This window comes from Microbacterium sp. GbtcB4 (genome assembly GCF_019091465.1).
Lineage (GTDB): Bacteria > Actinomycetota > Actinomycetes > Actinomycetales > Microbacteriaceae > Microbacterium > Microbacterium paraoxydans.
The window spans coordinates 540,926-595,163 of the sequence record NZ_JAGXJJ010000001.1; the positions used below are offsets into that span (position 1 = coordinate 540,926).

General features: G+C 71.2%; 58 protein-coding genes and 1 pseudogene (1 of these 59 only partly in view). 29 read left to right on the plus strand and 30 right to left on the minus strand.

All coding sequences use genetic code 11. The features are described 5' to 3' along the window. Window positions 1–100: 100 nt before the first annotated feature. Both KVS71_RS02495 and KVS71_RS02500 read right to left on the minus strand, forming a co-directional pair. Window positions 101–1,972, minus strand: coding sequence for a hypothetical protein (locus KVS71_RS02495; protein ID WP_217583554.1), 1,872 nt, complete (start codon window positions 1,970–1,972; stop codon window positions 101–103). A gap of 102 nt (window positions 1,973–2,074) precedes the next feature. Next, window positions 2,075–3,139, minus strand: a complete 1,065-nt coding sequence (locus tag KVS71_RS02500; protein WP_217583556.1) for a hypothetical protein — start codon at window positions 3,137–3,139, stop codon at window positions 2,075–2,077. Between the two features lie 515 nt (window positions 3,140–3,654). On the opposite strand from KVS71_RS02500, the gene dnaB reads away from it, so the two are divergent. After that, window positions 3,655–5,028, plus strand: coding sequence for a replicative DNA helicase (dnaB, locus tag KVS71_RS02505; protein ID WP_025102810.1), 1,374 nt, complete (start codon window positions 3,655–3,657; stop codon window positions 5,026–5,028). A 9-nt stretch (window positions 5,029–5,037) separates the two neighbouring features. Here dnaB and KVS71_RS02510 read toward each other — a convergent pair whose 3' ends face one another. Further along, complete coding sequence (locus KVS71_RS02510; RefSeq protein WP_217583564.1) at window positions 5,038–5,670, minus strand: winged helix-turn-helix transcriptional regulator; 633 nt, start codon at window positions 5,668–5,670, stop codon at window positions 5,038–5,040. Between the two features lie 90 nt (window positions 5,671–5,760). Between KVS71_RS02510 and KVS71_RS02515 the strand changes: the two genes are divergently transcribed. Continuing rightward, a complete protein-coding gene (locus KVS71_RS02515) occupies window positions 5,761–6,237 on the plus strand; it encodes a hypothetical protein (RefSeq protein ID WP_217583566.1) in 477 nt (158 codons plus the stop codon). Here the strand turns inward: KVS71_RS02515 and KVS71_RS02520 are convergent. Beyond that, window positions 6,234–6,839: a TetR/AcrR family transcriptional regulator gene (locus tag KVS71_RS02520; protein ID WP_217583574.1), complete on the minus strand. Its 606-nt coding sequence runs from the start codon at window positions 6,837–6,839 to the stop codon at window positions 6,234–6,236. The genes KVS71_RS02515 and KVS71_RS02520 overlap by 4 nt on opposite strands. Window positions 6,840–6,871: 32 nt before the next feature. Between KVS71_RS02520 and KVS71_RS02525 the strand changes: the two genes are divergently transcribed. Beyond that, on the plus strand, window positions 6,872–7,864 hold the full coding sequence (locus tag KVS71_RS02525; protein WP_254635351.1) for a DMT family transporter: 993 nt from the start codon (window positions 6,872–6,874) through the stop codon (window positions 7,862–7,864). On the opposite strand, the gene KVS71_RS02530 is transcribed toward KVS71_RS02525, so the two are convergent. From KVS71_RS02530 to KVS71_RS02555, 6 genes are all read right to left on the minus strand, one after another. Next, window positions 7,804–8,031, minus strand: a complete 228-nt coding sequence (locus KVS71_RS02530; protein WP_025102805.1) for an RNA-binding S4 domain-containing protein — start codon at window positions 8,029–8,031, stop codon at window positions 7,804–7,806. The genes KVS71_RS02525 and KVS71_RS02530 overlap by 61 nt on opposite strands. Before the next feature lie 28 nt (window positions 8,032–8,059). Beyond that, window positions 8,060–8,974, minus strand: a complete 915-nt coding sequence (locus KVS71_RS02535; RefSeq protein ID WP_254635352.1) for a hypothetical protein — start codon at window positions 8,972–8,974, stop codon at window positions 8,060–8,062. 169 nt (window positions 8,975–9,143) lie between these two features. Continuing rightward, window positions 9,144–10,469 carry a HAMP domain-containing sensor histidine kinase gene (locus KVS71_RS02540; RefSeq protein WP_217583576.1) on the minus strand — a complete coding sequence of 442 codons (1,326 nt, stop codon included), beginning with the start codon at window positions 10,467–10,469 and terminating at the stop codon, window positions 9,144–9,146. Further along, window positions 10,462–11,139, minus strand: a complete 678-nt coding sequence (locus tag KVS71_RS02545) for a response regulator transcription factor (RefSeq protein WP_217583584.1) — start codon at window positions 11,137–11,139, stop codon at window positions 10,462–10,464. Before KVS71_RS02545 ends, KVS71_RS02540 begins: the two co-directional genes overlap by 8 nt. Window positions 11,140–11,259: 120 nt before the next feature. After that, a complete protein-coding gene (locus tag KVS71_RS02550) occupies window positions 11,260–11,784 on the minus strand; it encodes a putative immunity protein (protein ID WP_144881679.1) in 525 nt (174 codons plus the stop codon). Window positions 11,785–11,807: 23 nt separating this feature from the next. Continuing rightward, window positions 11,808–12,260, minus strand: a complete 453-nt coding sequence (locus tag KVS71_RS02555; protein WP_254635353.1) for a DUF6194 family protein — start codon at window positions 12,258–12,260, stop codon at window positions 11,808–11,810. A gap of 67 nt (window positions 12,261–12,327) precedes the next feature. Between KVS71_RS02555 and KVS71_RS02560 the strand changes: the two genes are divergently transcribed. Beyond that, window positions 12,328–13,128 carry a MerR family transcriptional regulator gene (locus KVS71_RS02560; protein ID WP_368874534.1) on the plus strand — a complete coding sequence of 267 codons (801 nt, stop codon included), beginning with the start codon at window positions 12,328–12,330 and terminating at the stop codon, window positions 13,126–13,128. On the opposite strand, the gene KVS71_RS02565 is transcribed toward KVS71_RS02560, so the two are convergent. Further along, the gene (locus KVS71_RS02565; protein ID WP_217583587.1) at window positions 13,061–13,810 is read right to left on the minus strand and encodes a DeoR/GlpR family DNA-binding transcription regulator; all 750 of its coding nucleotides are present in this window, start codon (window positions 13,808–13,810) and stop codon (window positions 13,061–13,063) included. The two genes, KVS71_RS02560 and KVS71_RS02565, sit on opposite strands and share 68 nt — an antisense overlap. A 54-nt stretch (window positions 13,811–13,864) precedes the next feature. Between KVS71_RS02565 and KVS71_RS02570 the strand changes: the two genes are divergently transcribed. Both KVS71_RS02570 and KVS71_RS02575 read left to right on the plus strand, forming a co-directional pair. Beyond that, window positions 13,865–14,230 (plus strand): DUF4406 domain-containing protein, encoded by a 366-nt coding sequence (locus tag KVS71_RS02570; RefSeq protein ID WP_217583588.1) that lies wholly within the window; start codon window positions 13,865–13,867, stop codon window positions 14,228–14,230. A 9-nt stretch (window positions 14,231–14,239) separates the two neighbouring features. After that, window positions 14,240–14,416 carry a hypothetical protein gene (locus tag KVS71_RS02575; protein ID WP_025102796.1) on the plus strand — a complete coding sequence of 59 codons (177 nt, stop codon included), beginning with the start codon at window positions 14,240–14,242 and terminating at the stop codon, window positions 14,414–14,416. 70 nt (window positions 14,417–14,486) lie between these two features. Here the strand turns inward: KVS71_RS02575 and KVS71_RS02580 are convergent, their stop codons facing one another. From KVS71_RS02580 to KVS71_RS02605, 6 genes are all read right to left on the minus strand, one after another. Continuing rightward, window positions 14,487–15,851, minus strand: coding sequence for an LLM class flavin-dependent oxidoreductase (locus KVS71_RS02580; RefSeq protein ID WP_083370955.1), 1,365 nt, complete (start codon window positions 15,849–15,851; stop codon window positions 14,487–14,489). Window positions 15,852–15,925: 74 nt separating this feature from the next. Then, window positions 15,926–16,633 carry a nicotinamide riboside transporter PnuC gene (gene pnuC, locus KVS71_RS02585; RefSeq protein ID WP_060923478.1) on the minus strand — a complete coding sequence of 236 codons (708 nt, stop codon included), beginning with the start codon at window positions 16,631–16,633 and terminating at the stop codon, window positions 15,926–15,928. Between the two features lie 2 nt (window positions 16,634–16,635). After that, window positions 16,636–17,163 carry a GNAT family N-acetyltransferase gene (locus KVS71_RS02590; protein WP_144881682.1) on the minus strand — a complete coding sequence of 176 codons (528 nt, stop codon included), beginning with the start codon at window positions 17,161–17,163 and terminating at the stop codon, window positions 16,636–16,638. 74 nt (window positions 17,164–17,237) lie between these two features. Beyond that, window positions 17,238–18,434, minus strand: coding sequence for a hypothetical protein (locus KVS71_RS02595; protein WP_217583589.1), 1,197 nt, complete (start codon window positions 18,432–18,434; stop codon window positions 17,238–17,240). 35 nt (window positions 18,435–18,469) lie between these two features. Beyond that, window positions 18,470–19,387, minus strand: coding sequence for a DUF808 domain-containing protein (locus tag KVS71_RS02600; RefSeq protein WP_060923476.1), 918 nt, complete (start codon window positions 19,385–19,387; stop codon window positions 18,470–18,472). Between the two features lie 48 nt (window positions 19,388–19,435). Next, entirely contained in the window at window positions 19,436–20,158 is a 723-nt protein-coding gene (locus KVS71_RS02605; protein WP_060923475.1) for a FadR/GntR family transcriptional regulator, read from the minus strand. 128 nt (window positions 20,159–20,286) lie between these two features. Between KVS71_RS02605 and KVS71_RS02610 the strand changes: the two genes are divergently transcribed. The 10 genes from KVS71_RS02610 (at window position 20,287) to msrA (ending at window position 30,362) form a co-directional block, all read left to right on the plus strand. Beyond that, window positions 20,287–21,879, plus strand: coding sequence for an ABC transporter substrate-binding protein (locus KVS71_RS02610; protein ID WP_144881683.1), 1,593 nt, complete (start codon window positions 20,287–20,289; stop codon window positions 21,877–21,879). A gap of 76 nt (window positions 21,880–21,955) precedes the next feature. Continuing rightward, complete coding sequence (locus KVS71_RS02615; protein ID WP_060923409.1) at window positions 21,956–22,912, plus strand: ABC transporter permease; 957 nt, start codon at window positions 21,956–21,958, stop codon at window positions 22,910–22,912. A gap of 1 nt (window position 22,913) precedes the next feature. Further along, complete coding sequence (locus tag KVS71_RS02620) at window positions 22,914–24,965, plus strand: dipeptide/oligopeptide/nickel ABC transporter permease/ATP-binding protein (protein ID WP_217583593.1); 2,052 nt, start codon at window positions 22,914–22,916, stop codon at window positions 24,963–24,965. Further along, window positions 24,962–25,762 (plus strand): ABC transporter ATP-binding protein, encoded by an 801-nt coding sequence (locus tag KVS71_RS02625; RefSeq protein ID WP_060923411.1) that lies wholly within the window; start codon window positions 24,962–24,964, stop codon window positions 25,760–25,762. Before KVS71_RS02620 ends, KVS71_RS02625 begins: the two co-directional genes overlap by 4 nt. Window positions 25,763–25,777: 15 nt before the next feature. After that, a complete protein-coding gene (locus tag KVS71_RS02630; protein WP_217583595.1) occupies window positions 25,778–26,722 on the plus strand; it encodes a dihydrodipicolinate synthase family protein in 945 nt (314 codons plus the stop codon). Next, window positions 26,722–27,654, plus strand: a complete 933-nt coding sequence (locus KVS71_RS02635) for an ROK family protein (RefSeq protein ID WP_083370953.1) — start codon at window positions 26,722–26,724, stop codon at window positions 27,652–27,654. The genes KVS71_RS02630 and KVS71_RS02635 overlap by 1 nt, the downstream gene beginning before the upstream one ends. Continuing rightward, window positions 27,651–28,337 carry a putative N-acetylmannosamine-6-phosphate 2-epimerase gene (locus KVS71_RS02640; RefSeq protein WP_217583597.1) on the plus strand — a complete coding sequence of 229 codons (687 nt, stop codon included), beginning with the start codon at window positions 27,651–27,653 and terminating at the stop codon, window positions 28,335–28,337. The genes KVS71_RS02635 and KVS71_RS02640 overlap by 4 nt, the downstream gene beginning before the upstream one ends. After that, window positions 28,334–29,251: a DUF4862 family protein gene (locus tag KVS71_RS02645; protein ID WP_217583604.1), complete on the plus strand. Its 918-nt coding sequence runs from the start codon at window positions 28,334–28,336 to the stop codon at window positions 29,249–29,251. Before KVS71_RS02640 ends, KVS71_RS02645 begins: the two co-directional genes overlap by 4 nt. Window positions 29,252–29,355: 104 nt before the next feature. Next, entirely contained in the window at window positions 29,356–29,823 is a 468-nt protein-coding gene (gene msrB / locus KVS71_RS02650; RefSeq protein WP_217583606.1) for a peptide-methionine (R)-S-oxide reductase MsrB, read from the plus strand. Beyond that, the gene (msrA, locus tag KVS71_RS02655; RefSeq protein WP_025102782.1) at window positions 29,820–30,362 is read left to right on the plus strand and encodes a peptide-methionine (S)-S-oxide reductase MsrA; all 543 of its coding nucleotides are present in this window, start codon (window positions 29,820–29,822) and stop codon (window positions 30,360–30,362) included. Before msrB ends, msrA begins: the two co-directional genes overlap by 4 nt. Before the next feature lie 88 nt (window positions 30,363–30,450). Here the strand turns inward: msrA and KVS71_RS02660 are convergent, their stop codons facing one another. The 5 genes from KVS71_RS02660 to KVS71_RS02680 form a co-directional block, all read right to left on the minus strand. Then, window positions 30,451–31,251: an alpha/beta fold hydrolase gene (locus KVS71_RS02660; protein ID WP_144881692.1), complete on the minus strand. Its 801-nt coding sequence runs from the start codon at window positions 31,249–31,251 to the stop codon at window positions 30,451–30,453. A gap of 117 nt (window positions 31,252–31,368) precedes the next feature. Beyond that, window positions 31,369–32,838 carry a catalase gene (locus KVS71_RS02665; protein ID WP_025102780.1) on the minus strand — a complete coding sequence of 490 codons (1,470 nt, stop codon included), beginning with the start codon at window positions 32,836–32,838 and terminating at the stop codon, window positions 31,369–31,371. Between the two features lie 64 nt (window positions 32,839–32,902). Beyond that, on the minus strand, window positions 32,903–33,322 hold the full coding sequence (locus KVS71_RS02670; protein ID WP_025102779.1) for a Fur family transcriptional regulator: 420 nt from the start codon (window positions 33,320–33,322) through the stop codon (window positions 32,903–32,905). A 66-nt stretch (window positions 33,323–33,388) separates the two neighbouring features. After that, the gene (locus tag KVS71_RS02675) at window positions 33,389–34,306 is read right to left on the minus strand and encodes a DnaJ domain-containing protein (protein ID WP_217583614.1); all 918 of its coding nucleotides are present in this window, start codon (window positions 34,304–34,306) and stop codon (window positions 33,389–33,391) included. A 65-nt stretch (window positions 34,307–34,371) separates the two neighbouring features. Further along, on the minus strand, window positions 34,372–35,025 hold the full coding sequence (locus tag KVS71_RS02680; protein ID WP_217583616.1) for a YigZ family protein: 654 nt from the start codon (window positions 35,023–35,025) through the stop codon (window positions 34,372–34,374). 133 nt (window positions 35,026–35,158) lie between these two features. Between KVS71_RS02680 and KVS71_RS02685 the strand changes: the two genes are divergently transcribed. From KVS71_RS02685 to KVS71_RS02695, 3 genes are all read left to right on the plus strand, one after another. Continuing rightward, window positions 35,159–36,400: a sensor histidine kinase gene (locus tag KVS71_RS02685; RefSeq protein ID WP_217583618.1), complete on the plus strand. Its 1,242-nt coding sequence runs from the start codon at window positions 35,159–35,161 to the stop codon at window positions 36,398–36,400. Beyond that, window positions 36,397–37,020, plus strand: coding sequence for a response regulator transcription factor (locus KVS71_RS02690; RefSeq protein ID WP_217583621.1), 624 nt, complete (start codon window positions 36,397–36,399; stop codon window positions 37,018–37,020). The genes KVS71_RS02685 and KVS71_RS02690 overlap by 4 nt, the downstream gene beginning before the upstream one ends. Before the next feature lie 78 nt (window positions 37,021–37,098). Beyond that, window positions 37,099–37,551 carry a DUF2871 domain-containing protein gene (locus KVS71_RS02695; RefSeq protein ID WP_217583623.1) on the plus strand — a complete coding sequence of 151 codons (453 nt, stop codon included), beginning with the start codon at window positions 37,099–37,101 and terminating at the stop codon, window positions 37,549–37,551. Window positions 37,552–37,555: 4 nt separating this feature from the next. Here KVS71_RS02695 and cycA read toward each other — a convergent pair whose 3' ends face one another. Next, window positions 37,556–39,019: a D-serine/D-alanine/glycine transporter gene (gene cycA, locus KVS71_RS02700; protein ID WP_368874536.1), complete on the minus strand. Its 1,464-nt coding sequence runs from the start codon at window positions 39,017–39,019 to the stop codon at window positions 37,556–37,558. 176 nt (window positions 39,020–39,195) lie between these two features. On the opposite strand from cycA, the gene KVS71_RS02705 reads away from it, so the two are divergent. Then, on the plus strand, window positions 39,196–40,668 hold the full coding sequence (locus KVS71_RS02705; protein WP_025102772.1) for an MATE family efflux transporter: 1,473 nt from the start codon (window positions 39,196–39,198) through the stop codon (window positions 40,666–40,668). Window positions 40,669–40,781: 113 nt separating this feature from the next. Further along, on the plus strand, window positions 40,782–41,183 hold the full coding sequence (locus KVS71_RS02710; protein WP_144881698.1) for a hypothetical protein: 402 nt from the start codon (window positions 40,782–40,784) through the stop codon (window positions 41,181–41,183). A 3-nt stretch (window positions 41,184–41,186) separates the two neighbouring features. Here KVS71_RS02710 and KVS71_RS02715 read toward each other — a convergent pair. Then, a pseudogene (locus tag KVS71_RS02715) lies at window positions 41,187–42,855 on the minus strand (AMP-binding protein). Window positions 42,856–42,939: 84 nt separating this feature from the next. Then, complete coding sequence (locus KVS71_RS02720; RefSeq protein ID WP_025102769.1) at window positions 42,940–43,407, minus strand: Lrp/AsnC family transcriptional regulator; 468 nt, start codon at window positions 43,405–43,407, stop codon at window positions 42,940–42,942. A gap of 112 nt (window positions 43,408–43,519) precedes the next feature. Here KVS71_RS02720 and KVS71_RS02725 point away from each other — a divergent pair, with 112 nt between their 5' ends. Together KVS71_RS02725 and KVS71_RS02730 are read left to right on the plus strand one after the other, a co-directional pair. Continuing rightward, window positions 43,520–44,758, plus strand: a complete 1,239-nt coding sequence (locus tag KVS71_RS02725; protein WP_217583625.1) for a PLP-dependent aspartate aminotransferase family protein — start codon at window positions 43,520–43,522, stop codon at window positions 44,756–44,758. A gap of 150 nt (window positions 44,759–44,908) precedes the next feature. Next, window positions 44,909–46,336 (plus strand): hypothetical protein, encoded by a 1,428-nt coding sequence (locus tag KVS71_RS02730; RefSeq protein WP_217583640.1) that lies wholly within the window; start codon window positions 44,909–44,911, stop codon window positions 46,334–46,336. 94 nt (window positions 46,337–46,430) lie between these two features. On the opposite strand, the gene KVS71_RS02735 is transcribed toward KVS71_RS02730, so the two are convergent. Further along, the gene (locus KVS71_RS02735) at window positions 46,431–46,901 is read right to left on the minus strand and encodes an acyl-CoA thioesterase (RefSeq protein WP_081811533.1); all 471 of its coding nucleotides are present in this window, start codon (window positions 46,899–46,901) and stop codon (window positions 46,431–46,433) included. A 136-nt stretch (window positions 46,902–47,037) separates the two neighbouring features. On the opposite strand from KVS71_RS02735, the gene KVS71_RS02740 reads away from it, so the two are divergent. Beyond that, window positions 47,038–47,652: an ATP-dependent Clp protease proteolytic subunit gene (locus KVS71_RS02740; protein WP_217583648.1), complete on the plus strand. Its 615-nt coding sequence runs from the start codon at window positions 47,038–47,040 to the stop codon at window positions 47,650–47,652. Continuing rightward, window positions 47,649–48,251, plus strand: coding sequence for an ATP-dependent Clp protease proteolytic subunit (locus KVS71_RS02745; protein ID WP_217583650.1), 603 nt, complete (start codon window positions 47,649–47,651; stop codon window positions 48,249–48,251). Before KVS71_RS02740 ends, KVS71_RS02745 begins: the two co-directional genes overlap by 4 nt. A 69-nt stretch (window positions 48,252–48,320) precedes the next feature. On the opposite strand, the gene KVS71_RS02750 is transcribed toward KVS71_RS02745, so the two are convergent. The 3 genes from KVS71_RS02750 to ribA form a co-directional block, all read right to left on the minus strand. Beyond that, window positions 48,321–48,671: a helix-turn-helix domain-containing protein gene (locus tag KVS71_RS02750; protein WP_105950646.1), complete on the minus strand. Its 351-nt coding sequence runs from the start codon at window positions 48,669–48,671 to the stop codon at window positions 48,321–48,323. 62 nt (window positions 48,672–48,733) lie between these two features. Next, the gene (locus KVS71_RS02755; protein WP_060922585.1) at window positions 48,734–49,204 is read right to left on the minus strand and encodes a MarR family winged helix-turn-helix transcriptional regulator; all 471 of its coding nucleotides are present in this window, start codon (window positions 49,202–49,204) and stop codon (window positions 48,734–48,736) included. Window positions 49,205–49,221: 17 nt separating this feature from the next. Beyond that, the gene (gene ribA, locus KVS71_RS02760; protein ID WP_060922570.1) at window positions 49,222–49,872 is read right to left on the minus strand and encodes a GTP cyclohydrolase II; all 651 of its coding nucleotides are present in this window, start codon (window positions 49,870–49,872) and stop codon (window positions 49,222–49,224) included. Between the two features lie 106 nt (window positions 49,873–49,978). Here ribA and KVS71_RS02765 point away from each other — a divergent pair, with 106 nt between their 5' ends. Further along, entirely contained in the window at window positions 49,979–50,818 is an 840-nt protein-coding gene (locus tag KVS71_RS02765) for a sulfurtransferase (RefSeq protein WP_217583652.1), read from the plus strand. Here KVS71_RS02765 and KVS71_RS02770 read toward each other — a convergent pair. Next, window positions 50,806–51,732, minus strand: a complete 927-nt coding sequence (locus tag KVS71_RS02770) for a hypothetical protein (RefSeq protein WP_217583654.1) — start codon at window positions 51,730–51,732, stop codon at window positions 50,806–50,808. The genes KVS71_RS02765 and KVS71_RS02770 overlap by 13 nt on opposite strands. 290 nt (window positions 51,733–52,022) lie before the next feature. Between KVS71_RS02770 and KVS71_RS02775 the strand changes: the two genes are divergently transcribed. The 3 genes in view from KVS71_RS02775 to KVS71_RS02785 are tightly spaced (at most 49 nt apart) and all read left to right on the plus strand, a layout consistent with a single transcriptional unit that may run on beyond the window. Next, window positions 52,023–52,673: a hypothetical protein gene (locus KVS71_RS02775; RefSeq protein ID WP_060922573.1), complete on the plus strand. Its 651-nt coding sequence runs from the start codon at window positions 52,023–52,025 to the stop codon at window positions 52,671–52,673. Further along, on the plus strand, window positions 52,670–53,029 hold the full coding sequence (locus KVS71_RS02780) for a hypothetical protein (protein ID WP_060922574.1): 360 nt from the start codon (window positions 52,670–52,672) through the stop codon (window positions 53,027–53,029). The genes KVS71_RS02775 and KVS71_RS02780 overlap by 4 nt, the downstream gene beginning before the upstream one ends. A gap of 49 nt (window positions 53,030–53,078) precedes the next feature. Next, on the plus strand, window positions 53,079–54,238 hold the 5' portion of the coding sequence (locus KVS71_RS02785; RefSeq protein ID WP_217583656.1) for an MFS transporter. It continues 274 nt past the right edge of the window; the window shows 1,160 of its 1,434 coding nt (coding positions 1–1,160); the start codon lies at window positions 53,079–53,081; its stop codon lies beyond the right edge, outside the window.

Here is a 54,238-nt window from a genome sequence, read left to right on the forward strand (position 1 = left end):
GAAGCGCAGCGAGGGCTGCACCGCACGTGCGGACGCTGCCGCGCACCGGCGGGGGCGAGTCTCCTCCCCCGAGGACATCGCCACCGCCGGGGCTCAGCGCCTACGCCGTGCGACGGCGCAGCAGGCCCGCACCTCCCAGCAGCAGGAGAGCGGCGAGGGCCCACAGCCACGGGGCCGAGGCGCCACCGGTCATCGCGAGGCCGGTGGCCTCACCCGTCGCGGCGGCACCCGCAGCCCACGGCATGCTCGTCATGCCGGCTCCGGTGCTCGGCGTCGTCCCCGGGTTCACTCCGGGGTCGGTGCCGGGGTTGGTGCCGGGGTCCGTTCCGGGGTCGGTGCCCGGGTCCGTTCCGGGATCGGTGCCCGGATCGGTGCCCGGGTCCGTGCCCGGGTTCGTACCGGGATCGGTCACCGTGCTCTCGCCGACGACGGAGATCGCGTTCCCGCCGATCGTGATGGGAAGCGTCACGGGGAGCTCCAGCTGAGTCCCGCCGAGGATGCTGTCGTCACCGCCGGTGGTGCTGCCTCCGGTCGCGGGTGCGTTCGGGGACGTGGTGCCGCCGGTGGTGCCGGTGACGGTGGCGTCGTCGGTGACGGAGATGGCGTTGCCGGTGACGCCGATGGGGGCGGTCACGGGTGCGACCACCTGGGTGCCGCCGAGGGTGCTGTCGTCGCCGTCGGTGGTGCTGCCTCCGGCCGCGGGTGCGGTCGGGGACGTGGTGCCGCCGGTGGTGCCGGTGACGGTGGCGTCGTCGGTGACGGAGATGGCGTTGCCGGTGATGCCGATGGGGGCCGTCACGGGGGCGACCACCTGGGTGCCGCCGAGGGTGCTGTCGTCACCGCCGGTGGTGCTCCCGCCGGCCGCGGGTGCGGTCGGGGCCCCGGTGCCGCCGGAGGTGCCGGTGGCCTCGCTGTCGCCGAGGAGCGAGATGGCGTTGCCGCCGACCGTGATGGGGGCCGTCACCGGGGCGACGACCTGGGTGCCGCTCGCGGTGCCGTCCTCGCCCGAGGTGCTCGACCCGGTCGCGGGCGCGGCCGGTGCCGGGCTGGTGCCGCTGGTGGTGCCGGTGGCCTCGCTGTCGCCGAGGAGCGAGATGGCGTTGCCGCCGACGGTGACAGGCGCCGTCACGGGTGCCACGGCCTGCGTGCCCCCGAGGATGCTGTCGTCACCGCCGGTGGTGCTCCCGCCGGCCGCGGGTGCGGTCGGGGCCGCGGTGCCGCCGGAGGTGCCGGTGGCCTCGCTGTCGCCGAGGAGCGAGATGGCGTTGCCGCTCACCGTGACGGGGGCCGTCACCGGCGCGACGACCTGGGTGCCGCTCGCGGTGCCGTCCTCGCCCGAGGTGCTCGACCCGGTCGCCGGGGCAGGCGCCGGTGCTGCGGCGCTCTCTCCCTCAGCGGCCGACTCGGAGTCACCGAGCAGCGAGATGGCGTTGCCGGACACGGTCACCGGGGCGTTGACCGCTACCAGAGCCTGCGTGCCCGAGAGCACGCCATCCAGGCCGTCCGTGTCGAGGGAAAGCACCCCGGCCGCGTCAGGGGCCTGGGGAGCCGCGCTCTGGGGAGGAGCGGCGGCCGGGGTGCTGGTCGTGGAGTCTTCGGTGAGACTGATCGCGTTATCCGTCACCGTGACGGGAAGGTTCACGGTCACCACGGCTTGGGTGCCGGATGCCGTGCCCTCCTCGCCGCTCGTCTGCGGAGCGGGGGCGGGCGCGGCTGCGGGAGCCGGGGCGGGAGCGGGAGCCGGGGCCGGAGCGGGAGCCGGGGCAGGCACCGTGGATGCCGCGTCGCCGAGCACGGAGAGCGCGTTGTCGACGACCGTGATCGGGGCGGTGATGGGCGCTACGGCCTGGGTGCCGGAGAGCAAGCCGTCGTCTCCGGATGTCTCGGCCGCATTGGCGGCCGTCGCGCCGAGCAGGGTGATCCCGCCGGCGATGAGCGTGCCCCAGAGGACGCGCTTCGCGTAGGTACGCATGATGGTTCTCCTGACGTGACTGGTCTGTCTGATGGGATGCACGCGAGGAAGTGCGCGCGCAGCACGGCATCTGTCATCCGGGTGGGATGACGTGACAGTCCGTCAGTCGGGAGAGACGTCGGTGTCGGCGACGGGGGCGCCCGGCAGGGCGTCGTCCCGTGCGCCGGCGGCCCGCTCCCAGGCACGGAGCGGGGTCGCGCCGATCTCGCTGAGGCGAGCGAGGGCGCTGGTGGTACCTCCGGCCGAGGTGGCGGAGGAAGAGGCGGGGGTGGCCGGGGCGACCGGAGGAGCACCGAACGGCACCGGAGCCGTGTCATCGGCGCCGGCGTCTGAGGAGTCGGGCGCGGAAACCGCGGCCGCGAAGGGAGCCAAGGTACTCAGCACAGAGTCCTGGCCTGTGCTCGGCGACGCCGACGGGGCGGGCGCAGCCTCGGCAAGCACGGCGATGTCTTCGCGCACAGTGGTGACACCCGCGGGGACGGAGCCTTCCGGGATCTGCGGTGCAGCCGGCTCGCGGGGCGTGAGCGCCTCGACGACCGGCGGGACGGTCTCTTCGACGACGCCGCCGATCAGGCCGGTCGTGCCATCGACGACGCCGACGACGTTCTCGACCAGGTCGATGGCGCCGGAGTCGACGACGATCCCGCCGACCAGCGGAAGGCCGCCGACGATGTCGAGCACGGGCGCGGTGACCTGTGAGACCGGTGCAGAGCCGAGCGCGTCGGTCACGGGCTCGACGACCGTCTCGGTGGTCTCGGCGACCGCCTCGAGCACCGGGGCCGCGGTGTCTCGGACGACCGGGACCTGCGTCACCGTCTCGGTCACCGTCTCGACGACGGCGGGAGCGGCCTCCTGCACGGGAGCGACGGTGTGAGTCACGACCGGAGCGACGACCTCGTGCACCACGGGCGCGACGACCTCCTGGACCACAGGCGTCGCCACCTGGTTCACCACCGGAGCGACGACGTTGTTCACGACCGGCTTCGTCACGGCGGTGACGGTCTCGGACACGACTGAGGTGAGGCCGTCGAGCGGACCCTTGGGCTGCTCGTCCGCGTGTGCAGAGCCGCCGCCGGTGAGGGCGGTCAGAGCCGCCCAGGCGAGCGCGCCGATGCCACCCCAGAGGACGGCGTGGGGTACGCCGCGTCGGGTGCTCCGAGCGTCCACGTCGTCCTCCCCCTCCGAAGGTCCACGGGTGTGTCGATGGGAGGCAGAATACTCGCGGAGCCCCTCTCTGTCCAGGGGCGTTTACATCCGATTCGCCTCGTGTCAGATCGTGACGCGCCCGGCGGATTCCCGGCTTGACTTTCCCCAGGTTCTACACATGCCCCCTCCGGAGGGGAAACCTTCAACGCGCAATTTAAACTCGTTTTCATCCACAGGGTGGGGAAACGATAAAACCCTGTTCAGAGTAAATAAAAAAGTTCGGTGTTCACACCGTCCACCGGGTTATCCACACCCGTTCTGCACAGACACTCCGAGATTGTCCGCACGCTGTCCACATGGTTATCCACAGGCCGTGTTGCACCGTGTGGAGACCGCTCATAGCGTGGTCGAGCGACCGATGTCGGGGGCACCTGCTTGTCTGGGGATGGCCGCCGCGCGGCCGCGGTCCCCCGCACCGGCATCCGCGGATGCGCGCGCGGGGCCCGCCTCAGAACCGTCGCATCGAAGGGAACACAGTGTCGATCGCCGACATCTCCGAGGAGCGCCTGGGAGGGCAGCGTCCGCCCGAGCGCACCCCTCCGCACGACCTCCTCGCCGAGCAGAGCGCCCTGGGTGGCATGCTCCTGTCGAAGGACGCGGTCGCCGACGTGATCGAGACGCTCAAGGGCGCCGACTTCTACATCCCCAAGCACGAACTCATCTTCGAGGCGATCCTCTCGCTGTACTCCCACGGTGAGCCCACCGACGTCGTCGCGGTCACCGACGAGCTGATCAAGACCGGTGAGCTGAACAAGGCCGGCGGCGCCGACTACCTGCACACGCTCACGTCGATCGTCCCGACCGCAGCCAACGCCGGCTACTACGCCGGCATCGTCTCCGAGCGCGCGATTCTCCGCCGCCTCGTCGATGCCGGGACGCGCATCGTCCAGCTCGGCTACGACGGCCAGGGCGACGCGACCGACATCGTCAACAACGCGCAGGCCGAGATCTACTCGGTGACCGGCTCGGAGACGGCCGAGGACTACGTGCCGCTCACGGTCGCCGTCGACGCCGCGGTCGAGGAGATCGAGGCGGCCAACGGCCGCGACGGCTCCATGACCGGCATCCCCACCGGCTTCCGCGAGCTCGACGAGCTCACCAACGGCCTGCACGGCGGGCAGATGATCGTGGTCGCCGCGCGACCCGCGATGGGAAAGTCGACCCTGGCTCTCGACTTCGCGCGCGCCGCCTCCATCGGTCACGACTTCCCCTCGATCTTCTTCTCCCTCGAGATGGGCAAGAGCGAGATCGCGATGCGTCTGCTCAGCGCGGAGGGGGCGATCCCGCTGCAGAACATGCGCAAGGGGACGCTCGACCCGCGGGACTGGACGACGGTCGCCGCCACCCGCGGCCGCATCAACGACGCTCCGCTCTACATCGACGACAGCCCGAACATGACGCTCGTCGAGATCCGGGCGAAGTGCCGACGGCTGAAGCAGCGGGCGGGTCTGCGCATGGTCATCATCGACTACCTCCAGCTCATGACGTCGGGTAAGCGCGTCGAGTCCCGTCAGCAGGAGGTCTCGGAGTTCTCCCGAAGCCTCAAGCTCATCGCCAAGGAGCTGCAGGTGCCGGTCATCGCGCTGTCGCAGCTGAACCGTGGTCCCGAGCAGCGACAGGACAAGAAGCCAGCCATCAGCGACCTGCGAGAGTCCGGATCGATCGAGCAGGACGCCGACATGGTCATCCTGCTGCACCGCGACTCGGTCTACGACAAGGACGTCCGTCCCGGCGAGGCCGACCTCATCGTGGCCAAGCACCGTAACGGTCCGACCGCGACCATCACCGTCGCCTTCCAGGGGCACTACTCCCGGTTCGCCGACATGGCGCCGGGCGGCGACTTCAACTGAGCCTGGGCGTCAGCGTCCCGTGTCGGACGCCGACTCCTCGCGGAGGCTGAGGCGGACGTGGCAGGAGTGGGACGTCGTGAACGGGATCACGCGTTCGATCTCCACGGGGCCGCCCGCTCTCGCCAGCATCGACTTCATGAGTTCCTCGTGCACTCGGCAGACCACGGTCTGGTCATCGGTCAGCAGCGTGTGGAAGCGGCAGGGGGAGAGGTCGACGGTCATCGCCTTCTCGTCGATGTCCGGCTGCAGGCCCACGTCGTCGAGGTGGTGGAACAGCGCGTCGAGCTGATGCGTCGCGGCCTCTGGCAGGCCCGATCGCGTCGCCGGGAGCACCGCGCGCATGAGGTCGCCGTGGCGGATCGCCTCCTGGACCCGCCGTTCCTCGATCTCGTTGGGCTCGCTGGGCAGCACGGGAGAGAAGCGCAGCCGTGGTCTTCCGCGCCGACCGGTGTGCTCGACCTCGGACCGGGCGAGGCCCTCACCCTCGAGCACGCGGAGGTGGTCGCGCAGCGTGTTCACGTGGAGGCCCATGCGGAGGGAGAGCTCGGCGAGGCCGATTCCCGGAGTGTCCATCAAGGCGGCGAGGACCCGCAGCCGACTGCTCTGCATGAGCCCGCGATAGGCGTCGGTAGGACGTGGCATGTTACCCATTATCCCCTGAACGCGGAGTGAGGCGCTATTTCCACGGTCACCCGCCGCTGGGGGTGCGGACCGGCCGGTTAGCCTGAGGCCATGACGGGTGGACGCACGGTGACGGCGCTGCGCCTGCTGCTGCCGGCTTTCCTGCTCGGGGCGATCGTCGCGATCTCGTTCCTGGAGGCGCCGCTGAAGTTCCTGGCTCCCGGAATCACGATCCCGCTGGGGCTCGGCATCGGTCGCCTCGTGTTCACCGCCCTCAACGTCCTCGCGGGAGCGGTGCTCCTCGTGCTGACGGCGGTCAGCATCCGCGCCAGGGCCGGACGTCCCTCGGCTCTGCTGCTCGGCGGGCTGTGGCTGGTGTTCCTCGTCGAGGTGGTCGTCATCCGCCCGATCCTCAACCGGCGGAGCGACCTGGTCATCGCAGGGCGGGAGGCGCCGGGAACCGATGGCGCGCACTACGCCTACATCGTCGCGGACGTGACGATGGTGGTGCTGCTCGTGGCGTTCCTCGTGGTCACGGTGCGGGCGGTGCTCCCGCCGCGCGCGTCCTCTTCGACGACCGACGTCTAGGACGCGTAGGACGCAGTGGACTCCAGCAGTCGGCGCGCGCTGTCCCGAGCGGTCGCGAACGGCTCCGCGAACGTCCCCATGCCGACGGTGACGATCGCGCCTTCATAGAGGAGCATGAGCGTCTCGGCGAGCCGGTCCGGGTCGTGGAACCCGGCCTCACCGCAGAGCTCCGCGAGGACCGCGAGCAGCCACTCCTTCTCGCGACGGGCCTCGGCGAGCACCAGCGGGGCGTCCCCGGGGCCGTCGATCTCGGCGCGCGCGTTGATGGCGCTGCATCCCTTGGTGCTGTGGTCCGGCACCCAGGAGATGGCGGCATCGAAGATCGCGAGCACGCGGGCGGGCCCCGGGGCCGGGACCCGTGCGAGGTGGACCGCGACGTGATCGCGCCAGCGGGCGTCCCGGTGCTGCAGGTAGGACACGACGAGCGCTTCCTTCGATCCGAAGCGGTCGTAGAGAGTCTTCTTCGTCACCCCGGCGGCGGCGGCGATGGTGTCGACCCCGACGGCGTGGATGCCGCGTTCGTAGAAGAGGTCGGAGGCGGCGTCGAGCACGCGGCGCGCCCCGGGGGTCAGCGGCGGGAGCTCCGGCACGGTTGTCGACATGCGGCGAGTATACCAACCTGTATAGTGACGGGATGAGTAAACAGATCGGTATACTCTCCCGGGTCGTGACCGTGGGTGGGGCGGTGGCCTTCGTCCTCACGTGGAGCTCGGGATTCCTCATCCCCGCGGTCGCCACCGCGGACGTCGACCCGCTGACGCTCCTGGTCTGGCGGTTCACGCCGCTCGCCGTCGTGCTCGTGGTCCTCGCCGCGATGTCCGGAGCGACGAAGGGGATGACCGCGCGGGAACTCGGCGTCCAGGCGGTCATCGGCGCGCTCGCCCAGTTCGGATACTGCGCTGCCGTGTACGCCGCCGTCGCGACGGGGATCGCCACCGGCACCGTCGCGCTGATCGACGCGGTCCAGCCGCTTCTCGTCGCCGTGCTGGTCGGGCCGGTGCTGGGCCTCCGTGTGCGCGGCGCCCAGGTGGCGGGGCTGGTGATCGGGGCGGTGGGGGTGCTGCTCGTCGTGCAGTCGCAGTTCGGTGCCGGCTCCGCGCCGCTCGTCGCCTACCTGCTTCCGGCGGCGGCGATGGTCTGCCTCGTGATCGGCACGCTGGTGCAGCGGCGGACGGCCGTGCGCACGGGGGTTCTGCTGACCCTGACCATCCACGTGAGCGTGACCGCCGTGCTGCTCCTCGTCATCGGCGCGCTCGCCGGGGCACTCGTGCCGCCGGCGCGACCCTCGTTCTGGATCGCCGTGGTCCTGACCGCCGTCTTCCCCACGCTCGGCGCCTATGGCCTGTACTGGTGGCTGCTGCGCCGGGTCGGCATCACCGCACTTCAGGCGCTGCTCTTCCTCGTCGCCCCGGCGACCGCGATCGGCGGGGCGCTGCTGCTCGGTGAACCCCTCACGGCGATCACGGTCGGCGGGTTCGCGCTGTGCGGCGCCGGGGTGACCATGGTGCTCGTGAGCGAGGCACGGAACCGCGGCCCGGAGGCGGCGGAAGGCTCCGCGACGCCGGGTCAGGGCCGGACGCGGACCGCCCGGCCCTCGAAGGTGACCACATCGCCGTCGCGGAGCTGACGCCCGCGGCGCCGGTCCACCTCGCCGTTCACGGTGACGTAGCCGTCGATGATGACCTCTTTCGCGTCGCCGCCCGAATCGAGCAGTCCCGCGAACTTGAGGAACTGCCCGAGGCGGATGACCTCGCCGCCGATGGAGACCTCGTCGATCGGATCGGAGTTCGTCATCCTTGCATGCTAGCCGTCAGGGACGCGGTCACTCGTCGACGTCGGAGCCGACGACCGCGAACGAGGCGTCGAAGGAGATGTCGATCGAGCGGTTGTCCGTCGTGAGGACGGAGGCGTCGTAGGGGCTCACGTCGTCGGAGTCCACATCGAGGTCGGTGATCATCCCCTCGGCCTCGGCGAGGGCGGCGTCGACGAGAGTGCGGATGGTCTCCTCGTCGAGCGTGAGCGTCGGTCCCTTGTCGTCGTCGTCCGCGGCGTCCGTCGACACCACGGTCGCGGTGAGGTCATCGTCCACGCGCACCTCGGTCTCGTCCCCGGCGGACGTGGTCAGCTGCACTTCCCACGTTCCGTCGCGCTTCGCGTCGATCGAGGTGACCTCGCCCTCGGCGGCGTCCTGGGCGGCGGCTGCGATCGCGAGGAGCTCGTCGACGTCGTATGTGCCGATGCCGGTGACAGGGCCGCGGTCGCCCCGGTCTCCGCTCGGGCGGGCATCCTCGTCGCCGCGGTGGTCTCCGCGCGGGCCGCGGTCGCCCTCGTGTCGGGGGCCCTCCATGGCGGGGCGGTCGTCGTCGTCGCCGAACTCGTCGCCGATCGCGGCACCCACCGCGACGCCACCGCCGGCGAGCAGCACCGCGGCCGCGATCCCGCCGCCGATCAGGAGCGCGCGCTTACGTCCGGGCTTGGCGGGGGTCGCGGCGGCCGGTGCCTCCGGGGCGGCGTTCGGGGCAGCGGCATGGCCGGAGGTCGGGCCGGGGGTCGGTGCGACCGGGACCGTCGGGGCGTCGGCGCTCGCGTCGGCGGTGGTGCCGGGGCCGGCGGGGGAGTCCTGTCCGGCGTGCTGGTCCTGGCCCGCGCTCGGGACCGCTGGTACCGCGTTCTGACCCGCGGTGTCGTTCTCGTCCGGCGTGGGGTTCTGGTCGGGAGCAGGAGTCTTGTCGTTCATGTCTCGATGGTCTCCCGACGCCGCTGAAGCCACCCTGAAGTCTCCTGAAGCCCCGTTCAGGAACCGATATCTCGGGCACGACTTCGGAGCTCGGGAACGACACGCCGCCGTGCGTCGGCCATGACCGGGGTGTCGTCGGGGATCTCCGAAACTCTGCCCGGGCGGTCGGTCAGGAGAGAGAACCGGCGAGGGGGAGGGTCACGGTGAAGCGGGCGCCGCCCCACCGGGACGTGTCCACCGTGATCGCGCCGTGGGCGGCGGTGGTGATGCCGTGAGCGATCGCGAGACCGAGCCCGCTGCCGCCAGCGTCGCGACTGCGGGCCTCATCGAGCCGGACGAAGCGCTCGAAGATGCGGTCCCTCTCCTCCGGCGGGATGCCGGCGCCGTCGTCTTCGACCGTGAGGACGACGTGCGCCGTCTGCGGCTCCACCCCGATCGCCACCCGGCCGTTGCTGTGCCGCGCGGCGTTGTCCGCGAGGTTCCGCAGCAGCTGGCCCAGCAGCCGGGGGTCGCCGACGGTGCGGGCCGCACGGATCCCGGAGCCGTCGACGTCGAGCCCGGTGGCCCGCAGCCGACGCACCTCCGCGAGGGCGAGGTCGTCCAGGTCCACCGGTTCGGTGCTCCCGGTGACACCCTCGTCGAGGCGGGCGAGGAGCAGCAGCGACTCCACGATGCCCTGCAGTCGCAGCCCCTCCTCGGACACCACCTCGGCGAGCTCGTCGATGCTCGTCACCTCCGGGTGCGCCTGGGCGAGCTCTGCGTGCTGACGGATCGTCGCCAGGGGGGAGCGGAGCTCGTGCGAGGCATCGGACACGAAGCGGCGCTGCGCGGTCGCCGCCGCGTCGAGCCGGTCGAGCATCCCGTTCATCGTCACGGCGAGGGAGTGGATCTCGTCCGCGGTGTCGGGAACGGGCACCCGGTGATCGAGGCGCTCGGCGGTGATGCCCTCGACCTCCTGGCGGATGCGGGTGACCGGGCGCAGCGCGCGCCCCGTGACGAGCCAGGTCGTGACGGCCACGAGCAGCAGCAGCGCGGGGACGGCGATCACGAGCAGCGTCGCCACCGTCGACAGGGTCTCCGCATCCTCGTCCAACGGCACCGCGAGGACGAGGGTCTGGTCGCCCTCGACGTCTTCCGACACCACGACCATCGGCTCGCCGTCGATCCGGACGACCTGCGGATCGTCGTCCACGGGCAGCGGCGTGGCGCCGAGCGCATCGGCGGCCTCCTCGCTGGCGGCGCGCACCGCTCCGTCCCGCCCGAGCAGCTGCACGAGGTCATCGTCGAGCTGGTCGGGGCCGCGGCGACCCGGACCGTCGAATCGGCTGACGAGCTCCTCCAGCCGCTGCTCCGCCGCGCGTTCGGTGCTGCCGTGGATACTCGCGCTCAGCACGCCGTAGAAGGAGAAGGCCCCGAGGAGCAGCGCGACCGCGACGACGAGGGTGGCACCCAGGGTCGTCCGGCCGCGGACCGACCGCCAGAGCCGCCTAGCCACCGTTCGCCGCCAGCCGGTAGCCCGCCCCGCGGATGGTCTCGATCGCCTCACGTCCGAACGGCTTGTCGACCTTGCGGCGGAGGTGGCCGATGTACACCTCGACGATGTTCGGGTCGCCGTCGAAGTCGTCGTCCCAGACGCCGGCCAGGAGGTCGCGCTTCGACAGCACCTGCCCGCGGTGGCGCATCAGATGCTCGAGCACCGCGAACTCGCGGGCCGTGAGGGAGATCGGGGTCTCGCCGCGCCACACGTGGTGTCCGGCGGGATCCAGTCGCAGGTCGCCGGCCTCCAGGATCGTCGGTCGCGCCACGGCACCGCGGCGCACGAGCGCCCGGAGCCGGGCCACGAGGATCGCGAAGGAGAAGGGCTTGGTGACGTAGTCGTCGGCGCCGCTCTCCAGCGCCTCCACCTGATCCCATTCGCCGTCCTTGGCGGTGAGCATCAGCACGGGAGTCCAGTTCTCCTCGGCGCGCAGGGCCTCGCACACCTTCCACCCGCTCATGCCGGGCATCATCAGGTCGAGCACGATGGCGTCGTACCGGGTCTCGCGGGCCCGCCAGAGGCCGTCGACGCCGTTGTGGGCGACGTCGACCGCGAAGCCCTCCGCCTCGAGTCCGCGGCGCACGCCCTCGGCCAGACGCACCTCGTCGTCCACCACCAGGATCCGCATCCCCCCAGTGTGGCGGGTCATCGCTGAATCGGGGCTGAAGCGGTCGGGCCGCTTTCGAATCGCGCACCTGGCTCCATTCCGGGCTCAGATACAGCCAGTTGCGCGATTCGAAGGAGGGACCTAGCCGACGGCGGACGAGAGGTGCGCCTGGATCTCGCGGATCACCTCGCCGAGGGGGCCGGAGGAGAGAAGCCCGGGGCCGAGGGGGCCGGCGGGGTCGGTGCCGAGGAGTGGGAGGGTGCGCAGGGCTGCAGCGGCCTCGGGCGAGAGCTGCGCGAGTTGCCAGCGCACTTCGGCGGCGCGGGCGTCGGGAGCGTCCGGGTGTGCCAGCTCGATGGCTCGCGCGGCGTAGGCGGCTGCCCCGAGAGCATGCGCTCCCATGTGCGCGACCCCGGCGGCCTGTGCCGCGGAGCGAGAGGCCGCGGTGCCGGCAGGGGTCACGGCGCTGCGGGCGGCCCTGCCGGCCACGAAACGACGACGGATCTCGCCCGCAGCCGTGAGCTCGCCCCGCGCGAAGGCGCGCGTCCTGGCGATGGCATCACGCGCGCGGTCGTCGTCCGGGGCCTCGCTCTCGAACAGCGGCAGGACGCGCTCGGCGCAGTCGGCCGCCCATACCGCGACGATCCGACGGTCGGACTCGGTCATGCCCTGAGGAGTCGACACGGGACTCATCTCGCCCGTCGTCCGGTGCGCGCACGTGCCGCCTCGTGCGCCTCGCGAAGAAGGGCGAGCACGGTACCCGCCGTCGCCTCTGCGGGATCGATCACGCACACCCAGCCGACGTCGCCGTACAGGGGATGAGGGCGGAAGACGTCGACCGCCGTCGGGTCGGTGTCGCCGCCCGTGAGAGACCCCGCCGCGATGATCGACTCCGCGCGCTCGCGTCCGACGTGGATGTTCACCCGGAAGCGCCCTGGAGCGTCCAGCGCGGAGGACGTGTCGTCGGGATAGTCCTTCGTGATGATCGTCCCGTACGGCTGCGTGCGCTCCGGCATCCGGCCGTCGGGCGCGTGGTAGAAGTACGCGTCTCCCCATGACAGTTCGGGGAAGTCGCTGCCCGCCTCCGGGGCGACGACGAGCGCGCCGTCGAACGAGCGGACCTCTGCGATGATCTCCTGCATCTCCATCCTTCAATGCTGAGGCTGACGTGCTTATGTGGACTCAAGGACCGGAAAGGCGAGGAAACACGTGCACAACCCTCAAGAGCAGGTGATGACGACGGCGGCGCTCGGACGGCTGGTCGACTACTCGACGCAGCAGGTGCGCGACCTCGAGCGCCTCGGTGTCCTCCCCGCCGCCGAGCGCGGTGCGAACGGGTACCGGCGGTATCGGACGTCGCATGCCCTGGCGCTGCGCGCCTATCGCGCGTTGGCGACGGCGCTCGGTCCGGTGCCCGCGCGTCGACTGATGCCCGCTCTCATCGGCGGATCGGTCGAGCATGCGGCGGAGCGGATCGATGACCTGCACGCGGATCTCGCCCTCGAACGCTCACGGGTGCGCGCGGCCCTGCGCGGACTCGAGGATGCGGTGGCGGAGGCCGACGATCCGTTCGTCGAGGATGATGCGATGGCCATCGGCGAACTCGCCCAGGCGCTCGGCGTCCGTTCCTCCGCACTGCGGCACTGGGAGCGAGAAGGGTTGGTGCGCCCCCTTCGTCGTGCGGGATCGGTCCGCTCCTATGACTCCCTCGCGATCACCGAGGCGCGGATCGCCGCCGCCCTGCGCTCGGGCGGCTACGGCATCCCCACCGTTTCGCGGATCATCGACGAGGTGCGCGCGCACGGTGACACCGAGCAGGTGCAGCGCATGCTCGCGGAGCGGCTGACCGACCTCACGCGCCGCAGCGTCGCGCTTCTCGCGGCGGCAGGTCACCTGCACGCCCTGCTCGCGGAACGCCTCGCGGGAGAAGACGGATCGTCGCTCACGCCCGTCCCGGGATCTGCGCCAGCACCTCCGGGATCAGCGGACTCTCGTCCAGCGGGTCGGTGATGACCGCGGCGACCGACTCGAACGGCAGCACCGGGTAGCGCGAGGTGGCGCCGATCTTCTCGTCGCTCGCGAGCACGACGGTCGCGGCGCATCGGGAGGAGATCGCCCGCTTGGTGACGGCATCGTCGAGCTCGCCCGTCGTGAGGCCGTGGCCCGGGTCGACGCCCGTGACGCCGACGAAGAACACGTCGGCGGCGAGGTGTTGGATCGCCTCCATCGCGAGTCCCCCGCCGGCGACGAGGGAGTGCCGGGCCAGCTCGCCGCCGATCATGATCACGCGCGCATCCGAGTGCTCGGCGACGGCGAGGGCGACGGCGGGGCTCGGGGTGATGACCGTGATGTCGGTGCCGGAGGGCAGCAGCCGCGCCATCGCGAGCGTGGTGGTTCCGGCATCCAGCACGATCGTCGATCCGGGGAGGATGGTCGTGACCGCCTGGCGGGCGACCCGCTCCTTGCTCTCGGTCGCCAGATCGTGGCGCTCCCGCACCGGACGATCGGCCGCGGCGATGGGCAGCGCGCCGCCGTACACGCGCTGGAGCCTGCCCTCCTCGGCGAGCTCGCGGAGGTCGCGGCGGATGGCGTCTTCCGAGACTCCGAGATCTGCGGCGACGTCTTTGGCCACGACGCGGCCCTCACGGTCGAGGAGGGCGAGCAGGTGGTCCTTGCGCTGAGCAGCGAGCATACGTTTCCTCACGAACTTGCAGGTTTTTGCATGATTCAGACTACAGTCATGTCCATGATGAAGCCACTCCTGATCCTGATCGCCGGCCCCTACCGTTCCGGCACCAACGGCGACCCCGCCCTGATCGCTCGCAATCTCGCGCGCCTGGAGGAGGCGTCCGGTCCGATCTTCCGGCTCGGTCACGTGCCGATGATCGGGGAGTGGGTCGCATTGCCGGTCCTGCGCACCCTCGAATCGGCCGACTCCGGCGAGGGCGACGTCATGTACGAGACGGCCCGGCGACTGCTCCTGCACTGCGACGCGGTGCTGCGGCTGCCGGGAGAATCTTCGGGCGCGGACAAGGACGTCGAGATCGCCCAGGAGCTCGGGCTGCGCGTCTACCGGTCGGTGGAGGAGATCCCGGCCGCCGTGACTCCGTAGGCTGGAGGCATGACCAAGAACATCTGGACCGTCCTCGGCGTCATCCTCGCCGTCGTGATCGCGTGGTGGATCGTCAGCGCGCTGTTCTCGGTGCTCTGGTTCATCGCGAAGCTCGCCATCGTCGCGGTCGTCGCCGTGGTGGTCTTCCTCGTGCTGCGGAGCCTCTTCACCCGCGACGCCGACTGACCTGCCTTCGAATCGCTCACTTTGCGGCAAAACCGGCCGTTTTGCAGCAAAGTGGGCGACTCGAACGGGGTCAGAGGCGGTACTGGGCGGCGCGGTGCGTGGGCTGGACCCGGTCGCCGCGGCCGTGCAGCTTGTGGCGGAGCGTGCCGGGCACGTACTCCTCGGGGTAGGCGCCGCGCTCCCGCAGCACCGGGATGACGTGCTCGATGACGTCCTGCCACGTGCCGGGGGTGACCGCGTACGCGAGATTGAAGCCGTCGATGTCGGTCTCCTCCACCCAGGACTGCAGCTCGTCGGCGATCTCGACCCCGGAGCCGACGATCGTGGGGCCGAGCCCGCCGATCGCGTTGTGGCGGCCGAAGTCGCCCACCGTCCACTCGCGCCCGAGGTCGGCCTCCTCCTTGAGGTGCTGCAGCACGGACTGGATCGCGTTCGACTCGACGTTCCCGACCGGCTCGTCCTCGGCGTACTGCGAGAGATCGACGCCCATCCACCCCGACATGAAGGTGAGTGCGCCCTCCGGACTCGCGTAGGAGAGGTACTCGGCGTGCTTCGCGGCCGCCTCCTCGCTCGTCGCCGCGGTGATCACCGTCAGCAGCGTGTAGATGCGGGCGTCATGACGGTCGCGCCCCGCCGCCTCGAGGGCGTCGCGGATGCGCTTCACGGTCCCGGCGAGCACCTCCTTCGACGGCGCGGCGACGAAGATGGCCTCGGCGTTCTCCGCCGCGAACCGCACCCCGCGCGGGCTGGCGCCGGCCTGGTAGATCACGGGAGTCCGCTGCGGCGAGGGCTCCGAGATGTGGATGCCGGGCACGGAGAAGTGCTTCCCCTCGTGCCGGATCGGATGCACCTTCGACGGGTCGGTGAAGATCCCGCGCTCGCGGTCCTCCACCACCGCGTCGTCCTCCCACGACCCCTCCCAAAGCTTGTAGAGCACCTCGACGTACTCGTCCGCGTGGTCGTAGCGGTCGTCGTGGGCGAGCTGGTCCTCCTGGCCCATGTTCCGCGCGGCGCTGGGCAGATACCCGGTCACGACGTTCCAGCCGACGCGGCCCTGGGTGAGGTGGTCGAGCGTGCTGAGCCGCCGAGCGAACGGGTAGGGGTGCTCGAACGCGGTGCCGGCCGTGACGCCGAACCCCAGATGCTCGGTCACCGCGGCCATCGCGCTGACCAGGAGGATCGGGTCGTTCACGGGCACCTGGGCGCCGTTGCGGATGGCGGCCTCGTTCGTGCCGCCGTAGACGTCGTAGGTGCCCAGGACATCGGCGATGAAGATCCCGTCGAAGGTCGCGCTCTCCAGCAGCTTCGCCAGGTCGGTCCAGTACGAGATGGTGTTGTACTGCCGCGACCGGTCGTCGGGGTGCCGCCACAGGCCGGACGACTGGTGGGCGACGCAGTTCATGTCGAAGGCGTTGAAGCGGATCTGCCGGGTCATGCCCCCATGAAACGGGACCGGACGGGGCCGGGGCGAGCGACGGCGACACGCACGGAAACAATCCGCGGTGCGGCTCAGGCCTCCTCGTCCGGACGGCGGGGGCTCGGGTCGGGAGGGAGGATCTCGATCGGGCGCGCGGCCTGTCGCTGCGCTCGCCACCAGATCACGAACCCGACCGCCGTGAAGACGCCGTAGAACACGTACATGAGGCCGGTCGCGTAGTAGCCGGAGCTGAACAGCAGCGGCACCCCCACCACGTCCACGGCGATCCAGATGAGCCAGAACTCGGTCCAGCCCTTGGCCATGCCGTAGGTCGCGAGCAGTGACCCGACGAAGGTCCAGGCGTCGGCCCAGACCGGCTCCCACGAACCCAGGGCGCGGAACAGGGGGGTGAGCGCCACGGTTCCGACGACGAGGACCACGACCAGACCGATGCGGGCCCCGGTCGGCGCCCACCGCGGCACGATGCGACCGCCGTCGGCATTCCGCCAGCGGATCCACCCGTAGATCGCGACGGCGATGAACATGATCTGCCGCCCGGCCTGACCGAGGAGATGCGGCAGCGACGGGTCGGGGCTCAGGGCGGATCCGAGGAACACCGTGAGCAGCAGGACGTTGCCGACGATGCCGACCGGCCACGCCCAGACCTTGCGCCGCATGCCCCCGAGGGCGCTCGCGAGTCCGAACGCGTTCCCGACGACCTCACGCACCAGGAGGGTCTGCCCACCGGGAAGCACCCAGGACGAGGAGAAGGCGTCGACGAGCCACTGCAGGAAGTCCATCGCTAGAGCGCCGCGTCGGGGGTGGGGCGCTCGTCGAGCACGAGCTGCAGCATGCTGAGGTCGAGCCACCGGCCGAACTTCGCGCCGACCTGGGGCATGCGGCCCACCTCCCGGAACCCGAGGCGCTCGTGGAGGGTGAGGGAGGCGGTGTTGCCGCTCTCCACACCGCCGATCATCACGTGCATCCCGGCTGCCCGGGCCCGGGCGATGAGCTCCGTCATGAGGAGCGTGCCGATGCCGCGTCCGCGCTGATCGCCGCGCACGTAGACGGAATGCTCCACGGTGAGGCGGTAACCGCTGTGCGGGCGCCACTGGGCATAGGACGCATAACCCACGACGCCGCTCTCGTCAGCGGCGACGATGACGGGACAGCCGCGCGCGGTCCGGTCGGCGAGCCACGCTTCCCGGTCGGCGCGATCCACCGCCTCCTCGTTCCAGATCGCGGTCGTGTGCAGGACGGCGTGGTTGTGGATCTCGGTGATCGTGTCGAGGTCGGCGCTCTCGGCGGGCCTGAGGTGCACGGCGGTCATCGCAGGTTCTTCCTTCTTCGCGCTTCGGGTGCGCACGCCGACGTTAGCAGGATCGACGGGGGCGGCACCTGACGTCAGCGTGCGCCGCGGCGTCCGAGCTCGTCGCGCACGAGGATGGCGCGATGCATGTCGGCCATGATCGGGTCGAAGAAGCGCTCGCGGTACCGCGCCTCGCTCACGGCCGAGAAGACGAAGGGCAGCGCCGCGATCACCGCCAGCAGCGTGGCCGCCTTGAGGAGGTTCACTGTGAGCGGGAGCTTCTGCCCGAAGAACTCCAGCGGCTGCACGGCGAGCGGTTGCGCGGCGCTGCCGGAACCGAGCCAGATCCCGATGATGCCCGACGGCACGGCGATCCCGCCGATCACGATGAGCAGGGCCGCGATGAGGCCGGTGAAGAAGAGTGCCTGCACGAGCTGGGCGACGGTCATGGCGAGCAGGATGTTGATGCGCTGGGGTGCGCGGAGCGGGAGGCGGCCGCCGTCGGCTGCCGTTGCGCCCTCCGCCGGCGTGCCGACGAGGAGTGCGGTGCGCTGCTCCGCGGTCGGGGGTGGGGATCCGTCGTCGATCTCCGAAGCACTCACCCGTAGCACGACGATGCCGGCGAGGACGGCGACGACGAGCCCGACCTGTGCGATCGACCCCCAGGAGAGGGCGGACGCCATCTGCCACACCTCCGCCGAGAAGAACGCGAAGACGACGAGCATCAGGATCACCGGCAGAGCGATGGAGGCCATGTGTCCGATCGCGGAGGCGTTGCGCACGGCGAGTCGGGAGGCCCACCCGAGCAGGGCGCCGCCGCCCATGCCGGTGACGAGCACGCAGACGGCGAGCACGAGAAGCGCGCGGAGGACGGGCCCCACGGTGGCGCCCGGGTGATCGACGTACCCGGAGGCCACCAGGAAGGCGAGTGCCCCCGCGATGACGAGAAGCGCGAGCGTCGTGCCGGCCGGCGGACGCAGCCGGCGCAGCACCGTGCGCACGAGGTAGTACGCCCCCCACGCCAGGCTCACCGCGATCACGAAGATGACGAAGGCGAGGACGGCCACGAAGGCGGCGTCCTCGGCCGCATCGTCGAGGGCGACCTCGTACACCGCCTCGATGCCGTCCTGGAAGAGGTAGGCGGCGACGGCGACCCAGGCGATGAGCGGGGCCACGCGGCGCGGCAGATCGGTGAACCACCGGCGCAGCGGCACGAAGGTGGGAAGGCCCTGCTCGCGGAACCATCGATCCGCGTCACGCGTCGAACGGTGCAGGGTGCGACTCGCAGGCATGGCGTCGAGACTACGTCACCCCCGCCGCGACGGACTCAGACGTGGATGTCGGCGGGAGAGGCCTCGCCCTCGTGGAAGCTCGGCTTCCTGCCGAAGAGCTTCGCGACGCCCAGGACGACCCCGACGATCACGAGGCCCCAGACGAGACCGGCGATCGCGGAGATGATCGTGTCGACCACCCACACCACGAAGCCGCCGAGGGGCTCCAGCGCGTGCTCGACCGCATGGAGAACGTCGGCCGGGGCGTGCAGCCCGACCTCGCCGAGGTTGATGAGGACGAGGTGCCCGCCGACCCACAGCATGGCGACGGTGCCGAGCACGCTGATGAAGCGGAAGACCGCGGGCATGGACCGGACGATGCGGGTGCCGGTGTGCCGGACGCGCTGCGCCGGGTTCTTCGCCATCTTCAGGCCGATGTCGTCGATCTTCACCAGGAGCGCCACGGCCCCGTACACCGCGACGGTCATGACCAGCGCGATCACCGCGAGGATCGCGAGGGTGGACCAGATGCCGAGTCCCTTGTCGAGGCTGGCGAGGGAGATGAGCATGATCTCCGTCGAGAGGATGAGGTCGGTGCGGACGGCGCCGAGCACAAGCTTCCTCTCGTCGCGGGCGCCTTCGTCGGCGTGGCCGTGCTGCACGCCGAACCACTCGAGCACCTTCTCCGCGCCCTCGAAGCACAGGTACGAGCCGCCGAGGATGAGCAGGTAGGGCAGCACCCACGGCGCGAAGGCCGTGAGCAGCAGCGCGATCGGGATGATGATGACGAACTTGTTCACCAGCGACCCGAGGGCGATCTTGCCGACCACGGGGAGCTCGCGGGCCGGGGTGAGGCCCTGCACGTACTGCGGGGTCACGGCGGCGTCGTCGATGACGACTCCGGCGGCCTTCGCCGACGCCTTCATCGCGGCGCTCAGGATGTCGTCGACGACGGCAAGCAGTCCAACGGACATGCGGGTCCTCTTTCCGTGGTGGGAAAGTCAGACTACCGACTCCTCAGCTCAGGCCCGCACGTCCTCCGCGGTCGCCAGCACCCGCTGCAGCGGCTGGTAGTGCTCGATGACGGCCTGGCGGTAGCGCTCGACGTCGCCGGAGCGCGCGGCGTCCAGCATGTCACCGTGCGCCTTGGCGGTCTTGTGGATGTCGTCGGGCTGCGCGATGCCGAGCTGCGGGAGCACGGCGGTGTGCACGTCCCAGAAGGCTCCGACGAGCTGGCCGACGAGACGGTTGTCGATGGCGCCGAAGAGGCGGGTGTGGAACGCCCTGTCCTCGTCGAGGAAGTACTCGCCGCGGCCGGCCTTGTCGACCATCTCGGCGACGAGCTCGTCGAGCTCCGGGTCCGCCTGCGCCTGAGCGGCCTCGACCACGCGCTCGGCCATGGAGAGGTCGAGCGCGAGGCGCACCTCGACGACCTCGCGCAGGGCCTGCAGCGACCCCTCGGGGGACAGCACACCCCGGAAGACGAGCGCCTCGACCATCGGGTCCAGCGACATCGGGCCCACGTAGGTGCCGTGTCCGTGCCGGACGTCGACGATGTCGAGGGTGGAGAGCGTACGGATCGCCTCGCGGACCGAGGAGCGCGACACGTCGAGCTCCTCGCAGAGCTCGGCCTCGGTCGGCAGGGGATCGCCGGGAGTGAGTCCGCGCGTGAGGATGAGCTGCTTGATCTGATCCGCCGTCGTGGCTCGCCGCATCCGCGACGCCCTCCCCGTGGTGGACTTCATAGGGTCCCTCTCCTGCCTGCCGGAAACGCTCCGATCCTCTCACTCTTGTGATCCGGTCGAACGTGTGTTTAGAGTACATCAGACGTCTGATGTCCTCAAGGCGTCGCCCCCCACCACCTGGAGCACACATGAACCGACACAGCACCCGCCGCCGCGCGGGTCGTCTCGCGATGGCGGTCGCCGGCACGGTCGCCGCGTCCCTCGCCCTCGCCGGCTGCGGCGGCGCCGCCGGCACCGCCGAGAGCCCCGCCGCGAGCGACATCGACCCGGACGGCATCATCGAAGCCGGGATCTCGTACACCCTGAACGGCAGCTTCGACCCGATGGTCGCCTCAGGCGCCGTGACGGTCTCGGCGAACTGGCACATCTTCGAGGGACTCATCGACCTCGACCCCGTCACGCAGGAGCCCGCCCCCGCCCTCGCCGCCGACTTCCCGACGCAGGTCGACGAGACGACCTACGACATCGACCTCCGCGAAGGCGCGACGTTCCAGAACGGAGACCCGGTCACCGCCGACGACGTGGTCTTCAGCTACGAGCGCGTCCTCGACCCGGCGAACAACTCCCTGTTCCGCTCGTTCGTCGACTTCATCGACACGGTCACGGCCGTCGACGAGGACACCGTCCGGATCACCACCGATTACCCGTTCTCCCTCATCGACGATCGACTCGGCGTCGTCAAGATCGTGCCGAAGGCCGTGGTCGAGGCCGATCCCGAGGAGTTCGGCGCGAACCCGGTCGGCTCCGGTCCCTACGCCCTCGTCTCCGCCGTGCCCGAGGACAAGATCGTCTTCGAGCGGTACGACGACTACAACGGCCCGCGTCCCGCGCTCGCCGCAGGCATGAACTGGAACCTCCTCGCCGACGCCTCGGCCCGCGTCACCGCGATGTCGACCGGCACGGTGCAGGCGATCGAGGACGTGCCGTACATCGACGCCGACGGACTGGCCGCCTCGTCCGAGGTCGAGAGCGTGCAGTCGTTCGGCCTCCTCTTCATGATGTTCAACACGAAGGCCGAGCCGTTCGACGACGTCCGCGTCCGCCAGGCGCTGCACTACGCGCTCGACATGGACAAGATCATCGAGACCGGCATGCTCGGCAACGCCACCCCGGCCACGTCGTTCCTGCCCGAGGACTACCCGAACTACCACGAGGCCTCCACGGTCTACTCGTACGACCCGGAGAAGGCGGAGGAGCTGCTGGCGGAGGCCGGGGTCTCCGACCTCGCGATCACGTTGCGCATGACCGACACCGGATGGGTGAAGGAGGTGGCCCCGCTCATCAAGGAGTCCCTCGACGCGATCGGCATCGACACCACCCTCGACATCAGCCAGTCGGCGTCGATGTACGAGAAGGTCGACTCCGGCGACTACACCGTCGCCATCGCCCCCGGAGACCCGTCGGTGTTCGGCGTGGACCCCGACCTGCTCATGAACTGGTGGTACGGCGAGAACGTCTGGACCCAGACGCGCACCGCCTGGGCCGACTCCCCGGAGTACGCCGAGCTGCGCACGCTGCTCGACACCGCCGTCACCCAGGAGGGCGAGGAGCAGCAGGAGTCCTGGAACCAGGCGTACGACCTGATCTCCGACCAGGCCGTGCTGTACCCGCTGTTCCACCGCAAGCTGCCCACCGCCTGGAGCTCGCAGGAGCTGGTCGGCTTCCAGCCGGTCCCCACGACCGGACTGTCGTTCCTCGACGTCGGCGTGGCCGCGAAGTAGCACCTGCCCGACAGGGCGGGGGCGCGCTCGCCCGAGGAGCGCGCCCCCGCCACCCCACCCCCGGAAGGAGCGGCACGTGTCCCACACGCTCCGCCTCGTCGGCCGGCGACTGCTGCAGTTGCCGCTGATGATCCTCGGCATCACGTTCCTGGTCTTCTTCGTGATGTCCTTCTCGCCCGTCGACCCGGCACGCACCGCGCTCGGCGAGACCGCCTCCCCCGAAGCGCTGGAGGCGTACCGCGAAGACCACGGACTGAACCTCCCGCTGTTCGTCCGCTACGTGAACTTCCTGATCGGCCTCGTCCAGGGCGACCTGGGCACCTACTCCGCCCGCAGCCTGCCGGTGGTCGACGAGGTCGCCAGGGCCTTCCCGGTGACGCTGGCCCTGACCTTCCTCGGTCTGGTGATCGCGGTCCTCGTCGCGTTCGTGATCGGCGTCCTCGCCGCCGTCTACCGCGACCGCTGGCCCGACCAGGTCATCCGCGTCTTCGGCGTCGCCGCGTTGTCCACGCCCTCCTTCTGGCTCGCGATCCTCCTCATCCAGGTGTTCACCCTGGCGCTCGGGGTGCTGCCGGCCTCGGGCCCGCTGCCGGCCTTCGCCGACGACCCGTCCGGGTGGCTCGCCCGGATGACCCTTCCCGCGGTCGCACTCGCCGTGCCCGTGATCGGGCAGCTCTCCCGGGTCGTGCGCACCTCGATGGTCGAGGAGCTCGATCGCGACTACGTGCGCACCGCCCTCGGCGCCGGAATCCCGCGGGTGATCGTCGTCGGCCGCAACGTGCTGCGCAACGCGCTCATCACCCCCGTGACGGTGCTCGGTCTCCGCATCGGGTACCTGCTCGGCGGCGCCGTGGTGATCGAGATCATCTTCGCGATCCCGGGGATGGGCACCCTCATCCTCAACGGGGTCACCAACAACGAACCCAACCTCGTGCAGGGCGTGACGCTCGCGGTCGCGCTCGCGTTCGTCGTGATCAACATCATCGTCGACCTCCTGTACGTGCTCATCAATCCTCGAATCCGGGCGGTGTGACATGCGACGCAGACTCACGGAACGGCTCTCCGTCCCCGGCCTCCGCTGGGGCCGTCTCTCCCTCGGCTCGATCATCTGCCTCGCCGTGCTCGCGATCATCGCGCTCGCCGCGATCCTCGCTCCGCTGATCTCGCCGTACGACCCGCTCGCCTCCGGCTCCCCGGTGCAGCCGCCGAGTGCGGAGCATTGGTTCGGCACCGACCGGCAGGGTCGCGACATCTTCTCCCGACTGGTCTACGGGGCCCGCTACTCCCTCGTGATCGGGCTCGGGGCCACCCTCGTCGCCCTCGCCGTCGCCTGCGTGCTGGGCACGATCGCCGCGACCGCGCCGAAGTGGATCTCCGAGACCCTCATGCGGGTCATGGACGTGATCATGTCGTTCCCCGGCATCGCGCTCGCCGCGGTGTTCGTGGCGGTGTTCGGCAAGTCGCTGCCGGTGCTCGTGCTCACGATCGCATTCCTCTACGTGCCGCAGCTGACCCGCATCGTCCGGGCGAACATCCTCGACCAGTACGGCGAGGACTACGTCTCGGCCGTCCGCGTAATGGGCGCGGGGACGCCGCGGATCATCGTGCGGCACGTCGCCCGCAACGCCATGGCACCCGTGCTCGTCTTCGCCACGGTGCTCGTCGCCGACGCGATCGTGTTCGAGGCCTCGCTGTCGTTCCTTCAGGCCGGTGTGCCCGATCCTGAGCCGTCCTGGGGCAACGTCATCGCCGCGGGCCGGAACCTGCTCATGAGCGGGGCGTGGTGGGCGACGTTCTTCCCCGGCATCCTCATCATGATCACCGTGCTGTGCCTCAACATCCTGTCCGAGGGGATGACCGACGCCATGGTCTCGCCGCGCGCCAGGAAGATCACCGCCGACGCCGCGAACACGGAGGAGTCGACGCACGACCTGGAGGAGGCCGCCGCCCCGGACGACACCCACGTCATCCCGACGGTCGACACCGCGGTCAACCTCTCGGTGCCCAGCGGCGTGCCCGACGTGCTCGTGCCCACCGCGGAGACGGTGCCGCTGGCGGAGCGCCTCGCCGAGCTGCGTGTCCGCGAACTCTCCCGCACTGACCGCCTGGTCTACACGGGAGACGCCGCGCCGCTGCTCGAGGTGCAGGATCTCTGCATCTCCTTCCCGCGCCACGGCGACGTCGACGTGGTCGACCACGTCAGCTTCACCGTGCGCCCCGGCGAGACCATGTCGCTCGTGGGGGAGTCGGGGTGCGGCAAGTCCATCACCTCGCTGGCGATCATGGGGCTGCTCGATCCGAAGGCCGACGTCCGCGGGCGCATCCTGTTCGACGGGAAGGATCTGCTGCGGATGACGCCGAAGGAGCGCAACGCGCTGCGCGGCCACGACATCGCGATGATCTACCAGGACGCCCTGAGCTCGCTGAACCCCGCGATGCTGATCCGCGCGCAGATGAAGCAGCTCACCTCCCGCGGCGGCACCCGCACGGCCGAGGAGCTGCTGGAGCTCGTCGGTCTCGATCCGAAGCGCACGCTCGCCTCGTACCCGCACGAGCTCTCGGGCGGCCAGCGGCAGCGCGTGCTCATCGCGATGGCCCTGACCCGCGACCCGCGGCTGGTGATCGCCGACGAGCCCACCACGGCCCTCGACGTGACGGTGCAGGCGCAGGTCGTGGAGCTGCTGATGCGGCTGCAGCGGGAGCTCGGGTTCGCACTGGTGTTCGTCTCGCACGACCTCGCCCTCGTCGCCGAGCTCTCGCACCGGATCACGGTGATGTACGCGGGCCAGGTCGTGGAGCAGGGCACCACACGCGAGGTGCTCACGCAGCCCGTCCACGAGTACACCCAGGGCCTGCTCGGGGCGGTGCTCTCGATCGAGGCCGGCTCCGACCGCCTGCACCAGGTGTCCGGTGTCGTCCCCTCCCCGCGGGACTTCCCGCAGGGCGACCGCTTCGCGCCGCGCTCGACGGACCCCGCCCGGTACGCCGGGGTGGAACCCGTGCGCCGGCAGATCGCCGGTACCGAGCACTACTACTCCGCGCATCCTGCCGATGCGCCCGTCGAACCGATCGGAGCAGGACGATGAGCGAACCCGTCATCCAGCTGCAGGACGTGCACGTCCGCTACCGGGCCCGCAGCTCGTCGTTGTTCCGCCCGCACTACGTCGACGCGCTCGCCGGGGTCTCGCTCACGGTCCGCCGCGGACAGACGCTGGGCATCGTGGGCGAGTCCGGCTCGGGCAAGTCCACCTCCGCGAAGGTGCTGATCGGCCTCGAGAAGCCCACGAGCGGTCAGGTCGTCTTCGACGGTGAGACCGTGCGCTCCTTCACCCCCGCGGTGCGCAAGCGCCTGGGACGCATCCTCTCCGTGGTCTTCCAGGACCCGGCGACGGCTCTGAACGCCCGCATGACCGTGCGGGACGCGCTCCTGGATCCGCTGCAGGTGCATCGCCTCGGCTCCCCGGCGAGCCGGGAGCGCAAGGTGCGCGACCTCGTCGGGCTCGTGGGGCTGCCGTCGTCGGCGCTGGAGGCGCTGCCCAGTCAGCTCTCCGGCGGCCAGCGGCAGCGCGTCGCGATCGCCAGGGCCCTCGTCCTCGACCCGCAGGTCATCGTCGCCGATGAGCCGACCTCGGCCCTCGACGTCTCGGTGCGCGCGCAGATCCTGAACCTGCTGACCGACCTGAAGCAGCAGCTCGGGCTCGGCATGGTCTTCATCTCCCACGACATCCAGACCGTCCGCTACCTCTCCGACGAGATCGCCGTGATGAACAAGGGCCGCGTCGTCGAGCACGGCGACGCCGCCCGGGTCTTCGACGACCCCGCCGACCCCTACACCCGCACGCTGCTGGGCGCCGCGCCCTCGCTGCTCGAACCCCACCACTGAAAAGACGGAACCTCTATGCCTTCCCCCGCTCCCGCCCTGTCGTTCTCCGGCGTCGTCCCGCCGGTCGCCACCCCGCTGCTCACCGACGGGACGATCGACCACGCGTCGCTCACCCGCCTGGTCGAGCGCCTGATCGGGGAGGGCGTCTCCGGACTGTTCGCGCTCGGCTCCACCGGCGAGACCGCCTACTTCACCGACGACCAGCGCGTCGAGCTGCTGCAGACGATCGTCGCCGCGAACGCGGGACGCGTGCCCGTCATCGCCGGCGCCATCGAGCTCACGGCCCCGCGCATCATCGAGACGGCCCGTCGGCTCGCGGCCGCGGGCGCGCAGGCGATCGTGACCACCGCGCCGCTGTACACGTTGAACTCGCCGGCCGAGGTCGCCGCGCACTTCCGGACGATCGCCGCCGCGATCGACGTGCCGCTCTGGGCCTACGACGTGCCGGTGCGGGTGCACTCCAAGCTCGGCATCGACCTGCTCGTGCAGCTCGGCCGGGAGGGCGTGATCCAGGGGGTGAAGGACTCGTCCGGCGACGACGTCGGGTTCCGCCGACTGATCGCGGCGAACGAGGCCGCCGGTCGCCCGCTGCAGCTGCTCACCGGGCACGAGGTCGTCGTCGACGCGATGGCCCTCGTCGGTGCCGCGGGTGTCGTCCCGGGCCTGGCGAACGTCGAGGCCGCGGGCTACGTGCGCCTCTGGGAGGCCGCGCAGAGCGGTGACTGGACGGCCGCCCGGGCCGAGCAGGAGCGCATCAACCGGCTCTTCGACATCGTGTTCCAGCCGCAGGGGCTGTCCGGCGACGCCACCGGCGTCGGGGCGTTCAAGGCGGCGATGCACGCGCGCGGCATCATCGACCACGCGACGATGGCCGACACGGTGGAGCCGCTCACGCCGGAGGCCGTCGCCGGCATCCGCACGATCCTCGACGAGCTCGGTCTGCTTCCGGTCGCCGTCTGATGCGCGAGGTCGTCCTCGCCGTCGACATCGGCGGCACCAAGACGGCCGCGGCGCTCGCCGACCGGGCGGACGCGCTGCTGCGCACCGCCGCGGCGCCGACCCCCGCGAGCGCGGGACCCGCCGCCGTCGTGGCGACCGTCGCCGCGCTCGCGCAGGAACTGCTCGACGAGGAGTCCGCGCTCGTCGGCGTCGGCATCGGCACCGCGGGCGTGGTCGACGCACGGACGGGGACGATCGTGTCGGCCACCGACACCTTCGCCGACTGGCCGGGCACTCCGCTGGCCGCCCTGATCCGGGGAGCCCTCGCGGACCGCCTCCCCGCCGATGCGCCGGTGGCCGTGCAGAACGACGTCGACGCGCACGCCACGGGGGAGTACCTCCACGGGACCGCCGCCGGAGCCTCGAGCGCCCTCGTCGTCGCCGTCGGCACCGGGGTCGGCGCGGGCGTCATCCTCGACGGCCGTCCGGTGCGCGGTGCCCACCACGTGGCGGGCGAGCTCGCGCACCTCCCCATCCCGGGCGCCGCGCACCTCCGCTGCCCCTGTGGCCGCAGCGGACACCTCGAGGCCCTCGGCTCCGGCATCGGCCTGCACCGGCATTACCTCTCGCTCGGCGGCGATGCGGCGCTGCGCGATGCGCGCGGGGTCGCCGCCGCGGCCGGCACGGGGGACTCCCTCGCCGTGCGCGCCGTCCAGGATTCCGCCGCCGCCGTCGGCCGCGCACTCGCGGGAGCCGCGACCCTCCTCGACCCGGAGCGGATCGTCGTCACCGGCGGCGTGCCGCGCATCGGCGAGCTGTGGTGGGACTCCCTGCGGGCGGCCTTCCACGCGGAGGCCATCGACGCCCTGCACGACACCCCCATCCTGCCGGGAACCCTCGGCGACGACGCGCCGCTGCGGGGAGCGGCGGCATCCGCCTGGAGGCGACCATGACACCGGCCCCCATCCTCGAACGCCTGCGCAGCGGCCTGATCGTCTCCTGTCAGGCGTACCCCGGGGAGGCGATGCGCGACCCGCGCACCATGGCGCAGGTTGCCGACGCCGCCCTCGTCGGCGGCGCCGCCGGGATCCGCGTGCAGGGGATCGACGACATCCGCGCGGTCGCCGAGCTTCCGGTGCCGATCATCGGGCTGTGGAAGGACGGCGATGCCGACGTCTTCATCACGCCGACACTGGAACATGCCGTGGCCGTCGCCGACGCGGGCGCCGACATCGTGGCGATCGACGGCACCCGACGCCCCCGGCCCGACGGCCGTACACTCGCGGAGACCATCGTGGGGCTGCGCGCGCATTCCGACACGCTCATCATGGCCGACTGCGGGTCGCTCGACGATGCGATCGCCGCCGAGGCCGCGGGCGCGGACATCATCGGCACGACCCTGTCCGGCTATACCGGGGAGCGTCCGAAGGGCGACGGCCCCGACCTCGAGCTCATCGGCCTCATCGCGGCACGCTGCACCCGCCCGATCGTCGCGGAAGGGCGCATCCACACCCCGGCGCACGCCGCCGCCGCGATCGCCGCGGGGGCCTACGCCGTGTGCGTCGGCACGGCCATCACCCATCCGGCCACCATCACGTCCTGGTTCGCGCGGAGTCTTGCCGAGGCCCGTCCGTGACCCCCGTGCTCCTCAGCGCCTATCCGCTGTCCCCCGCGCACGCCCACTGGGATCCGGCGCTGGAGGCCGCGCTGCTGCCGGAGCTCTGCGCGCTCCCCGGGGTGGCCGGGCTCGAGGTGCCGTGGATGGGGGCGGTGCATCCGCACGACCCGTCCTGGCTCCTGGGCCACGTGCCGGCGGTGCCCCTTGCGGTCACCGCGGTGCCGTTCGTGATGCGGCGGCTCGGGGAGGATTCGTCGTACGGCCTCGCCTCACCGCAGGCGGAGGGGAGAGCCGCGGCGGTGGCGGATCTGCGGCGCGTGGCGGACGACGTCGCGCGGCTCACCGCCGAGAGCGCCGCATCGGTCGCGGTGGTGATGCTGCACACCGCGCCCCGCGGGAGCGGAGACGGGGACGCGCTCGCCCGGTCGCTGGAGGAGGTCGCGGCGTTCGACTGGAGCGGAGCCCGGCTCGTCATCGAGCACTGCGACGCGGCCGTTCCCGGTCAGACGCCGGAGAAGGGGTTCCTCCCGCTCGCTGCCGAGATCGCGGCCATCCGATCCGCCGCCGCCCCGTTCGGCCTCTGGCTCAACTGGGGGCGGTCGGCGATCGAGCTGCGGGACGCGGATGCGGTGACCGCGCAGATCGCCGACGCAGCGGCTTCGGGGCTGCTGACCGGGCTCGCGTTCTCCGGGGCCGCGCCGGTGGAGAGTCCGTACGGCCCCGCCTGGGCGGACGCGCATCTGCCCATCGCGGAGACCCATCCCGCGTCCGCGTCGCTGCTCGACGCGGCGCACGTCCGCACGGGGCTCCGCGCCGCGGGCGCTGTGCCCTGGCTCGGACTCAAGGTCGCGCGACGGCCGGAGGATCGCACGGTCGCGGAGATCGTCCGCACCGCGGAACGGAACCTCGCCGTCGTCCGAGACGCGGGCTGAGCGGAAACTCCCAGCCCGCTCCCAGCCCCGCGGGACCAAAACGGGCTCCTCCCTGGTTCTCCTCAGTGACGCCGCAGCCAGCGGCGTCGGACAAGGAGCCACTCATGTCGAACGACTACGGCAGGACCCCCGAGGCCGTCAGCGGTCTCACGAACCTGCAGTACGAGGTCACGCAGCAGGACGCCACCGAGCCGCCCTTCCGCAACGCCTACTGGAACACCCACGACGACGGCATCTACGTCGACGTCGTCTCCGGGCAGCCGCTGTTCTCCTCCCGGGACAAGTACGACAGCGGCACCGGCTGGCCGAGCTTCACGCGCCCGATCGACGCCGACGCCGTGACCACGAATACCGACCGCACGCTGTGGATGACCCGCACCGAGGCGCGGTCGTCCGGCGCCGACAGCCACCTGGGTCACGTCTTCGACGACGGACCCCGCGCCGAGGGCGGCCTCCGCTACTGCATGAACTCGGCGGCCCTCCGCTTCATCCCGGCGGAGGATCTCGAGAAGGAGGGGTACGGTCGCTACAGCCCCCTCTTCACCACCCACACCTCTGAGGAGCAGTCATGACCGACACCGGAACCATCACCCGCACCCCCGGGACCGAGACGGCCGTCCTCGCGGGCGGCTGCTTCTGGGGCATGGAAGACCTCATCCGCCGCCAGCCCGGGGTGATCGACACCCGCGTGGGCTACACCGGCGGGGAGAACGACCACGCGACCTACCGCAACCACCCCGGTCACGCGGAGGCCGTGGAGATCGTCTTCGACCCGAGTGCGACGACCTATCGCGACATCCTGGCGTTCTTCTTCCAGATCCACGACCCGTCGACGCTGAACCGTCAGGGCAACGACATCGGGTCGAGCTACCGGTCGGCGATCTTCCCGCTCACCCCCGAGCAGGAGCAGGTCGCCCGCGACACGATCGCCGACGTCGACGCCTCCGGGCTGTGGCCGGGGAAGGCCGTCACGACGATCGAGCCCGCCGGTCCGTTCTGGGAGGCCGAGCCCGAGCACCAGGACTACCTGATCAAGTACCCGAACGGCTACACGTGCCACTTCCCCCGCGCCGGTTGGGTCCTCCCGAAGCGCGAGGACGCCACCGCCTGATCCCCGAGACCCCGCTTTCGCGCCGAGACCCCCTCCTGCACACGCATGCAGGAGGGGGTCTCGGCGCGGAGACGGGGTCTCGGCGGGGTCAGGACTCGGCGAAGAAACCGAGCGCGGCCTCCTTGAAGTCGCGGGAGCCGGGGGCGTTGAAGTGGTGGCGGTTCGGGAGCTCGACGAAACGGGCATCGGGAGCCGCGGCGGCCAGTGCCCGGGAGCCCTCGATGATCGCGTCCTTCGATCCCGTCGCGAACAGCAGCGGCACGACCGGCGCGTCCGCGGGATCGGGATCGATCGTGCCGGAGCCTCGAAGTCCCTCCGCCAGGGCGATGAGCGCGCGCAGATCGTTCCCGGGCACCCGCTCGGTCAGCGCGATGTAGTTCTGCGTCGTGCGGTCCTCCACCGGGGTGCCGTCCGCGATGTACGCGCGCACCTGGTCGAGGTCGAGACGTGCGAGGGGGATGCCGTCGGGGACACCGCCCAGGACCGCCCGGCCGATCCGATGCGGGAGCTCGCGGGCCACCTCCCACCCCACCCGGGCGCCGAGCGAGTAGCCGAGGTAGAACGCGTCGTCGACGAGGTACGTGTCCATGACGGTCTCGACGTCGGTCACGAGGTTGCGGATGGCGTAGGCGTCGGACTCGTGCGGCTTGTCGCTCTGCCCGTGGCCCCGCTGGTCGAGCGCGAGCACGCGGTACCCGGCCCTGGTCAGCTCGCGCACCCAGCCGGTCAGCACCCAGTTGTCGCGCGCGCCCGAGGCGAAGCCGTGCACGGTCACCACGACCGGGGCGTCGAGCTCGCCCCACGTGTAGGTCGCCAGTCGTGTGCCGTCCGCCGCGTAGACGTGCTGCGGGTCGGGCATCTCGGTGAGGTCGGAGAGGGGAACAGCCACCCCACCATCCTCCCCCCGCTCCTCCCTTCCGGGGCGCCGAGACCCCGGTTACACGCCGAAACCCCCTCCCCGCGGTGTCGCGGAGAGGGGGTTTCGAGGAGAACCCGGGGTCTCGGGTCAGACGCGGTCGCGCAGCGCGGCGCCGAGCTCGGCGTCCACGTTCGTCCAGTACTGGAAGAAGCGCTCGCGGATGGCGTCGACCGTGATCGAACGGCCCTGACCGGTCAGGACCTCCAGGAAGCGGGCGCGCTGCGGGCCGTCGAAGACCTCGCGGTACAGCGTGCCGGCCTGACCGAAGTCGTCGTCCTCGGCGTGCAGCGTCGCGGCGGAGCGGGTGAGCTCGCCGTCCGCCGACCAGTTCACCTCGATGCCCTTCGCCGGGTCGGCCGCGGGGCCACCGGGGGTCCCGAAGGAGTTCGGCTGGTAGGTGCGGTGCGCGGCGTCGTTGTACTGGTACCGCATCGAGCCCTCGTGCTGGTAGTTGCGGGTCTCGGCGGCGTGCGGCTGGTTCACCGGCAGCTGGTTGTAGTTCGCGCCGATGCGGTGCCGCTGGGCGTCCGGGTAGGCGAACATCCGGCCCATGAGCATCTTGTCGGGGGAGATGCCGGTACCGGGCACCTGGTTCCCCGGCGCGAAGCCGGCCTGCTCGATCTGCGCGAAGAAGTTCTCCGGGTTGCGGTTGAGGGTCAGCGTGCCGACCTTGATGCGCGGGTAGTCCTTCTTCGAGATCGTCTTGGTGAGGTCGAAGGGGTTGAAGCGGTAGTCCTTGGCCTCGTCGTACGGCATGATCTGCACGTACAGGTCCCACTTCGGGAAGTCGCCCTCGGCGATCGACTGGAACAGGTCGCGACGGTAGTGGTCCGCGTCGGAACCGGCCAGCTGCTCGGCCTCCTCCGGGCTCATCGCCTCGACGCCCTGGTGGGAGATGAAGTGGTACTTCACCCAGAACACCTCGCCCTCGGCGTTGATCCACGAGTACGTGTGCGAGCCGTAGCCGTTCATGTGACGCCAGCTGCGGGGCAGGCCGCGCTCGCCCATGAGGTAGGTGACCTGGTGGGCGCTCTCGGGCGAGAGGGTCCAGAAGTCCCACTGCATGTCCGCGTCGCGCAGGCCGGAGTCGCCGAGGCGCTTCTGCGAGTGGATGAAGTCCGGGAACTTGATGGCGTCGCGGAGGAAGAACGTCGGGGTGTTGTTGCCGACGATGTCGAGGTTGCCCTCGGTCGTGTAGAAGCGCAGCGAGAACCCGCGCACGTCGCGCCAGGTGTCGGGCGAGCCCTGCTCACCGGCGACGGAGGAGAAGCGGAGGAGGGTCTCCGAGGTGGCGCCCGGCTGGAACACGGCCGCCCGGGTGTACTTCGAGACGTCCTCGGTGACGACGAACTCACCGAACGCGCCGCCGCCCTTGGCGTGCGGGTTGCGCTCCGGCACACGCTCGCGGTTGAAGGAGGCGAGCTTCTCGACCAGGTAGTGGTCGTGCAGCGCGGTGGGGCCGTCGGGGCCCACGGTCAGCGAGTGGGTGTCGCTCGCGATCGGCGCTCCGGCCTGCGTCGTCGTGGCCGGACGGCCCGCGTCGGTGGGGTTGGTCATGGTCTTCTCCTTCTCCGCGCGGACATGCCGAACGGACCCTCGGGGAGGGGATCGGTGGATGCGCCTACGCGGCGTTCTGGCAGCTGGGGCAGAGGCCCCAGAAGGTGACTTCAGCTGTCTGCACGGTGAAGCCCCCCGTCGAGGACGGGGTGAGACACGGCGCCTCGCCGACGACGCAGTCCACATCGCCGACCGCACCGCAGGAGGTGCAGACGACATGGTGGTGGTTGTCGTCGATGCGCCGTTCGTACAGCGCCGCGGAGCCTGCCGGTTCGATCCGGCGGATGAGGCCCGCCGTCGTCAGGTCCGCGAGGATGTTGTGCACCGACTGGATCGACGTGGTCGGAAGCACGTCGGACACGGCGCGGTAGACCCGCTCCGCATCCGTGTGGGCCATGGAGCCGAGAGCCTCGAGAACGGCGACGCGGCCCGCAGTCGCACGCAGCCCGGCGTCGCGCAACGCCGAGTCGAGTTCCGTCTCCATGCCCTCGACTCTACACGTGTTTTGAGTGATTCAAAAGAGCATGCCGGGATGCCGGGCGCGTCGCCGTCAGACGAAGCGGACCGTCTGCTGCAGCCGGGTGCGGATATCGAACAGCTCGTTGCCGCCGATGGCCCGCGCCCCGGGGACGCCCTGCCGCAGCACCATCGCCAGCGCGCTGCGCCGCACCACCACGACCGGGACGCCGCGGTTGCTGCCGAGCGGGGTGACCGCCTGGGCGAGGTCGTCGTCGGGGAGCACCACGATCGCGCCGCCGAACTTCACCTTCGCGGCCTTCGCCACCGCGCGCATCCGGGCGAGAGCCGCCGTGACCGGGGCCCGGGTGCCGAGGCTCGGGCCGGTGATCTCCCCGCGGCGGAACCCCACGACCCCGCCGAAGTCCTCGGACATGAGGCCGTAGAGGCCGGAGGGACTGAGCACCACGTGGTCGAGCTTGTCCTCGGGGGTCTGTCCGGCGGCGACGTCGTGCCAGACCGTGAAGCCCATGCCGAGGTCGGAGACCGTCCGGGCGGTGGCCTCCTCCGCGAGCGCGTCGGCGAGCAGCCGCCGGAGCTCCCGCGGGGCGGCGCGGACGAGGGCCGGGGCGTACGGATCGGGGACCTCGACCCCGTGACCCGCCCACTCGCGGATCAGGGAGAGGTAGCGTTCGCGGCGCCAGCCGCCGGGGTGTCCGTAGGAGCGGGCGCGCGGCCGGGTGTCGGTGCGCACGGTCTGGGGGCGCCAGCCGCTCCATTCGCCGCCGTCGTCGGTCAGGCCCGCGCGGCGGTCGTACGCGGCGCGGTCCTCCGCGGTGCCGATGAGCTCCCACGCGCGCTGGACCTGGATGAACACGGCCGCGTCGCCGCCGGTGTCGGGGTGGGTCTGCCGCAGTCGCAGCCGGTACGCCCGCCGGAGCTCGGCGTCGTCGACGGCCGGATCCACGCCGAGGATCTCGTACGGCGAGGCCGAGAGCGGACTGTCGAACATCGCTCTCCTTCCGCGACCGCGGCGTCCAGGATATCCGTCGGACGGTGTGCGACTGCCGGGAGGTCTCAGTCTGCGACGTCGACGATCCGCTCGATCCCGGCGACCGGGGCCACGGCGCCCCCGGACGCGGCGGCGAGGTCGGCGGTCAGGCGCGGAAGCGCGGCGGCGGGCACCCACAGCTCCAGCTGTGCGGAGGCCCCGTAGGTCGGCGTGCCGAGCGTGGCCCCGTGGGAGGCCGCCCAGTCGCGGAGCAGGTTGTCGTAGCGGCCGGCCTCGGCGTGCGGGACCTCGACGGTCGCCTGGGTGAGCGCCGCGCGACGGACGAGGGCGGCCCGGTCGAGCGTCTCGGACACCGCGGTGGAGTAGGCGCGGATGAGGCCGCCCGCCCCGAGCTTCACCCCGCCGAAGTAGCGGGTCACCACCGCGACGACGTCCGTGAGGCCGCGGCGCCGGAGGACCTCGAGCATCGGGACCCCGGCCGTTCCGGAGGGCTCGCCGTCGTCCGAGGAGCGCGCCTGATCCCCGTGCAGCCCGGTCACCATCGCGGTGCAGTTGTGGTTCGCGTCCCAGGCGCGCTTCCGGACCGTCGCGATGACGGCTTCGGCCTCGGCCACCGACGACACCGGTGCGACATGGGTGAGGAAGCGCGACTTCCGGATCACGAGCTCGTGGTCGACGGCCGCCGCGATCGTCGCCGGGAACGGGTGCGGTGTCGACATCGGCCCCACGATACCTCCGTTCGAATCGCCTGATTGGTTCCAAATCCGGGCCGGATGCCGCCAATCGGGCGATTCGAACCGGGTCGACCGAAGGATGGAGGCGCACATCGGCCCGGCGGACGAGAATGTCAGCATGCCGACCGGAGACACCGCCGAGACCGACCACCCGGGAGGGCGGACGGGACGCACGCGCTCCTGGGGGCGCCTGGTCACGTCGCTCCGTGTCGGCCAGGCCGTCATCACCGTCGTGCTCACCGTCGTCGGCGTCGTCCGCTCCCTCGCCGACGGGGTCCCGGTGCCGTGGCTGCTCGCGACCGCCCTCGCCTTCCTCGGCTGGTACGGCGGCGGACTCCTGCTCTCCTCCCGCACGGACGACCGGGCACTCGCCGCCGGTTGGCTGCTGGGGCTCACGGCCATCTGGCTGGGAGCGGTGGCGCTGTCGCCGGAGTTCGTCTGGCTCGCGTTCTCGCTGTGGCTGCTCGCCGGCTTCCTGCTGCGACTGCGGTGGGCTGTGCTGCTCAGCATCCTCATCCTCGCCGTCGTCATCGTCGCGCCGCTGCTGCACACCGGGACGACCACCTACGCGAACGTGATCGGGCCGCTGGTGGGCGGCATCTTCGCCCTCGGGATCTCCCGCGGCTACCTGGAGCTCGTCCGCGACGGGCGGGAGCGGCGGCGACTCATCGCGTCCCTCGTCGCGACGCAGCAGGAGATGGCGGCCCTCCAGGACGAGCTCGCCCGGACCCAGCGGGAGTCCGGCGCCGCCGCCGAGCGCACCAGGGTGTCGCGCGACATCCACGACACGGTCGCCCAGAGCCTGTCGTCCATCGTCCTGCTGGCGCGGTCGGCCGCAGAGCACGAGGACGGCCGGGATCGGGCGCTCGGGCAGATCGGGGCCCTCGCCGCGGAAGGGCTCGCCGACGCCCGGCGCATCGTCGACGACCTCATGCCCGCCGAGCTGGACGGCTCCGCGCTGAGCGACGCCCTTGCCCGGATGCTCGAGCGCCTGACCGCCGAGACCGGGATCGCGGCCACCTTCCATGCCGACGAGGATCTGCCCGCACTCGGCCTCGATGCCGAGGTCGCCCTGCTGCGGACGGCGCAGTCCGCGCTCGCCAACGTGCGCAGCCACGCCGGCGCCACTCGGGTGGTGGTGACCCTCGCGGACGCCGGCGACGCGGTGCGGCTGGACGTGGTCGACGACGGTCGCGGCTTCGACCCGTCGCGGCTGGACTCGGCGGGGCCCGGCGGCGGCTACGGCCTGCGGGCGATGCGCGCCCGACTGCGCGAGCTCGGCGGCGGTCTCGACGTGGAGAGCGCCCCCGGCGACGGCACCGCGCTGTCGGCCCACCTCCCCCTGGGAGGTCGGTCGTGACCCCCGTGCGGATCCTGCTCGTCGACGACCACCCCATCGTCCGCGCCGGCGTGCGCTCGCTGTTCGACCGTCGCGACGACGCCGAGGTCGTGGGCGAGGCCGCGTCGGGGGAGGAGGCGGTCGTCCTCGCCCGGCACCTCCGTCCCGACGTCGTCCTCTGCGATCTGCGGCTGGGGGCCGGCATGGACGGCGTGCAGACGACGGCGGCGCTTCGGGCGCTCGACCCGGCGCCGGCGGTGCTCATCCTCACGACGTTCGACCGCGACGCCCAGATCCTCGGCGCGATCGAGGCCGGGGCGGCGGGGTATCTGCTCAAGGACATCGCCTCGGAGGACATCGTCCGGGCCGTGCGACAGGCCGCATCGGGTGGGCAGGCGCTGACGCCGGAGCTCACGGCGCGCGTCGGCCGCGCCCTCCGCGCCCCGCGGGTGCAGCTCACGGGGCGCGAGCTCGACGTGCTGCGGCTGCTCGACACCGGGGCCTCGAACCGGGAGATCGCGAAGGCGCTGTTCGTCACGGAGGCGACGGTGAAGACCCACCTCGTGCACGTCTTCGAGAAGCTCGGGGCCGACAGTCGCGCGAAGGCGGTCGCGATCGCCAGGGAGTCCGGACTGCTCTGACGCCCGCGGCCTCAACCGTTCGATGGATCCGCAGCGACGGCCCCACGGCGAGGCTGGAGGCAGACAGAAAGGACTCCCATGCGCAGGCTCTTCACCGCCGCGTTCGCCTCCATGCTGGTGGGCGTCGCCTCCGGACTCTTCTACCGCGAGTTCACCAAGATCAACGGTTTCCCCGAAGGGGCGCCGACGCAGCTCGGACTCGTGCACACGCATCTGCTCGTGCTGGGCTTCGTCGTCTTCCTCGTGGTGATGCTCCTGGAGAAGGCGTTCGCGCTCTCCGAGACCCGCCTGTTCGGCTGGTTCTTCTGGACCTACACCGCCGGGCTCGTGCTGACCTCGGCGATGCTCGTCTGGCACGGCTGCCTCACGGTGCTCGGCCAGGAGTCGACGAAGATGATCGCCGGCATCGCGGGCGTGGGGCACATGCTGCTCGCCGCCGGCATGGTGCTGCTGTTCCTCGCGCTCCGCCCCCGTGTGTTCGCCCCGAAGGTCGCGGCCACACAGCCCGCGACCCTCGAGTCGGTGGCCTGACGCCTCAGTCGGCCGGGATCGTGTCGTCGCGCAGGTAGGCGATGTGGGCGGCGTGGCGCTCCAGGTGGTGCGGCGACTTCCGCACGAACAGCCAGGCGACGACGAGGATCGCGAACCAGATCGGCGTCACGAGCAGGGCGATCAGGGTGTCCGGCTGGGTGGTCAGCGCCCAGAGGATGAACAGGAAGAACGCGAGCACCACGAACACCATGAACACGCCGCCCGGCATCTTGAACGCCGAGGTCGCCGCCTTCTCCGGACGACGGCGCCGGTACACGAGGTAGCTGCAGAGGAAGATCGTCCACACGAACATGAAGCACACGGCCGACACCGTGGTGACCATCTCGAACGCCGTGCCGATGTCCTTGCCCGCGTAGAGCAGCACGACGCCGGACAGCAGCAGGATGCAGGACAGGAACAGCGCGTTCTGCGGCACGCGGCGCTTCGAGAGCCGGCCGAAGAACCGGGGGGCGTCGCCGTCCTGCGCCAGCCCGAAGACCATGCGCGAGGTGGAGTAGATGCCGGAGTTCGCGCTGGACATCGCCGAGGTGAGCACCACGAGGTTGACGACGGTGGCGGCGATGCCGAGCCCGGCGAGGGCGAACATCGCGATGAACGGGCTCTCGCCGGCGACGTACTCGGTCCACGGCGTGACGGCCATGAGGATGATGAGCGCGCCCACGTAGAACAGCAGGATCCGGATCGGGATGGCGTTGATGGCCTTCGGGAGGTTGCGCTTCGGGTCCTTGGTCTCCGCGGCGGCCGTGCCGACGAGCTCGATGCCGACGAACGCGAACACCGCGATCTGGAAGCCGGCGACGAATCCGAGGAAGCCGTGCGGGAACATGCCGCCGTGCTCCCACAGGTTCGAGAAGCTCGCGGTGCCGGCGTCGTGGGAGAACCCGGTGAGGATCATCACCAGGCCGGTCACGATGAGGGCGACGATCGCGACGATCTTGATGAGCGCGAACCAGAACTCCATCTCGCCGAAGGCGGCGACGGTCGGCAGGTTGAGCGCCAGGAGGATCACGACCACGAGGAGACCGGGGATCCACAGCGGCACGCCGGGGATCAGGGCGTCGGTGTACCCGGCGATCGCGATCACGTCGGCCACGCCCGTGACCACCCAGCAGAACCAATACGTCCAGCCGGTGAAGAAGCCCGCCCACGGGCCGAGCAGGTCGCTCGCGAAGTCGCTGAACGACTTGTACTTGAGGTTCGACAGCAGCAGCTCGCCCATCGCCCGCATGACGAAGAACAGCATGAACCCGATGATCATGTAGACGAAGATCACGGAGGGGCCGGCGACGGAGATCGTCTTGCCGCTGCCCATGAACAGGCCCGTGCCGATCGCCCCGCCGATCGCGAGCAGCTGGATGTGCCGGTTGCTGAGCGCGCGCCGCAGGTGCTCCTCGCCTCCGGCTCCGTTCTGCCCCTGGCGGATGGCCCCCGTGTCTTCCTTCGTCACGCTCATCTCCTCCGGTCGTCCTCGACTGATGCAGAGTAACCACCGGCGCCCGCTCGTCCGAAATCGACGCCCCGGCGACGGCGATCCGGCCCGGGGTGTCCCGTTCGCCCGAAACGATTCGATAAACTGGGCGCACCCCCGATCCATCCCCTCTTTCCCTGCGAGCCCCTTCCTTCATGGCCACCACCCTCACCACGGGCCGTCCGTGGCGCGTCATCCTCGCCTTCTCGATCCCGCTCCTGCTCGGCAACGTCGTGCAGCAGCTCTACCAGTTCGCCGACGCGATCGTCGTCGGACGCCACCTCGGCGTCCAGTCCCTCGCCGCCGTCGGCGCGACGGGCAGCCTGCTCTTCCTGCTCCTCGGCTTCGCCTGGGGTCTGACGAGCGGCTTCGCCATCCCCATCGCCCAGGCCTTCGGTGCGCGCGACGACGCGGCCGTGCGCCGCTCGGTCGCCACGGGTGTGCTCCTCAGCGGCATCACGAGCGTGGTCCTCACGGTGGTCGCGCCGCTCATCGCCGGGCCGATCCTCGCGCTGCTGCAGACGCCGCCCGAGCTCATGGCCGAGGCGACGGTGTTCACGCAGATCAGCTTCCTCGGCGCGGGCGCGACGATGTTCTTCAACTACCTCTCCGCCATCATCCGCGCCATCGGCGACTCGAAGACCCCGCTGGTGTTCCTCACGGTCTCCTGCGCGCTCAACGTCGGCCTCGTGGTGCTCATGGTCGGTCCGCTGGAGTGGGGCGTCGCGGGTGCCGCGCTCGCCACCGTGGTCGCACAGGCCGTCTCGGTGATCCTCTGCCTGGAATTCGTGCGCCGGCGGCTGCCCATGCTGCACCTGCGTCGCTCGGACTGGCGCATCTCCCGGACCGACATCGCCGACCACCTGCGCCTCGGTCTCCCCATGGGCTTCCAGGCCTCGATCATCGCGATCGGGACCCTCACGGTGCAGGTCGCCCTCAACACTCTCGGCGCCGACGCGGTCGCGGCCTACACGACGGCGTCCCGCGTGGACAGCCTGGCGGTCGCCCTGCTCTCCTCGCTCGGGCTCGCCGTGTCGATGTACGCGGCGCAGAACCACGGTGGTCGTCGCCCCGACCGTATCCGGCGCGGTGTGGTCGAGGCCACCTGGATGGCGGTCGCGGCGGCGATCGTCCTCGGCGGGCTGCTCATCGCGTTCGGCGCGCCGATGGTCCGGCTGTTCGTCGGGGACGGCTCGGACGACGTCGTCGACATGGCGCACCGCATGCTCATCATCAACGGCTGCGGCTACTGGGCGCTCGGCATGCTCTTCGTGCTCCGCGGCGCGCTGCAGGGACTCGGCCACACGCTGGTCCCGACGGTCACCGGCGTGATCGAGCTCGTGATGCGCGTCGTCGCCGCCGTCGTCCTCGGGGCGATGATCGGTTTCGACGGCGTGGCCCTCAGCAACCCGCTCGCCTGGGTGGGCGCGATCGTGCTCCTCGTGCCGGCCTACGTCAAGGCGCATCGCGCGCTGGCGACGCAGCCCGTGGCGCCGGCCGAGGCCACCGAGACCTCCGCGATCGCGATCGTCGGCCCCACCGACGGCTCGATGGTGGTGGACGCGGTCGTCACCCGCCCGGTCCGCGTCGTGCGGCCCCGCCGGCTGCGGTGGCCGGTCCGGCGCTGATCCGCGATATCCACCGGAAGGATGACCCGGATCGGACTTGAGACGGATGGCCTTCCGGAGAGACACTTCTAATGTCGAAGGTGCGGAGGGGTTCCGCCGGACGGGGGGTCGTCATGACGACATTGGGAGTGGCCAGAGACCTGGCCGCCATTCTGGTACCGATCGGATACGTGGGTGCGGCGCTCGCCGCGGTCTGCGCGATCGTGGCCGCGATCGCGATCATCCGCGGAGCCGGGGGGCTCGCGGGCGGCGCGGTCGGGCTGTGGATCGTGTGCGCGCTGATGAGCTTCACCGCGAGCTTCGCGAATCAGTGGCTTCCGCTGATCGCGGCGGGCGCGTCGCTCGTGGGCATGCTCGTGATCGGCGGGATCGTGCGTGCGATGCTCACGGCCGGCGGCTTCGAGTCGCGACGCCGGGCCGCACGCGTGAAGCCGGCGCCGGCGACCACGACGACGGCCACGCTCAAGACCGGCTCGACCGCGACGCCCACGGCGCCGGTCGCCGTCGTCTCCTAGCATTCAGCGGTAGTCGCGGTCGCGGTGCTGCCGCGCCTCGTCGCCCGCGGCCACGCGGGCGCTCTCGCGTGCCCGCAGCTCGACGCGGCGGATCTTCCCGGAGATGGTCTTCGGCAGCTCCGGCACGAACTCGATGATCCGCACCCACAGGTGCGAGGACAGCCGTTCGTGCGCGTAGCCGAACACGGCGCGCGCGGCGGCGGCCTCGTCCGCGCCCGCGTCCGGCGTCAGGCACACGTAGGCCTTCGGCACCGCGAGGCGCGTGGGGTCGGGGCTGGGGATGACGGCCGCTTCGACCACGAGGTCGTGCTCCAGCAGCACGGACTCGAGCTCGAACGGTGAGATCTTGTAGTCGGAGGCCTTGAACACGTCGTCGGAGCGTCCGATGTAGGTGAGGTAGCCGTCGGCGTCGCGCACGGCGATGTCCCCGGTGTGGTGGAAGCCCCCGGCCCGCGACTCCGCGGTCTTCTCCGGATCGTCGTAGTACCCCGCCATGAGGCCGAGCGGCGGCTGTGCGAGGTCGAGCGCGATCTCGCCCTCGTCCTCCACGACCTCGCCCGTCGACGGGTCGAGCAGCACGACCGGGTAGCCGGGCAGCGGACGGCCCATCGAGCCGACCTTGACGGTCTGCCCGGGGGAGTTGCCGATGCAGGCGGTCATCTCGGTCTGGCCGAAGCCGTCGCGGATCGTGCCGCCCCACGCCTCGCGCACCCGGTCGATGACCTCGGGGTTCAGCGGCTCGCCGGCGCCGACGAGCTCGCGCGGAGGGTGCGCGAGTCGGGAGAGGTCGGCCTGGAGGAGCATGCGCCAGACCGTGGGCGGGGCGCAGAACGTCGAGACGTGGTGGGTGTCCATGACCTCCATGAGCGTGTTCGCGTCGAAGCGGTCGTAGTTGTAGACGAACACCGTCGCCTCGGCCAGGAAGGGGGAGTAGAAGCTCGACCAGGCGTGCTTGGCCCACCCGGGGGAGGAGATGTTGAGGTGCACGTCGTCCGGGCGCACGCCGAGCCAGCACATCGTGGAGAGGTGGCCGACCGGGTAGGAGACGTGGGTGTGCTGCACGAGCTTCGGGCGGTTCGTCGTGCCGGACGTGAAGTACAGCAGGGCCGTGTCGCCGGCGGGCGTCGGGCCGTCCGGGACGAACTCCTCCGTGGTCGCGGCCGCATCCGCGAACCGCTTCCAGTCGGCAGGCAGCGACGCGCCGACCCCGATGCGCAGGACGTCGGGGTCGATCCCCTCGAGGCGGTCGGCCAGGGCGCCGAGGGTGACGACGGCGCCGGCGCGGCCGTGCTCGATGCGGTACGCGAGGTCGGAGGCCGACAGCAGCGTCGAGGTCGGGATCGACACCGCGCCCAGCTTCGTGATCGCGAGCATCACCTCCCACAGCTCGATCGTGTTGTTGAGCATGACGATCACGTGGTCGCCGCGGTCGATGCCGAGGCTGCGCAACCAGGCGGCGACCTGGTCGGAGCGGGCGGAGAGCTCGCCGTACGTCCAGGACCGGAGGCTGAGGTCGGCCTCGACGATCTGCACCGGCCGGACGGTCGGGGTTCTCTCCGGCGATGACGTCGAACCACTCGAGCGCGAAGTTGAAGGCGGTCAGGTCGGGCCAGGCGAACTCGCGGCGTGCGGCGTCGTAGTCCGTGGCGTGCGTGAAGAGGAGGTCCCTCATCCCGCGGATCGCTTCGGTGGCGGGGGTGGCACGACGGCTCATGGTGCTCCTTTGCAACGGCGTCCCTCCATCCTGCCCCCTCGTTCAGCGGGGGAGGAAACCCGTGCCGTCGCGGAGCTCGAACACGAGCTGGGTCTCGGTGCCGCGGACGACGGGGTGGACGGTGATGTGCTCGAGCACGATGTCGCGGAGAGCGGTCGCGTCCTGCACGGCCACGTGCACGAGGAAGTCGTCGACGCCGGCGACGTGGAACACCTGAAGCACCCGGGGGATCGCGACGAGCGCGTCGAAGAGCGCCGTGACCTTGGGCCCGGTGTGATGCGCGAGGCGGACCTTGATGATCGCCTGCAGGGGGTAGCCGAGAGCGGAGCCGTCGAGGCGGACGCGCGTGTCGCGGATGACTCCGCGCTCGCGCAGGCCGCGGATCCGGTGGGCGCAGGTGGATTCCGCGAGTCCGAGGCGGTGGGCCAGAGCCTTGTTGGTGACGGCCGCATCGCGGCTCAGGGCGGCGAGCAGCTCCAGGTCGATCTCGTCGAGTTGCGCTTTCGCCAACGTGCCCTCCTCGGTGCGGCCGGATGTTGCACAGAATAGCGAGGATCCCGGATTCAGTGAGTTGTTCTGTCGAAGACCAGCGAGAACCCCGCGATTCGGCCAGCGTGGAGGGATGACCGCAGCGCTGCATCCCGACACCGTCGCCGTCCACAGCGGCCGTGCCGACCTCGAGGCGCTCGGGGTCCACGCCCTGCCGATCGACCTCTCCACGACGAATCCGCTGCCCGACGTCGAGCGCGGCGGTGACTCGTACGAGGCGATGGCGACCGGGGGCCGCCCGCCGCAGGACGGCAGCATGGTCTACGCCCGCCTCTGGAATCCGACGGTCGCGCGCTTCGAGGACGCGCTCGCCGAGCTGGAGCACGCCGAGGCCGCCGTCGCCTTCGGCTCCGGCATGGCGGCCATGACCGCCGTGATCCTCGCACACACCGGTGCCACGGGAGCGCGGCACGTCGTCGCGGTGCGTCCGCTCTACGGAGGGACCGACCACCTGCTCGGGTCGGGCCTGCTCGGAGTGGAGACGACGTACTGCCGTCCCGACGAGGTCTCCGCCGCCCTGCGCGCCGACACCGGACTCGTCGTCGTGGAGACGCCGGCGAACCCGACCCTCGAGGTCGCGGACATCGCCGAGGTCGTGCGGCAGGCGGGGAGCGTGCCGGTCGTGGTCGACAATACGTTCGCGACCCCCGTGCTGCAGAACCCGATCGACCACGGCGCGGCGATGTCGCTGCACAGCGCCACCAAATACCTCGGCGGCCACGGTGATGTCATCGCCGGCGTCGTCGCCTGTGACGAGACGACCGCGGAGGCGCTGCGTCGCGTGCGTGCGGTGACCGGGGGGCTCCTGCACCCGCTCGGCGCGTACCTGCTGCACCGCGGTCTCACGACCCTGCCGGTCCGCGTGCGGCACCAGCAGGAGAGCGCTCGTCGCATCGTGCAGTGGCTGGTCGATCGGCCCGAGGTCGCCGAGGTCTTCTATCCCGGGCTCGACGGGGATCCGCGCGGCATCCTGGAACGGCAGCTCCGCGGGCCGGGGGCGATGATCGCGTTGCGGCTGCGCGGCGGCTATGCAGCGGCCGCAGCGGTGGCCGGGGCGACCCGCCTTTTCACGCACGCCGTGTCGCTCGGAGGCGTGGACTCCCTCATCCAGCACCCCGCCGCGCTCACGCACCGTCCGGTCCCCGCGGAGGCGCGTCCCGCCGCCGACGTCCTGCGTCTGTCCATCGGCCTTGAGAACGTCGACGATCTCCTCGCCGACCTCGCGAACGCCTTCGCCACTCTCGCCGACCCACCCCTTTCCGTGCCTCCCACCCCGGAAAGTGCGTCACATATGGGGGTGGCTCGTACATAAGGGGCCGGATCGGCGATTGTGCGAGGACGACAAGAAACTGAGTCCCGGCAGAGGTGGGACTTGGTATCTGACGGCAAAACCGGGGGGTCGGGGAGAGGGCGGGCCTACAGTCGCGGGTGGCAACGACGCCACTGACCTCGGGAGTCCTCAATGACGAGTGAAAAGACCCACGCGCACGGCCTCGGCATGCGCACCGCCGTGATCGTCCTCAGCCTTCTGCTGGCGGCGATGGTGCTGCTGTTCTTCGCCACGATGAGCAAGGTGTCCGCGGGCGCCTCGGAGCTCGCGGACGGCACGACCACCGCGCAGGGGGGATCCGCGGACCTCGCCGCAGGAGCAGCCGACCTCGCCGCGGGAGCCGACGAGCTGGCCGCGGGCACGCAGGATCTCGCGGCAGGCACCGCGACGGCGCAGCAGGGATCGGTGAAGCTCAGTGACGGGGCGACCACCGCCGCCGCGGGCGCCACCACGCTCGACGAGGGCGCGGGCACCCTGGCCGCGGGAGCCGCCACCGCTGTCGACGGTGCGGGACGGGTGAGCGGCGGAGCGCAGACGGCGCTCGCCGGATCGCAGGAGCTCGCGTCGAAGATGGCGGCGGCGGACGCCGGAGCCCGGCAGCTCGTCGACGGCGTGACCACTCTCGCCGCCGGTGTCGACGGCGCGCACCGGTACGCGAACGGCGTGCTCGAGGGCGCGACGACCCTCAGCACCACCCTGCGCGCCGGAGTGAGTGCCGACGTGCAGAAGCTCGCTCATCCGGACACGCAGACGCTGCTGACGGGCGTCGCCACGAGCGCTCCCGGCAACGCGCGGACTCTCGCCGCCGGTCTGCAGGGTCTCCTCGCTGCGAACCCCGCCGATGTGCAGCTCCAGCAGCTCGCGGCGCTCGCCGCCGGCGTCGAGAAGCAGGTCGGCGCGCTGGCCGCTCCCGCCGCGGCTGCTCCGGGCCTCGCACAGGGACTTATCGGCGCCGCCGACGGCTCCGCTCGTGTCACGGCCGGCGTCGGTGCGCTCATCAACGGCGACCCCTCGAAGGGGTGGCCGGGGACCGTGGTGCTGGTCTCCCCGAAGGGCGCTCCCGCCCTCGTGGCCGGAGCGCAGACGCTGCAGGACGGCACCTCCCGTCTCGCGGCAGGCGCGGCAGATCTCTCGTCCGGGCTGCAGACCCTCTCGACCGGAGCATCGTCGCTGTACACCGGAACCGCGGAGCTGAGCGCCGGCGCGGCGCGGCTCGACGAGGGCGCCGGGTCTCTGGCCACGGGCGTCAGCGCGCTGCAGTCGGGTGCCGGCGACCTCCGGTCCGGGATGACCGAACTCCGCACCGGCGCCGACGCAGTCGCCGAGGGCTCCGGCACCCTCGCGGCCGGAAGCGCGAAGCTCGACGCGGGCGCCGCGGACCTCGCGGCCGGCAACGGGCGCATCGCCGACGGCTCCGGCACGCTCGCGACGGCCACCGCGGGCGCCGCGCCTTCCCTGCTCCCGTGGATCCTCGGGATCGGTCTCGTCGGCCTGATCGCGATCGGCTTCTGGATCGGCCACCGCGTCACCCACCGGCGCGCGGTCCTCGCCCTCGCCTGACCGTCGACCCACCCCTTTCCGCGCGACCCACCCCCGTAAGTGACGCACTTTCGGGGGTGGGTCGACCGCAAGGGGGTGGGTCGGCGAATGAGGGTCAGCGCTTCGGGAGGGGGATCGTGCCGGTGGCGATGCGCTCGGTGGGCATGCGGTCGCGATCGTAGGTGATCTCGTCGTAGCCGTGCGGGGTGGGCAGGCCGTCCTCGCCGATGCTGACGAACACGATCTCGTCGATGGTGAGGATGCGCTTGCGGGTGATCATGTTGCGCGCGACGGCCCGCATGGTGAGCGAGGTGGTGCCGAATCGGGTGGCCTGCAGCCCGATCTCGATGAGGTCGCCCTGCACAGCCGACGCCTCGAACGTGATGGCGGAGATGTGCCGGGTGACGACGCGGTAGTTGCCGAGCTGCACGATCGCGTAGATCGCGGCCTCCTCGTCGATCCACTTCAGCAGGCTTCCGCCGAACAGCGTGCCGTTCGCGTTGAGGTCTTCCGGACGCACCCATTTGCGGGTGCGGAAGTTCAGGCCGTCCTCGGACTGCCATGCCGGTGCTTTCTGTTTCGCCATGCCCCGAGGCTAGGCGGGTCGTGCGTCGGCGGTGTTACGTCGCGTTTTCCGGCGGGTGCACACTCCACCGCTCACAGCGGATCTGCTCCGGGCGGATTCGCTCCCCCCAGCGTCGGAGGAGCCGGATGCTGGGGACATGAGCGAAGAAAAGCCCCTCCCGCAATTCGGCCCCGAAGCCCGGCGCGCCCTGTTCCACGAGCGGGTGCTCGTCCTCGACGGCGCCCTCGACGACGACAACGGCACCCTCCTGATGACGCAGCTCCTCGGCCTCTCCGCCGAGGATCCGGCGGCCGACATCGCCCTCTGGATCCACTCGCCGGGCGGGTCCGTGCCATCGATGCTGGCGATCCGCGACCTCATGCACCTCATCCCGAACGACGTCTCCACCCTCGCCCTCGGCCTCGCCTGCAGCGCCGGGCAGTTCCTGCTCTCCGCGGGGACGAAGGGCAAGCGGCGCGCTCTCCCGCACGCGCGGATCCTCATGCACCAGGGCTCGGCGGGGATCGGCGGATCGGCGGTCGAGATCGAGGCGCAGGCCGACGACCTCCGGCACATGCGCGACACCGTCCTCGGCCTCATCGCCGACGACACCGGTCAGCCCCTCGCCCGGATCTTCGAGGACTCCCTCCACGACCGCTGGTACACCGCGGCCGAGGCGCAGGACTACGGGTTCGTCGACGAGATCGTGCAGTCGACGGCGGAGATCATGCCGCGTCGTCGTGCGCGCGTGGGATTGGGGGCGGACGCATGAGCGGCTACACGATCCCGAACGTCATCGCCCAGCATCCGCGGGGCGAGAGGGTCATGGACGTGTACTCGCATCTGCTCGCCGAGCGGGTCATCTACCTCGGCACCGGCATCGACGCGGGGGTGGCCAACGCCCTCATCGCGCAGCTCCTGCACCTCGACGCGGACAGCCCGGAGACTGGCGTCCAGTTCTACATCAACAGCGAGGGCGGCGACCCCGGTGCCGCGCTGGCGATCTACGACACCATGCAGCACATCCGTCCGCGGATCGCGACGATCTGCGTCGGGCAGGCCATCGGTCCGGCGGCCCTGCTCGTCGCGGCGGGAGCGCCGGGGGAGCGGGCGGCCCTCGCCCACGCGCGCATCGTGCTGCATCAGCCGACCGGCCAGTCGCGCGGAGCCATCCCGGACCTCATCCTCGCGGCCGACGAGGTCGTACGGGTGCGCGCGGACATGGAGACGATCCTGGGTCGGCACACCGGCCGCTCCCTCGCGGAGCTCCGCGCCGACACCGACCGGGACCGGGTCTTCACCGCCGCCGCCGCCCTCGACTACGGGCTCATCGACACCGTGCTCGGTCCCCGTGATCCGGAGGCACGATGAGGTGACGGGTGCACATGGATCCCCGGGGTCCGTCGTGCACCCGGACTCCGGTCGTGCAGATGGAACGGGTCAGGCGGCGAGGGCGAAGGCGCCGCGGGAGGCCGTCACCGCCGCCGCAGCGGGCGCGGCCTGACGAAGCTCCTCGGCGACCGCGCTCGTGAGCTCCACGAGGGTGGCGTCCAGGGCCCCGGCGATCGCGGCGATCATCTCGCTGGACGGCTCTTTCCGACCGCGCTCGACCTCGGAGAGGTACTGGGGCGAGACCCCGGCCTTCTCCGCGGTCTCGCTGAGGGTCTCCCCGCGGTCATGACGACGCCGCCGGAGCTGATCCCCGAGCAGGTCGCGCCACAGCGGCTCGGGGCCGCTCGACGGCGGACGGACGGGATGCGGGGCGCGGGGGAACGGGACGATGTCGGCCATGCCTCACGATATGCCGCCGTCTGTGCGGCGATCGAGACGTTCTGCTCAGAGCAGAACGCAGCTCACAGCGCCGCCGTGACGCCGGGAAGCAGCGCGCCCAGGATGTCCTGCAGCCGCTGCCGATCCTCCGCGGACAGCGGGTCGAGGATGAGCTCGCGGATCTGGGCGACGTGGACGGGCGCGGCCGCCCGGAGCATCTCCCGGCCCGCCGGGGTCAGCGTCGCGGAGAGCGTGCGCTTGTCCGTGGAGCACGACGTCCGCTCCACCCACCCGCGCTCCTCCAGGGAGTCCAGGGCGTGGCTCAGCCGCGATCGGCTGAGTCCGGCGATGCGCGCGAGCTCGGTCATGGTGACGGCGTCCTCGCCCTGCCCGGCGAGGGTCACGAGGATCGCGTAGCGGGCGTGGTTCAGGCCCACCTCATCCTTCAGTGCCCGGTCGAGGACCTGGGGCAGCAGCTGGACGAACCGGATGATCGGCAGCCACGTCGCGAGCTCGTCGTCGTCGAGCCGCCGCGGGTGCCGCGTCTCGGTCATGTCGTGCTCCTCGGAGGTCACGCCGCGGTCAGGTCGATCGTGTGCGCCGTGTGGTCGCGCTTCGCCTGGAGGTAGCGCGAGTTCGCCTCCGACAGGTGCACTTCGGTGCGCACCCGTTCGGTGACATGGATTCCGAGCCTGTCGAGCTGCGCGGCCTTGTCGGGGTTGTTGCTGAGCAGGCGGATGCGGTCCACGCCCAGCGCTCGCAGCATCTGCGCCGCGACGGTGTAGTCCCGCTCGTCCTCGCCGCGGCCGAGGGCCACGTTCGCCTCGTAGGTGTCGAGACCGGCGTCCTGCAGGGCGTAGGCGTCGAGCTTGGCGTACAGCCCGATGCCGCGACCCTCCTGCCGCAGGTAGAGGAGGAAGCCGCCCTCCGCGGCGATCCGCTCCACGGCCTCCCGCAGCTGCGGTCCGCAGTCGCAGCGCTCCGAGCCGAACACGTCTCCCGTGAGGCACTCGCTGTGCGGGCGGACGAGAGGGGCGTCCCCGCCTTCGGCGGAGCGGGCGAGAGCCGCCTGCCAGTCGCCGAGGCCGAGCAGCAGGTGCTCGCGTCCGTCCACGAGGCCGTCGAAGGTCACCACGTCGGCCGTCGTGGTGAAGCCGTCCGCGAAGCGCAGGGGCACCCGCACGCGGGTACGCTCCGCGGCGACCGTTGAAGTTTCAATCATGTGAGGGGAAACGCCGGGGAGGCGTGGCTATTCCCGGGCCGCGAGGACCATGTCCGTCCGTGACGGCGACGGAAGCGCGGCGACGCGCACTCGGTAGCCTCGCACCATGAGTCACTTCGTCTCCGCGACCGAACTCCACGACCTCCTCGACGACGGCGCCCCGATCCGGGTCGTCGACGTGCGCTGGCGCCTCGATCGTCCCGAGGCGGGCCCGGGCGACTACCGCTCGGGTCACATCCCCGGCGCGGTGTTCGCGTCGTTGGATCAGGAGCTCTCCACGCCCGGAGCGCCCACCGAGGGTCGGCATCCGCTCCCGTCGACGGAGACCCTGCAGGCGGCGGCCCGGCGTTGGGGCGTGCGGCAGGGCGACACCGTCGTGGCCTACGACGACACCAAGGGACTCGCGGCGGCCCGGGCGTGGTGGCTGCTGCGGCAGGCCGGGGTCGACGTCCGGGTGCTCGACGGCGGGCTGCGCGCCTGGACCGCGGCCGGATACGACCTGGCGACCGACGACGTCGTGCCGGAGACCGGTGACGTCGTCCTCGCGGATCCCGGCCAGGACGCCCTCTCGATCGACGAGGCGGCGGCGTTCCCGGAGACCGGGATCCTGCTCGATGTGCGCGCCCCGGAGCGCTACCGCGGCGAGACCGAGCCGCTCGACCCGATCGCCGGACACATCCCCGGTGCCCGGAACCTCCCCACCACGCGGCACCTCGACGAGACCGGGCGCATCCGCGACCGCGACACGGTGCGGGCAGCGCTCGCCGAGATCGGGATCACCGCGGAGACGCCGGTCGCGGCCTACTGCGGATCGGGCATCACGGCGGCGCACACGGCTCTGGTCCTGCACGAGGTGGGCATCCCGGCGAAGGTCTTCCCCGGCTCCTGGAGCCAGTGGTCGAACACGCCGGGCCGGCCGGTCGCGACGGGCGATCAACCGGGCTGATCACCGTCGCGAGGACCGTACCCCCAGCGCAGGCCGAGGGCGCCGGGACCGAACGCCCGGCGCACCTGATGCACCGACGTGCCGCGAGGCCGGGGGAGCGCGGTGACGACGGTGCCCCCGGCGGTCTCGACGAGTTCGTCGCACCAGTCGGGGACGGCATCGGGGTGGAAGCGCGTCCACACGAGCAGCTCCCGAGCCTGCCGGGAGAGGGCGTGCCCGGTCTCCCGATCCGAGGGGTGGCCGGGCTCGTACTGCACCGACCACTCGACCACCGCGGTGTCCGGGGCCGCGAGGGGCACGTCGAGCTCGATCAGCGCACCGTGCGCCTCGCCGTTCGGATGGGAGTAGCGGGCCGTGACCCGTCCGCCCGCCACGGCCGTCAGGAGCGGCGGAGGTCCGGGGACCCCGGGGGTGAGGTCGAGGACGGGGATGGCCGTGATGACCCCGGTGGTGGACTGCACGATGCTGCGGGTGAGGCACGAGGACACCTCGCCGTCGGCGTCCACGTCCGTGACCGAATGGACGGTGAGCTCCCGCGACGTGTCCGGATAGGTGGCGCCGAGGGCGGCATAGACCTCACGGACCGCCCGCTCCATGTCGACCTGCTCCAGCGGGAACCCCTGCGGGCCCAGCGGCCCCGTGCGGTGCGGGCGCAGGAGCCGGCTCAACGCCCCGCTGTCGAGGCACAGCAGATCCTCGATGTCGGCGAGAGCGGCGAGCGACTGCGGTCCTTCCGGGCGGCGGGCCCCGGACCGCCAGTAGCTCAGCGTGGCCATGGAGACGCGGTTGCCCCGGTCGCGGAGCTGCCGCTGCAACCACGACAGCGTCACCGGTCTCGCGTTGATCGCATCTCGCAGTGCCGCGGCGAACGCGTCCGGCGTCGCCCCTCTTCTCTCGCCGTCCCCAAAACCCATCACAGCCCCCACCCGGTATGTGAAGAACACATCTCTAGAGTGAGCATACGACCGCACGCGCACACCTCAGGGGACCAGGTGAGCAAGTGGGTCACGGGGCTGCGATGTCGCGGGGAGGGTGCCCGACCCTGCGGCAGTGGCCCGACGCAGTGATGCCCCCCTTGCTGCGTATGTCGTGAAGCCCGGCAATCGATCTGGGGAGATCCGCCGGGCTTCACGAGCATCCCCGGGCGCTTCCGGCTCCTGGCCCCGCGTAGACTGGTGGGGAAACCCCGGAGGATCTGGCCGTCATGTCTGTCCCTGCTCGCGCGTTCACCATGCGCCACGTGCAATTGCTGCGCGCGCTGTTCGCCGCCGTCGCCGCCCTGATGATCACCTTCTCCTCGGATCACTCCGCGGCGGTCGGTCTCGCCGTCTTCAGCGGTTTCGCGCTGGTCACCGCCCTCGTGCACATCCTCGCCGCGTGGCTCGTCCTCCCGGCGGGGTCGCGCTGGTCGGCGATCCTCCTCGCGGTCGTGAGCGCGATCGCCGGCATGGCCGGCGGCGTGCCGGCCTGGCGCACGGACGACATGTTCTTCATCGTGCTCATCACCTGGGGCGTGCTCAGCGGCGGCCTCGAGCTGCTCGCCGGCATCCGCGCCCGCCGCGTCGGGGGAGCGCTCGCCACCGACGCGATCACGGTCGGCGCGCTGGGCGTGCTCCTCGCGGTCGTCCTGCTGCTGATCCCGTCGGGCTTCGTCCAGGAGTACACGATCGAGAAGGCGGGCACGTTCGAGCTGTCCGGCATCATCCTCGGCGTGGGGATGTTCGGCGGGTATGCGGCCATCGTCGCCGTCTTCCTCGGCATCGCCGGCCTCACCCCGAAGCGCGCGGACGCCGATGACGTCGCTGCCGCCCCCGAGAACGATGCGGCTCCTGTGGAGCACGGAGGAGAGCGATGAGCGACGACAAGCCCACCCGACGGGACATCCTGCGGCCCCTCCACCTGCTCGGCATCGCGCTCGGCTGCGGCGTGTTCGCCATGGTGGTCACCCTCGTCTCCACCGGCGCCTTCACCCTCCGCGTGAACACCGCCATCGCGAACGGCACCTACGAGGGCCTCACCCCCGTGGCGCTGAGCCTCGTCGTCGGCGGCGGCGCCTTCATCGCGACCCTTCTGATCCTCGCGATGCTCATGCTCGCGGTCGATCCCGCTGACGTCACGAAGACCGTCGACCGCCCCGTGCTGTACGACGCGGAAGACGAGGGCGCGAGCGACGGCACCACCGACGAGCCGGGACGCCCCGCCTCGTCGTGACGCGGAGATCGGGCGGAATATCGGTGAGGTCGTTCCGCTTGTCTCTGGAGTGACTGCCTCCGTCGACCGCGCCTCCATCGGACTCCGGTCGGAGCGGGGACCCATCCTCGGCGCGCTCATGCTCGCCACCGGCCTCATCGCGATCGACGCCACGATCCTGGCGACCGCGGTGCCGAGCATCGTGCGCGACCTCGGCAGCTACCAGCAGTTCCCGTGGCTGTTCTCCGTGTATCTGCTGGCGCAGGCCGTGAGCGTGCCGATCTACTCGCGGTTCGCCGACACCGTGGGCCGCAAGCCGATCATCCTGCTCGGCATCGCCCTCTTCCTGCTCGGATCCGTCCTCTGCGGCTTCGCCTGGAGCATGCCGGCGCTGATCGTGTTCCGCATCATCCAGGGCATAGGCGCCGGTGCCGTCGCTCCGATGTCGATGACCATCGTCGGTGACATCTACACGGTCGCCGAGCGCGCCAAGGTGCAGGGATACGTCGCCAGCGTCTGGGCTGTCTCCTCGGTGGTGGGCCCCGCACTCGGCGGCATCTTCGCCCAGCTCGACGCCTGGCGCTGGATCTTCTGGATCAACGTGCCCCTGTGCCTGATCGCCGGATGGATGTTGCTGCGCACGTACAGGGAGCAGAAGCAGACCCAGCGCCACAGCATCGACTACGGCGGAGCGGTGCTGCTCACCATCGGACTCACGGCGCTCATCCTCGGCATGCTGGAGGGTGGGAACGCCTGGGCATGGCTGTCCGTGCCGAGCGCCCTCTGTTTCGGGATCGGGGCGGTCGCGCTGGTCGCCTTCGGGTTCGTCGAGCGCCGGGTGGCGGAGCCGATCGTCGATCTGCGCCTCGTGACCCGTCGGCTCATCCTCACGACCACGTTGGTCTCGCTCGGCATCGGGGCCCTGATGCTCGGCGTGACGAGCTTCGCCCCGGCCTACCTCGAGGGGTCCCTGGGGATCGCCCCGCTGCTGTCGGGTCTGGCGGTGGCCGCTCTGACACTCGGCTGGCCGCTCGCCGCCGCGAACGCCGGACGGCTGTACCTGCGCATCGGCTTCCGTCGTACCACTCTCATCGGCATGAGCATCACGACCGTCGCGGCCGTCGCGCTCGCCGCCGTCGCCTCCTGGCCGAACCCGTTCGTCGTCGCCGGCATCGCGTTCCTCCTCGGCTTCGGGCTCGGGTGGAGTGCGGCCCCGACCCTCATCGCCGC

Bases quoted from the DNA above. Each gene is read 5' to 3' on its own strand.
- KVS71_RS02630 (WP_217583595.1), top strand. From the start codon at position 25,778: ATGCCTTCCCCCGCTCCCGCCCTGTCGTTCTCCGGCGTCGTCCCGCCG.
- KVS71_RS02530 (WP_025102805.1), bottom strand. From the start codon at position 8,031: ATGACGAACTCCGATCCGATCGACGAGGTCTCCATCGGCGGCGAGGTC.
- KVS71_RS02520 (WP_217583574.1), bottom strand. From the start codon at position 6,839: ATGTCGACAACCGTGCCGGAGCTCCCGCCGCTGACCCCCGGGGCGCGC.
- KVS71_RS02570 (WP_217583588.1), top strand. From the start codon at position 13,865: ATGATGAAGCCACTCCTGATCCTGATCGCCGGCCCCTACCGTTCCGGC.
- KVS71_RS02525 (WP_254635351.1), top strand. From the start codon at position 6,872: ATGAGTAAACAGATCGGTATACTCTCCCGGGTCGTGACCGTGGGTGGG.
- KVS71_RS02675 (WP_217583614.1), bottom strand. From the start codon at position 34,306: ATGTTCGACAGTCCGCTCTCGGCCTCGCCGTACGAGATCCTCGGCGTG.
- KVS71_RS02510 (WP_217583564.1), bottom strand. From the start codon at position 5,670: ATGCCACGTCCTACCGACGCCTATCGCGGGCTCATGCAGAGCAGTCGG.
- KVS71_RS02680 (WP_217583616.1), bottom strand. From the start codon at position 35,025: ATGTCGACACCGCACCCGTTCCCGGCGACGATCGCGGCGGCCGTCGAC.
- KVS71_RS02735 (WP_081811533.1), bottom strand. From the start codon at position 46,901: ATGGCGAAACAGAAAGCACCGGCATGGCAGTCCGAGGACGGCCTGAAC.
- KVS71_RS02775 (WP_060922573.1), top strand. From the start codon at position 52,023: ATGTCTGTCCCTGCTCGCGCGTTCACCATGCGCCACGTGCAATTGCTG.
- KVS71_RS02595 (WP_217583589.1), bottom strand. From the start codon at position 18,434: ATGCCTGCGAGTCGCACCCTGCACCGTTCGACGCGTGACGCGGATCGA.
- KVS71_RS02770 (WP_217583654.1), bottom strand. From the start codon at position 51,732: ATGGGTTTTGGGGACGGCGAGAGAAGAGGGGCGACGCCGGACGCGTTC.
- KVS71_RS02550 (WP_144881679.1), bottom strand. From the start codon at position 11,784: ATGACCGAGTCCGACCGTCGGATCGTCGCGGTATGGGCGGCCGACTGC.
- KVS71_RS02600 (WP_060923476.1), bottom strand. From the start codon at position 19,387: ATGTCCGTTGGACTGCTTGCCGTCGTCGACGACATCCTGAGCGCCGCG.
- KVS71_RS02665 (WP_025102780.1), bottom strand. From the start codon at position 32,838: ATGACCAACCCCACCGACGCGGGCCGTCCGGCCACGACGACGCAGGCC.
- KVS71_RS02610 (WP_144881683.1), top strand. From the start codon at position 20,287: ATGAACCGACACAGCACCCGCCGCCGCGCGGGTCGTCTCGCGATGGCG.
- KVS71_RS02555 (WP_254635353.1), bottom strand. From the start codon at position 12,260: ATGCAGGAGATCATCGCAGAGGTCCGCTCGTTCGACGGCGCGCTCGTC.
- KVS71_RS02590 (WP_144881682.1), bottom strand. From the start codon at position 17,163: ATGACCGCCGTGCACCTCAGGCCCGCCGAGAGCGCCGACCTCGACACG.
- KVS71_RS02640 (WP_217583597.1), top strand. From the start codon at position 27,651: ATGACACCGGCCCCCATCCTCGAACGCCTGCGCAGCGGCCTGATCGTC.
- ribA (WP_060922570.1), bottom strand. From the start codon at position 49,872: ATGATTGAAACTTCAACGGTCGCCGCGGAGCGTACCCGCGTGCGGGTG.
- KVS71_RS02695 (WP_217583623.1), top strand. From the start codon at position 37,099: ATGCGCAGGCTCTTCACCGCCGCGTTCGCCTCCATGCTGGTGGGCGTC.
- KVS71_RS02635 (WP_083370953.1), top strand. From the start codon at position 26,722: ATGCGCGAGGTCGTCCTCGCCGTCGACATCGGCGGCACCAAGACGGCC.
- msrB (WP_217583606.1), top strand. From the start codon at position 29,356: ATGTCGAACGACTACGGCAGGACCCCCGAGGCCGTCAGCGGTCTCACG.
- msrA (WP_025102782.1), top strand. From the start codon at position 29,820: ATGACCGACACCGGAACCATCACCCGCACCCCCGGGACCGAGACGGCC.
- KVS71_RS02740 (WP_217583648.1), top strand. From the start codon at position 47,038: ATGAGCGAAGAAAAGCCCCTCCCGCAATTCGGCCCCGAAGCCCGGCGC.
- KVS71_RS02620 (WP_217583593.1), top strand. From the start codon at position 22,914: ATGCGACGCAGACTCACGGAACGGCTCTCCGTCCCCGGCCTCCGCTGG.
- KVS71_RS02710 (WP_144881698.1), top strand. From the start codon at position 40,782: ATGACGACATTGGGAGTGGCCAGAGACCTGGCCGCCATTCTGGTACCG.
- KVS71_RS02605 (WP_060923475.1), bottom strand. From the start codon at position 20,158: ATGAAGTCCACCACGGGGAGGGCGTCGCGGATGCGGCGAGCCACGACG.
- KVS71_RS02545 (WP_217583584.1), bottom strand. From the start codon at position 11,139: ATGCGGATCCTGGTGGTGGACGACGAGGTGCGTCTGGCCGAGGGCGTG.
- KVS71_RS02625 (WP_060923411.1), top strand. From the start codon at position 24,962: ATGAGCGAACCCGTCATCCAGCTGCAGGACGTGCACGTCCGCTACCGG.
- KVS71_RS02705 (WP_025102772.1), top strand. From the start codon at position 39,196: ATGGCCACCACCCTCACCACGGGCCGTCCGTGGCGCGTCATCCTCGCC.
- KVS71_RS02575 (WP_025102796.1), top strand. From the start codon at position 14,240: ATGACCAAGAACATCTGGACCGTCCTCGGCGTCATCCTCGCCGTCGTG.
- KVS71_RS02580 (WP_083370955.1), bottom strand. From the start codon at position 15,851: ATGACCCGGCAGATCCGCTTCAACGCCTTCGACATGAACTGCGTCGCC.
- KVS71_RS02495 (WP_217583554.1), bottom strand. From the start codon at position 1,972: ATGCGTACCTACGCGAAGCGCGTCCTCTGGGGCACGCTCATCGCCGGC.
- KVS71_RS02670 (WP_025102779.1), bottom strand. From the start codon at position 33,322: ATGGAGACGGAACTCGACTCGGCGTTGCGCGACGCCGGGCTGCGTGCG.
- KVS71_RS02725 (WP_217583625.1), top strand. From the start codon at position 43,520: ATGACCGCAGCGCTGCATCCCGACACCGTCGCCGTCCACAGCGGCCGT.
- KVS71_RS02685 (WP_217583618.1), top strand. From the start codon at position 35,159: ATGCCGACCGGAGACACCGCCGAGACCGACCACCCGGGAGGGCGGACG.
- KVS71_RS02535 (WP_254635352.1), bottom strand. From the start codon at position 8,974: ATGAACGACAAGACTCCTGCTCCCGACCAGAACCCCACGCCGGACGAG.
- pnuC (WP_060923478.1), bottom strand. From the start codon at position 16,633: ATGGACTTCCTGCAGTGGCTCGTCGACGCCTTCTCCTCGTCCTGGGTG.
- KVS71_RS02745 (WP_217583650.1), top strand. From the start codon at position 47,649: ATGAGCGGCTACACGATCCCGAACGTCATCGCCCAGCATCCGCGGGGC.
- KVS71_RS02780 (WP_060922574.1), top strand. From the start codon at position 52,670: ATGAGCGACGACAAGCCCACCCGACGGGACATCCTGCGGCCCCTCCAC.
- KVS71_RS02730 (WP_217583640.1), top strand. From the start codon at position 44,909: ATGACGAGTGAAAAGACCCACGCGCACGGCCTCGGCATGCGCACCGCC.
- KVS71_RS02515 (WP_217583566.1), top strand. From the start codon at position 5,761: ATGACGGGTGGACGCACGGTGACGGCGCTGCGCCTGCTGCTGCCGGCT.
- KVS71_RS02755 (WP_060922585.1), bottom strand. From the start codon at position 49,204: ATGACCGAGACGCGGCACCCGCGGCGGCTCGACGACGACGAGCTCGCG.
- KVS71_RS02565 (WP_217583587.1), bottom strand. From the start codon at position 13,810: ATGCTCGCTGCTCAGCGCAAGGACCACCTGCTCGCCCTCCTCGACCGT.
- KVS71_RS02750 (WP_105950646.1), bottom strand. From the start codon at position 48,671: ATGGCCGACATCGTCCCGTTCCCCCGCGCCCCGCATCCCGTCCGTCCG.
- KVS71_RS02765 (WP_217583652.1), top strand. From the start codon at position 49,979: ATGAGTCACTTCGTCTCCGCGACCGAACTCCACGACCTCCTCGACGAC.